Here is a 57,671-nt window from a genome sequence, read left to right on the forward strand (position 1 = left end):
GCCGCGATCGCCAGCTTGGTGCCCGCGGCCGCCGCGATCGCGATGAGCCCCATGTTCTCCATCGATGAGTATGCCAGCATCCGCTTGAGATCCGTTGTGACGGTGAGTAATAACGCTGCAATCAGGACTGTGGCGAGGCCAGCCGTCAGGAGTCCGGTGCGCAGGAAACCGGGCCCTACCGCGGCGTCGATGATCGGCCGCAGCCGGATCAGTACCGAAAAAGCCACCGAGAGCAGCACTCCGCTCATCAGCGCCGACACCGGTGCTGGCGCCTGGCTGTGCGCGTCGGCCAGCCATCCGTGAAACGGGACCAGCCCGGCTTTGGCGCCGTATCCGATCAGCAGCAGCCCGCCGGCCAGCCGGGTAACGGCCGGGTCGAGGTGGGCGGCGTGGGCCGCCACGACATCCAGATCCAGCGCCGTCGCGCCGGCGGCGCCGGCATGCTGGGCGGCGAAATACAGCAGGACGGTGCCGAGAAACGCCACGGCGATACCGACCGAGCAGATCATGACGTACTTCCAGGTGGCCTCCAATGCGGTGCGGGTACGACGGTGTCCGACCAGGAAGGCGGTGATCACGGTGGTGGCTTCCACTGCGACCCAGATCACACCAATGTTGTTGGCGCACACGGCGACCGCCATCGCCGATAGGAACGCCGGGGTCAGCGCACCGTACCGCCGCGCGTCACGGAGGTCGGTGTGACCGCGCTCGAGTTCTGAGTCGAGGTATCCGATGCTTGCCCAGGTCGCCAAGGTGCCGACCACGCCGATGATGATGAGCATGGTCACCGACAGCGCATCGACGCGCAGCAATCCGGCCAGCACCACCCGCGGTCGGGCTGCCGTCTGTACACCAAGCGCCACGCCCGAGGCGAGCACGGCCACCGCAGACAACACGGTCAGTGCTGCCGTCCACCGGCGCCAACCGCCGGTCATCGCGACGACGGCCGCGATCAGCGGCGCGAGTATCGGCACCAGCATCAGAACAGTCATCAGTCTCGCAATCTCTGCAGCCGGTCCAGATCGGTGCCGCCGAACATCCGGCGCAGTCGTCCGGTCAACACGCCGAGCACGATCAGCGCGAACAGCACATCCAACGACGCGCCCAATTCGACGATCAGCGGCACCCCGGCGGTCAGCAAAAATGTCGTAGCCACAATCCCGTTGTCCAGCATCAGAAATCCGGCGGCCTGGGAGATGGCGTGCCGGCGGGTCACCATCACGAACAAGGCGATCAGCACCACCGCCAGGCCTGCCGGGGCGGTGCTGACCGCCGCATCGGGGTCCAGGGCCACCACAGGTCGAGCGACTGCCAGCGCGACCGCCGTCAGGCCCGCCGCGATCAGTAGCGACGCAGTGGTGTTGATCAGCGGCGTCGCCTCGCGCGGCGCATCGTCGGCGCCGAGCGCACGCGCCAGCAGCGCCGGCAGCACCGCCCCGCGCAGCACGAGCAGCGCGACCCCGACCCCGACCAGGTCCCAGTCATGGGAATGGCCACCGACAATCATCGGAATCGAAGCCAGGGCAACGCCTTGAGCCGCCAGCAGCCGCACGATGGAGTGCAGGTCACGCCGCCATACGATCAGCACCGCCGTCAGTATCAGCCCACCCGGCGCGAGGTCCAGCACGCCCGAATAGTTGAGCTCGGTCATGCCATCACGCCTGGGCCGTAAAGAAGTTGGCCGATGTCACAGCCAACAGGGCCAACAGGAACGAGCCGGCGAGCAGTTCGGGCACCCGGAATAGTCGTAGCTTGGCGATGAAGACCTCCGCGCCGGCCAGGACGGCCGCGGCCACGGCGACCTTGATGCCGACCGCCGCGACGCCTATCGCCACGCCGATCAAACTCGGCCTGTCGCCCGCGATTCCCCACGGGAAAAAGAGGTTGGCCAGCAGGGCCAGCAGCACGGTGAGTCGCATGCCGCTGGCCCACTCCACCAGCGCAAGCTTTGGTCCCGCATATTCGAGCACCATCGCCTCGTGCACCATGGTCAGTTCCAGGTGGGTGGCGGGATTGTCCACCGGGAGGCGTCCGGTTTCGGCGATGACGACGATCACCAGGGCCACGAACGCCAGAATTCCGGCCAGCGACACCACTACCGCGGGATTCTCGAGGGTGAACGCGACGATGGCGCCGAGGTTGGCCGAGCCGGCGGGGATCGACAGCGCGAAGACGGCAACCAGAATGGTCGGTTCCACCAGGGCCGCGATGGTGATCTCCCGGCTGGCGCCCATACCGCCGAACGAGGTACCGGTGTCGATTCCCGCCAACGTCAATGCGACGGTGCCGATGAACAACAGGCCCACGACCACGAAGAGATCGGCGACCGGATCCAGCGGCGAGCCGGTCGCGGCCAGCGGTGCAATCGCGGCTATCAGCAATGTGGTGGCCGCGACCACCACCGGTGCCGCTGCGAACACCACGGTGGTGCCGTCCGGGGTGACCTGCTGTTTGCGCAACTGCTTGCGCAGATCCCGCCAGGGCTGCAAAACACCTGCGCCGCAGCGCCCCTCGGATCGGGCCCGGACTTGACGCATCAGCCCCACGACCAGTGGTGCGCCGGTCATGACTGCACCGATCTGCGCTGCGCCGGCAACCGCGGAAAGAGTATTCATCGTGCGACCATCAAGACGATCAGGACTCCAAGCGCTCCGTAGCCGAGGTAGAGGTGCACGCTTCCGTTGTGCGCGGACCGGATGGCTTGTGCGCACCATGCGACGGTCCGCAAGACCGGCGCGTAGACGTGATCCTCGATGGCATCGGACACCTCGGCACGGTAGGCGATCTTTTCCACGTGATAGCGGGTGTGTTCCAGGTGAGTCACCTCGATGCCGGTGTCGGGCCGCAACACGTCGTCGAAGACCCGCTGCAGTGGTTGGGCGAACGACGTCGCCGTGTATTCCATGCGCGAGCTGAGTTCGTCGGCGCCGCAGGCCCACAACGGCGACCTCACGGAGTCCGGGCGGTGACGTGAGCCCCAGCGGGACAGGGCCAGCACAATCAGCACGGCGAGGGCCAGGGCCACGGCCAGCAGGCCCGGCGCGATCGAGCCGTCCATACCGGGCAGCCGCAGCATCGGACCCAGCCCGGTGAGATCGGCGTACCGGGATGCGGGCAGGGTGTCGAGCACCGACTGCAGGGTGTCGGTGACGACGAACGGCGCCACGGCTACCACGACACAGCCGATCGCGGCGACTGCCATACCGGCGAGCATGCTGGGCGACGCCTCGCGCGCGCGACCCGCGGCCTCCGAACGCGGCCTGGCCAAAAATCCGGTGCCGAACGCCTTCACCATCGCGGCCACACCCAAGCCGGTGGTCAGCGCCACCGCGCCGACGCCCAGCGGGGTCACCAACCCCACGACGGTGTTGTGCTCGGGCCGCGCGTGGATCAGCGATTGCACCAGCAGCCATTCACTGACGAATCCGGCGCCCAACGGCAGCCCTGAGGCGCCCAACGCGGCGATGCCGAAAAAGGTTGTGGTGTAAGGCATTTTCCGAGCCAGACCGCCCAACTTGTCGAGGTCGCGCAGTCCAGTTGTCAGCAGCACCGATCCGGCCGCCAAGAACCCGAGACTCTTGAATGCGGCGTGGGCGGCCAGGTGCAACAACGCCGCGGTCATCGCGATCACGGCCGCCGCGGCGGCCCCGGTCGCCGACAACAGCGTGGCCGCCCCGAGCGCAAGGGTGACCAGTCCCATGTTTTCGATCGTCGAAAACCCAAGCAGCCGTTTGAGATCGGCGGCCACCGAGGCCTGCAGCACCCCGTACAACGCGGTGCCGGCACCGACCGCCAGCAGGGCCACGCCCCACCACCTCGGGCCGGGCCCGAGGATCTGCAAATCGACGCGGATCAGACCGTAGATGCCAAGGTTGACCATGGCGGCGCTCATCAATGCCGATGCGGGACTGGGCGCTTCCGGGTGCGCTCTCGGCAGCCAGGCATGCAGCGGCAGCAGGCCGGCTTTGGAGCCGAAACCCAACAGCGTCAGCACGAATACGGCGGTGCGTACTCCGTCCGGAATCCCGGCCATGTCGGCGAACCGATCAGTTCCGGCTGCTGCCGCCAGCACCACCAGGGCCAGCAGGATCGCGACGAAGCCCAGCTGGGTCATCACCGCGTAATACTGTGCGGCGGAGCGGACTTCGCTGCGACGATGATCGGTCACCAGCAGGATGAGCGAACTGAGCGCCATCAACTCCCACGCCAGGAGGAACGTGGTCACCGAACCCGCGGCCGGAACGAGCAGCATCGCACCGACGAATACCGGCACGGTCGTGAGCGCGACGGTGCCCAACTGTTCCCGCCGTGTGTATCCGATGCTGTAAATGCCGACGACGACGGCTACCGCACCCGTCAGCGCCATGAAGAATGCGCCCAACCGGCTCACGTCCAGGTCGACACCGATCATCGGCACCAGCCAGTCGACCCGAGCTCGTGGCAGCGCACCGAACACGCCAGTAAGCCCCAACGCAATCCCCGATACACCGAGTCCGATCGTTACGGCACCCGCCGTGAAGGCACCTACCGTGTTGCGGCGCACCGTAACCGAGTGTTCCGGTGGTGCATCCGCGAAAGTTGCAGTCACCTGCGGGTCACCGACCGCAGGGCCGCGACCACCTGGTCGGGCGAGGGTGGACATCCCGGGATCTCGACGTCGACCGGGATGACCTCACCGACGGCACCGACCACGCCATACGCCTCGCTGAACACACCGCGGTCGAGCGCGCAGTCACCGCAGGCGATGACCAGACGTGGTGCCGGCGTCGCCGCCAGGGTGTTCCGCAGCGGCTGGGCCATATTCCGCGTCACTACCCCGGTGACGAGCAGCGCATCGGCATGGCGCGGCGAAGCCACCAGCCGGGCGCCAAATCGCTCGGCGTCATAGACCGGCCCGAAGGCCCCGGAGATTTCCACCTCGCAGCCGTTGCACGAGCCCGCGTCGACATGGCGCACTTGCAAGGAACCGCGTACCCCGGCTGGTAGGCCGACGGTCGGCTCAGGCACCGGTCCCGCGTTTTCGGCCACGCGGCCGAGTCGCATGATTCTGCCGATCCAACCCATGCCCGGACCTACTGCCGGTCCACCGCCGGGCCACCCGCTCGCAGGTCTTCCAGCATCGCGACTTGGCCGCTGAGCATCCCGGTCAACACCCGGCGAGCCACGGCCATCAGTTCAGCGATCAGCGGTGAGGTGATGGAGTAGATGACCGTGTTGCCATCCTTGCGTGCTGTCACCACCCCCGCCCGGCGCAGCACGCCCAGCTGCTGAGACAGGTTGGACGACTCCAGACCCACTTCGAGCAACAGCTCTGCCACGGCGTGGTCTCGTTCGGAAAGCAGTTCCAAAATCCTGACCCGGGCCGGATGTCCCAGCGTCTTGAAGAACTCGGCCTTCAGCTTGTACAGCGGCTCCGACACCTGGCTTCCCATCAACTAAAAAAATCCGTAACTCAGATATCTGTCAATTTAGCAATTGAAAATTTTATCAGTTGTCGCGCAGCACCGCTCCCCGGCGCTCACTTATGGGGATCAGTCCTCTGGGATGTCGACGCGGCGCAGCACGCCGTCGAGCGCGTCGGCGGCTTCGATCTCACCGCGGGTCACACCCAGCAGAAACAGCACTGTGTCCAGGTAGGGGTGACTCAACGAGGCGTCGGCCACCTCCCGCAGCGCGGGTTTGGCGTTGAACGCAATGCCCAGCCCGGCGGCGGCCAGCATGTCGATGTCGTTGGCGCCGTCGCCGACGGCGACGGTCTGCTCCATCGGCACGCCGAACCGTTCGGCGAAGTCACGAAGCGCGGTGGCCTTGCCCGGTCGATCGACGATGGGGCCGACCACCCGGCCGGTGAGTATTCCGTCAATGATCTCCAGCTCGTTGGCCGCCATGAAGTCCAGGTTCAGCTCCCTGGCCAGTGGCTCAATGATCCGCCGGAAGCCGCCGGAGACCACGCCGCAGCGAAAACCCAGCCGCTGCAACGTGCGCAGCGTAGTCCGCGCACCGGGCATCAGCTGCAGCTGCGCGCCGATATCGTCGATCACCGAAGCCGGCAATCCGGCCAACGTGGCGACCCGCTGCTGCAGCGACTCCGCGAAATCCAGCTCACCGTGCATGGCGGCCTCGGTGATCGCGGCCACCGCTCCCTCGGCACCGGCGCGGGCCGCCAGCATCTCGATGACCTCGCCCTGGACCAGCGTCGAATCGACGTCGAAGACGATGAGCCGCTTGGTGCGCCAGGCCAGCCCGTAGTCCTCGACCGCCACGTCGACACTCTCTTCGGCGGCCACCCTCGTCAGGGCACTCTGCAGCGGGCCATAGGCTCCGGGCGGCACCGAGACCCGCAACTCCAGCCCGGTGACCGGATAGTCGGAGATGCCGCGGATGAAGTCGATGTTGACGCCCAGTGCGGCCACTTCCCGGGCCACCGCACCGAACGCGCCGGCGGTGACCGGGCGGCCGAGGACGAAGATCACGTGGGTCGACGGTTCCCGGATGATCGGCACGTCGTCGCTGCGCTCGACCGTCACATCCAGGCCTACCCGGTGGATGGCGGCTTCGACGTCGCCGCGCAACGCCGCATTGTCGGCGACTTCCGATGCGCAGGAAACGAGCACACCCAGGGTGAGCCGGCCGCGGATCACCACCTGTTCGACGTTGAGCAGCTCAACACCGTGCTTGGCCAGGACCTCGAAAAGCGCAGATGTCACACCGGGCTGATCGTGGCCGGTGACCGTGATCAGCACCGACACTTTGGGCGAGGTGGTCACCCGTCCCGGCCGCCGGTGCCGCCCATCAGCTACGGACGCTGACGTCGTCTGCTCTGGTGACGTCACCGCTCTCCGGGCCGTGGGAGCGACCGACATGGGCTTCGGCGCGAAGCCGTTCCACCATGTGCGGGTAGTGCAACTCGAACGCCGGACGCTCCGAGCGGATACGGGGCAGCTCGGTGAAGTTGTGCCGGGGCGGCGGGCAGCTGGTCGCCCACTCCAGCGAGTTGCCGTATCCCCATGGGTCGTCGACGGTGACGACCTCGCCGTATCGCCAGCTCTTGAAGACGTTCCAGACGAACGGGAACATCGACGCGCCCAGGATGAAAGCCCCGATCGTCGAAACGATGTTCAGGCTGGTGAACCCGTCGGTGGACAGGTAATCGGCGTAACGGCGCGGCATGCCCATGTCACCAAGCCAGTGTTGTACCAGGAATGTGGTGTGGAACCCGATGAACGTCAACCAGAAGTGCAGCTTGCCCAGCCGCTCGTCGAGCAGCCGCCCGGTCATCTTCGGGAACCAGAAGTAGATACCGGCAAAGGTGGAGAACACGATGGTGCCGAACAGCACGTAGTGGAAGTGCGCGACCACGAAATAGGTGTCGCTGACGTGGAAGTCCAGCGGCGGGCTGGCCAGCAGCACTCCGGTCAGACCGCCGGCCAGGAAGGTGACCGCGAAGCCGACGGAGAACAGCATCGGCGTCTCGAAGGTCAGCTGCCCCTTCCACATGGTGCCGATCCAGTTGAAGAATTTGATCCCGGTCGGCACCGCGATCAGATACGTCATGAAGGAGAAGAAGGGCAGCAGCACGGCTCCGGTGACGAACATGTGATGCGCCCACACCGCCACCGACAACCCGGCGATCGAGAGTGTCGCGTAGATCAGCGTGGTATAGCCGAAGATCGGCTTACGGGAAAACACCGGGAAGATTTCGCTCACGATTCCGAAGAACGGCAGCGCGATGATGTACACCTCGGGATGGCCGAAGAACCAGAACAGGTGCTGCCACAACATGACTCCGCCGTTGGCCGCGTCGTAGACGTGCGCCCCCAGGTGACGGTCGGCGGCCAGTCCGAACAGCGCCGCGGTGAGCAGCGGGAACACGATCAGCACCAATATGGACGTCACCAGGATGTTCCAGGTGAAGATCGGCATCCGGAACATCGTCATTCCCGGTGCGCGCATGCAGACCACCGTGGTGATCATGTTGACCGCACCCAGGATGGTGCCCAGACCGGCTACCCCCAAGCCCAGGATCCACAGGTTGCCGCCGGCACCGGGTGAGTGGACGGCGTCACTCAATGGGGTGTAGGCAGTCCAGCCGAAGTCGGCCGCCCCGCCGGGTGTGATGAAACCGGCCATCGCGATCGTGGCGCCGAACACGAACAACCAGAACGACAGGGCGTTCAGCCGCGGGAATGCCACGTCGGGCGCGCCGATCTGCAGCGGCAGGACCAAATTGGCGAAGCCGAACACGATCGGGGTGGCATAGAACAGCAGCATGATCGTGCCGTGCATGGTGAACAGCTGGTTGAATTGCTCGTTGGACAGGAACTGCAGACCGGGCACCGCCAACTCGGTACGCATCAGCAGCGCCAGCAGGCCGCCGATGAAGAAGAAGACGAAGCAGGCGACGCAGTACATGATGCCGATCAGCTTGTGATCGGTGGTGGTGACCAGCTTGTAGACCAGGTTCCCTTTGGGACCGGTGCGGGCCGGATACGGACGGATGGCCTCGAGCTCTCCCAAGGGCGGCGCTTCGGCAGTCAACTGCTCCTCCAAGAATCCCGGCGCGGATAGGGTCTTAATACCTCACTTTGACAGGAATCTTAGCCCGCCACGGGGCAGCGGTCAGGCCTGGTCCTACAAACTGTCGTAATCGGTGTCCGGGTGCGTCGCAGGCGCTTGGGCAGACCGGTCCCGCGTCGCCGGGTGTTAACGTCGGACGCGTGCAATTCGGCGCGGTGCGAGGGGGTCTGGCCGCTGCATCGTTGGCGGCGCTGGTTGCGACGTGCCCCGGTTGCGGCGCCGATCAGCCCCCCACCACGGCGACGCGATCGATGGTCACACCCACGACCCAGATCGCGGGCGCCGGGGTGCTGGGAAACGCCCGAAAACCCGACGAGTCGTGTGCGCGGGACGCAGCCGCGGCCGATCCCGGGCCACCGACCCGGCAAGCCCACAACGCCGCCGGCGTGAACCCGGACGTGGCCCAGGTTCCCGCCGAGCCGCAGCGCATCGTGGTGCTCTCCGGCGACCAGCTCGACGCGCTGTGTGCGCTGGGGCTGCAGTCCCGGGTGGTCGGTGCCGCGTTGCCGGACGGCTCCTCGAGTCAGCCGTCCTATTTGGGCAAGACGGTGCACGACCTGCCCGGGGTAGGGACCCGCAATTCCCCGGATCTGCGAGCCATCGCCGCGGCCCGGCCGGACCTGATTTTGGGCTCGGTATCGGTGACACCGGCCTTGTACCCGCAGCTGGCGGCTATCGCGCCGACGGTGTTCACGGCAGCGCCGGGCGCCGCCTGGGAGGACAACCTGCGCGGCGTCGGGGCTGCCACGGCCCGCGGCGCCGCGGTGGAGGCGCTGCTCAGCGCGTTCACCCAGCGGGCTCGGGACGTCGGAGCCAAGCATGACGCGACTCACTTCCAGGCGTCGATCGTCCAGCTGACCGCCAACACGATGCGGGTATACGGCGCGCGCAACTTTCCGGCCAGCGTGTTGAGCGCGGTCGGAGTGGACCGGCCGGCGGCACAGCGGTTCACCGACAAGCCTTACCTCGAGATCGGCGCCACCGACGCCGACCTGGCCAGGGGGACGGACTTCTCGGCTGCCGACGGCGACATCGTCTACGTCTCGTGTGCGTCGCCGAAGGCCACCGAACGTGCGTGGACCATCCTCGATAGCGACTCCTGGCGCAAACTGTCCGCCAATCGCGACAACCGGGTCTTCGTCGTCAACGACGAGATATGGCAGACGGGCGAGGGCCTGGTGGCCGCCCGTGGCATCGTCGACGACCTGCGCTGGATCAACGCCCCGATCAACTGAAGCTGCTCACCCGCTGGACGTGATCGCCGTCACCTGGCCCGAAAACCTTAACTTAGCTAAGCTTTTGACGGCCGAGCTAGACCCTTATAAGGATTTCGTATGAGCACTGTTTCCGCATATGCCGCCTTCTCGGCGACCGAACCGCTGACCAAGACCACGATTGACCGTCGGGAACCAGGCCCGCATGACGTGGTGATCGACATCAAGTTCGCCGGTATCTGCCACTCCGACATCCATACCGTCAAGGCCGAGTGGGGCCAGCCGAATTACCCGGTGGTTCCCGGGCATGAGATCGCCGGCGTGGTGACCGAGGTGGGCTCGAAGGTGTCCAAATACCAGGTGGGTGACCGCGTCGGTGTGGGCTGCATGGTCGATTCCTGCGGTCAGTGCAGCAGCTGTCTGGCCGGCCTCGAGCAGTACTGCAAACCCGGAGCGACCTTCACCTACAACTCGATCGGCAAGGACGGCCAGTCGACACAGGGCGGCTACAGCGAAGCGATCGTCGTCGACGAAAACTTCGTGGTGCGCATCCCCGACGCGCTACCGCTGGACGCCGCGGCACCACTGCTGTGCGCGGGTATCACGCTGTATTCGCCGCTACGGCACTGGAATGCGGGCCGTGACACCCGGCTGGCCATCATCGGGCTGGGCGGACTCGGCCACATGGGCGTCAAGCTGGGCGCGGCCATGGGCGCCGAGGTGACGGTGCTGTCGCAATCCCTGAAGAAGATGGAAGACGGGTTGCGGCTGGGCGCCGGACACTACTACGCCACCTCCGACCCCGACACCTTCCGCACATTGCGCGGCAGCTTCGATCTGATCCTGAACACCGTCTCGGCGAACCTGAACCTCGGCGACTACCTGAACCTGCTCGACGTCGACGGCACCATGGTCGAGCTGGGCATCCCCGAACACCCCATGCCGGTGCCGGCATTTGCGCTGGCGCTGATGCGGCGCAGCCTGTCCGGGTCGAACATCGGCGGGATCGCCGAGACCCAGGAGATGCTGAACTTCTGCGCCGAACACAGCGTCACGCCCGAGATCGAACTCATCGAACCGGATTGCGTCAACGAAGCCTACGAGCGCGTGCTGGCCAGCGACGTGCGCTACCGCTTCGTCATCGACATCTCACGCCTGTGACGCAACGTCTTCGGCCTGCTGCGCGTCCTCATCCTCCGGAATAACCTGGCTCACCTCGATGCCGGCTAGCGGCCAGCCAGCGGCGGCGAGCCTGCCGGCTACCCGTTGAATGTTCTCCGGTCCGGCGTCGTGGTGGGTCACGCCGGAGATGAATTCGGCGATCTCGTCGCGGTTGATCACACCGTCGGCTGTGGCCGGTGATCCGTCGGCGGTGAGGTCGCGCACCACTTCCTTGACCTGCTCCTCGGTCAGCGGAGTGCTGCGTAGCAACGCCAGCAACGGCACCCGGTCGGGTCCGGGGACGCCGTTGGGGTAGCCGACTTGCAGCCACCGGATGACCGACCGTAAGAAATGGGGGTGGGCACGGGAGGTTTTCGTCACCCAAACAGTGTCACGGCAGGTGTAACACCGCGCCACCGTCTGGTGGTGCCGTGCCGACAATTCATCCGTCGTTCACGGCCGGCACATGTCTCGATTAACCCGCGTGCCGCTCATGGTTGACCCGATGCCCGCAAGCTATCAGTGACCGCAGGCCGCCGGTCTACATCAGCCCCGATACCCCGGGCAAGCCCAACACGATTCCTCCGGTGCCGCCGGTGCCACCAGTACCGTTGCCACCAGCCCCAATTCCGGCGTCACCTCCGCCGCCGCCGTCACCGACCCACTGGGCGTTGCCACCGCTGCCGCCGTTACCCCCCTTGCCGGCGACGTTCGAGTTCTGCCCACCGACTCCGCCGGCGCCGCCGTCGCCGAACAGCGCGGCGGTGCCGCCGGCGCCGCCGTCGCCGGCGACCAAGCTGCCGACCCCGCCGTTACCGCCGGCGCCGCCGTCGCCAACAAGCAGAGCACCGCGACCGCCCGCCCCGCCGGTGCCGCCAGTTCCGTTGGCCCCCAGAGCGCCCTGCCCGCCGGCCCCACCGGCCCCGCCGTTTCCGAACCACCCGATGGCGGCGCCGCCGGCTCCGCCGTTTGCGGCGACCCCGCCGGAGAAACGTTGGCTATTCCCGCCGTTGCCACCGGCGCCGCCGTCGCCGGCGAGCATGCCGCCGGCACCGCCGGCCCCGCCGGCGCCGGGCTTGAAACTGTTCGCGCCGGCGCCGCCGGCCCCGCCGTTGCCGAACACGCCGGCGTGGCCGCCGGCTCCGCCGTCGCCGGCGTTTGCGCTGCCGCTGCCCTGCCCACCGACGCCACCGGCGCCGCCGTCGCCGAACAACCCGACGGCATTACCGCCGGCCCCACCGGCTCCGCCCCCAACTGAACTCCCCGAGCCGCCGCCGCCGCCGGCGCCCCCGCCGCCAACAAGCAAGGCGCCGGAGCCGCCGGCGCCGCCGACGCCCCCGCCGCCGTTACCGGGGGGTAGGCGGCACCGGTGCTGACTCCGCCGGCGCCGCCTACCCCGCCGTTGCCGACGAGTATGCCGCCGGTGCCGCCGGCGCCGCCGGTGCCGCCGGCACCGGCGTTGACGCTTCCGCCGGCACCGCCGGCGCCGCCGGTGCCGAACAGCCCGGCCGCCCCGCCGGTGCCGCCCGGCCCACCGGCGTTGGTGCCCGAGCCGCCGTTGCCACCGTTGCCGATCAGGATCCCACCGTCGCCGCCGTTAGCCCCCGTCCCGGGCGCCCCGTTGGCGCCATCACCGACAAGCGGGCGCCCCAATAGCGCCTGCGTGGGCGCGTTGATCGCGTTGAGCACGTTCTGCTGCACAATCTGCAGTGGCGAGGCGGCGGGCGCCCCGTCACCGGGCAACCCCAACAAGAATCCGCCCGTGCCGTCGGAACCGCGGGCACCGTTGCCAGTAACCCCAATCCCGGGGTTGCCGCCGGCACCGCCATTGCCGATTAGCTGGGCGTTGCCGCCCGCGCCGCCGTTACCCCCGGTACCGGCGGCGTTCAAGTTCTGCCCGCCGAAACCGCCGGCGCCGCCGCTGCCGATCAGTCCGGCCGTGCCGCCGACACCGCCGTCGCCGGCGACCAAGCTACCGACCCCGCCATTTCCGCCGGTGCCGCCGGCGCCGAAGAGCACAGCGCCGCGACCGCCCGCGCCTCCGGTGCCGCCGGTGCCACTGGCGCCGAACGCGCCCTGCCCGCCGGTGCCGCCGGCCCCACCGTTGCCGAACAGTCCGATGGCGGCACCACCGGCCCCACCTGCCCCGCCGACCCCGGTCAGATTGGCACCAATCGGATTGCTGCCGCCATTGCCGCCTGCCCCGCCATTGCCGGCGACCATGCCGCCGGTCCCACCGGCACCGCCGGCGCCGCTGGCGGAGGTGCCCTGGGTACCGGCGCCGCCGGCTCCGCCGTCGCCGAACCACCCGGCCTGGCCGCCGGCCCCGCCGGCCCCGCCGGTTCCGCCGCTCCCACCCGCGCCGCCTGCCCCACCGTTGCCGGCGAACATGCCGCCGGCGCCGCCGGCGCCGCCGGTTCCGCCGGTACCGGCACCGCCGCCGGTAGCGCCCGCCCCACCCGTACCGCCGTCGCCGAATACCCCGGCGTGGCCGCCGGCCCCGCCGGACCCGCCGAGGCCGTTGTTCGCGCTTTGACCGCCCAGCCCGCCGGCCCCGCCGTTGCCGAACAGCCCGATAGCGTTGCCGCCGGCCCCGCCGGCCCCGCTGACGCCATTGCTTGCTCCTGAGACCCCGCCGGTGCCGCCCGCGCCACCGTTGCCGACGAGTACGCCGCCGGTCCCGCCGGCGCCGCCGGCCCCGGCCGGGCCGACCCCACTGACGCTCCCGCCGGCGCCGCCGGCACCGCCGTTACCGACCAGCCCGGCCGCGCCGCCGTTACCGCCGGGCCCACCCGCACTCGTGCCCGACCCGCCGTTGCCGCCGTTGCCGAACAACCACCCGCCTTCCCCACCATTGGCCCCACTGCCCGGGGCGCCGTTGGTCCCGTTGCCGATCAGCGGACGCCCGGTAGCCGCCTGAATGGGCGCGTTGATCGCGTCGAGCAAGCTCTGCAGCGGCGAAGCGCTAGCAGCCTCGGCAGCCGCATACGAGTTCGCACCAGCGGCCAAGGCCTGCACAAACTGGTCATGAAACGCCGCGGCCTGCGCGCTCAGCGCCTGGTAGGCCTGGCCGTGCGCACCAAACAAGCCCGCGATCGCCGCCGATACCTCATCAGCACCCGCGGCCAGCAACCGCGTCGTGTTGGCGGCAGCAGCACCGTTGGCTGCGCCGATTGTCGAGCCGAGACTTGCCAAATCCGTTGTCGCCGCCATCAGCGCCTCCGGCGCCGCGATCAAGTACGACATGTGGTACCTCCCAACAGCCGACGAACCACCTCGTTTGGCGTCCGACGACAGTCGATGCGCTGGTCAGAGACTGACTCTAACGCGCATCGCGGCCCCACGTCCTCGACTTTGGGCAGGTTTCGTCCACCACTTCACCTGGCCATATGTACCCAAGCCAAGCCCACAGGGGATACAACCGAAGCCGCGTTGCCGTTGGCCTGGAAGTGGCCTAGAAGTCCCAGTCTGCGTCCTCGGTGACGACGGCCTTGCCGATCACATACGACGAACCCGAGCCGGAGAAGAAGTCGTGGTTCTCGTCGGCGTTGGGTGACAACGCCGACAGGATCGCCGGGTTCACGTCGGTCTCGTCACGCGGGAACAGCGCCTCGTAACCGAGGTTCATCAGCGCCTTGTTGGCGTTGTAGCGCAAGAACTTCTTGACGTCTTCGGTCAGTCCGACCTCGTCGTAGAGATCTTGGGTGTATTCGACCTCGTTGTCGTAGAGCTCGAACAGCAGCTCGTAGGTGTAGTCCTTGAGCTCGGCGCGCTTGGCCTCGTCGACCAAAGCCAGACCGCGCTGGAACTTATAGCCGATGTAGTAGCCGTGGACCGCCTCGTCGCGGATGATCAGCCGGATCATGTCGGCGGTGTTGGTCAGCTTGGCTCGGCTCGACCAGTACATCGGCAAGTAGAAGCCCGAGTAGAACAGGAAGCTCTCCAGCAGTGTGGAAGCCACCTTGCGCTTGAGCGGTTCGTCCCCGCGGTAGTACTGCAGCACGATCTCCGCTTTGCGCTGCAGGTTGGGGTTTTCCTCCGACCAGCGGAAGGCGTCGTCGATCTCGGCCGTCGAGCACAGCGTGGAGAAGATCTGGCTGTAGCTCTTGGCGTGTACCGATTCCATGAACGCGATGTTGGTAAGCACTGCCTCCTCGTGCGGAGTCAGCGCGTCGGGGATCAGGCTGACCGCGCCCACGGTGCCCTGGATGGTGTCAAGCATGGTCAGGCCCGTGAAGACCCGCATGGTCAGCTGCTTCTCGTTGGCGGTCAGCGTGCCCCAGGACGGGATGTCATTGGACACCGGCACCTTCTCGGGCAGCCAGAAGTTTCCGGTCAGCCGATCCCAGACCTCGGCGTCCTTTTCGTCTTGCAGCCGGTTCCAGTTGATCGCTGAGACCCGGTCGATAACCTTCACTGTTGCCTCCCAGAACGGCCGCCCTACTCAGGCCTCAAACACTACCCCTGGGGTCCGACAAGCCGGCGCAACACAAGACGTTGTGTTTGCGTGTCGCACGGCGTGTCGGTGTGATGGCCAGGTGCCGCGACCATCCGAGTAGCTATTTCGCCGCGGCGACAATCGTCCGGTTCTCCGTCGAGCCGCTACCGACCCCCAAGAATTGGTATTCGTCGGCTTTGACCGAGCGGGTGGCCCGCCAATACTGCCAGGTGTAGCCGCCCCAGAGCACGGTGTTCTTGCCATGCTCGTCGAGATACCAGCTGCTGCAGCCGCCGCTGTTCCACACCGAGCCGGCCAGCTTGCGTTGCAGCTCGTCGTTGAAACGATCCTGGGCGGCGCGCGTGGGAGCCAGCGCCTGCGCACCCGCCTTGTCGCACTTGGCGATCGCGTCGGCAACATAATGGATCTGCGACTCGATCATGAACACCACGGAGTTGTGCCCCAGCCCGGTGTTGGGTCCGAGCAGGAAGAACAGGTTGGGCATCTCGGCCACGGTGATTCCGCGATGCGCCCCGATGCCCTCGCGGTTCCACCGGTCGACCAGATCCTCACCGTGGCGGCCTTTGATCTGCACGTAGGTGTAGGAGTCGGTGACATGGAAGCCGGTGGCATATACGATCACGTCGGCTTGGCGCTCGGTGCCGTCGGCGGTAACGATCCCGTCGCGCGTGATTCGGGTGATGCGGTTGGTGATCAACGTGGTCTTGGGGTTCGCGACGGCTGGGTAATAGGTGGAGGAGTTGAGGATCCGCTTGCACCCGATGCGATAGTGCGGGGTCAGCTTGCGGCGCAGTTCGCGGTCCTTCACCGAGCGGCGAATGTTGTATTTGGCGTAGGCCTCGATGAACCTCAGCGCGTTCGGCCGCTTGGTCATGCCGAAGGCCAGCGCCTCCTGCGCCCAGTACAAACCCAGGCGCGCCAGCGCACGCAGCCCGGGAACGTTCTCCATGGCCTGGCGTAGCGCCGGCGGGATCTCGGGGTTGGAGCGCGGCACCACCCACGGCGGAGTGCGCTGGTAGAGCTGAAGTTCGGCGACCTGGTCGACGATCTCCGGCACGATCTGGATCGCGCTGGCGCCGGTCCCGATGATGGCCACCCGCTTGCCGGTGAGGTCGACGCTGTGGTCCCACTCCGCGGAATGGAAAGCGGGGCCGGCGAATTCATGACGCCCGTCGATGTCGGGGAAGGACGGGATGTGCAGCGCTCCGGCTCCCGAGATCAAGAACTGGGCAACATACTCGCGGCCGTCGGTGGTGAAGACGTGCCAGCGGTATTCCTCGTCGTCCCAGTAGGCGCGGTCGACCAAAGAATTGAACTCGATGTAGCGGCGCAGCCCGTACTTCTCGGTGACGCCCTTGAGGTAGTCCCAGATCTCGGGCTGGTAGGAGAACGGGTTCTTCCAGTCCGGCTTGGGCTCGAACGAAAACGAGTACAGGTGTGACGGGATGTCGCAGGCACAGCCGGGGTAGCTGTTGTCGCGCCAGGTGCCCCCAATGTCGTCGGCCTTCTCCAAGATGATGAAGTCCACACCCTGCTTCTGCAGCGCGATGGCCATCCCCAGACCGGAGAATCCGGTCCCGATGATGACGGCGCGGGTGCGCACCGGCGGCTGGTCGGTCTGCGGCGCCGGGCCGGCTTCTGTGACGGCATTGGTCATGGTGGATCGGTCTTTCCTAGTGAGGCGAGCTTTGGGCCGCCCGGCCCAAGTACCCAGTACCCAGGGTATCGGTTAGAACGAGTGTTGACGATCCTCGCGGCGATGTCAACGCGGCCGGCACTCAGCTGACAGCGCGATTGCTGGGTACCGCGTCGTGGATCGGCTTTTCGGGGTCCATGGTGATACCCAGCGCCTCGGCGGTGCCGACGATGACGCCCATCATGATCGTGGTCAGATGCGCGACGAACTGCTCTCGCGGCATCCGTCGCGGGCTGTCGGGCTCGGGACCCAGCCACCATTCAGTGGCCGAGGCGGCGGCTCCGAACGCGCTGTGCGCGGCGAGTTCGAGCGCCGCGCGATTCAGATCCATCTCACGCAGTTCGTTGTTGAACAACTCGGCGAAGGTCAAAGTGATCTCCCGGCCTTCATTGAGCGTGCGCACTGTCGCCTCGGACTGCTTTGCGGAGCGGCCCTGAATGAAGACCCGGAGCACATTGGGGTGCTTGTCGACGAGGATGACGTACTCCTCGACGCTGCGCCGGATGACCTCGCGGGCCGAGTCGGTGGCGAGGTTGATCGACGGGAAGATCGCCGCCCACAACATGTCGCGCAGCCGCTCCCCAATCGCGACGAACAGGTCGGACTTATCGGTGAAATGCCGGTAGATCTTGGGCTTGGCGGTGCCGGCCTCCTCGGCGATTTCCCGCACACTCAGCTCAGGCCCCAGGCGGTCGATGGCACGGAATGCCGCTTCGACGATTTCGTTGCGCACCTTCTTGCGGTGTTCGCGCCAACGTTCACTGCGCGCGTCGACTTTGACCCCGGGCTTCACGCTGGGGTGGGGCCGGCTGATTCTCACCACGTCAAGCACCTTACCCCGTTGCGGCCGCTGACCTGGGCAGACTGCTCGCCGTGGCGACTTCAGGGCCGGCTTGCGCGCCTAGAGCATGCAGGACACGCACCCTTCCACTTCGGTTCCTTCCAGGGCCATCTGCCGCAGCCGGATGTAGTAGAGCGTCTTGACCCCCTTGCGCCAGGCGTAGATCTGCGCCTTGTTCACGTCACGGGTGGTAGCGGTGTCCATGAAGAACAGCGTCAGCGAAAGTCCTTGATCCACATGCTGAGTCGCCGCGGCATAGGTGTCGATGATCTTTTCGTAGCCGATCTCGTAGGCGTCCTGGTAGTACTCCAGGTTGTCGTTGGTCATATACGGCGCCGGGTAGTAGACCCGGCCGATCTTGCCTTCCTTGCGGATCTCGACCTTGGACACGATCGGGTGGATCGACGACGTCGAGTGGTTGATGTAGGAAATCGACCCGGTGGGTGGCACCGCCTGCAGGTTCTGGTTGTAGATGCCGTGCGCCTGCACCGATTCCTTGAGCCGCCGCCAGTCGTCCTGAGTAGGGATGTGAATGTCGGCGTCGGCGAATAGCCGGCGCACCTTCTCGGTTTTCGGCTCCCAAATCTGCTCGGTGTACTTGTCGAAGAACTCCCCCGACGCGTACTTGGACCGCTCGAAACCCTTGAAGTGCGTGCCTCTTTCGATCGCGATCCGATTCGACGCGCGCAGCGCGTGATACAGCACCGTGTAGAAGTAGATGTTGGTGAAGTCGATGCCCTCCTCGGACCCGTAGAAAATGCGCTCCCGCGCCAGGTAGCCGTGCAGGTTCATCTGACCCAACCCGATTGCGTGGGAGTCGTTGTTGCCCTGCTCAATTGAGGGTACCGACGTGATATGCGTCTGGTCGCTGACCGCGGTCAGCGCACGGATGGCCACCTCGATGGTCTGGGCGAAGTTCGGCGAGTCCATCGTCTTGGCGACGTTCAGCGACCCCAGGTTGCACGAAATATCTTTGCCCACTTTGGCATAGGACAAGTCTTCGTTGAAGTACGACGGTGTGGACACCTGCAGGATCTCCGAGCACAGGTTCGAGTGGGTGATCTTGCCCTCGATGGGGTTGGCCCGGTTCACCGTGTCCTCGAACATGATGTAGGGGTAGCCGGACTCGAACTGCAACTCGGCCAACGTCTGGAAGAACTCCCGCGCCTTGATCTTGGTCTTACGGATCCGCGGGTTATCGACCATCTCGTAGTACTTCTCGGTGACCGAGATGTCGGCGAACGGCACCCCGTAGACCCGCTCGACGTCGTAGGGAGAGAACAGGTACATGTCGTCGTTGCGCTTGGCCAACTCGAAGGTGATGTCGGGAATCACCACGCCCAGGCTCAGCGTCTTGATGCGGATCTTCTCGTCGGCGTTTTCCCGCTTGGTGTCCAGGAAGCGGTAGATGTCGGGGTGATGCGCATGCAGGTACACCGCGCCGGCGCCCTGGCGCGCGCCCAGCTGGTTGGCATAAGAGAACGAATCCTCGAGCAGCTTCATGATCGGGATGACGCCCGAGCTCTGGTTCTCGATGTTCTTGATCGGCGCACCGTGCTCGCGAATGTTGGTCAGCAGCAACGCAACTCCACCGCCGCGCTTGGACAGCTGCAGTGCGGAGTTGATCGATCGCCCGATCGACTCCATGTTGTCCTCGATGCGAAGCAGGAAGCAATTGTGCACGACAGTGCCGCGAATCGTGTACGTGTGCGTTTTTTCGACGTGGAGATTGTAGACCTTCGTTGGGGCTTCCTGCGTGCGCCGCAACTCACGGATCCCGTACACGTGCCGCCCATGCACAACCTGATAGGTCGTGCGCGACGACCCTTTCTGGCCGATATAGTTGTGCAGGTTCTTGCCGACGTCGAAGATGAACTCTTCGTTGGCGCCGGGCAGCCCGGGCACGAACACCTGTCCCGTCACGTTGCCTGCCCGGTTAACGTACTGGCGGATCCTGGAGACAATCCCGATTCGGCGCAAAAGAAGCTGCACCTGATCAATCAGTTCCGGGCCCAGGTCAAACTCCGGGCCAAGGTCGAGCACCATGCCGCCGCTGGTACTGCAGCCGTCGCCGCGAAACAGTCCGGCAAGCAATCCACGCTGAAACTCGTCATCCGCCGTTAAGACGTCGTGGGACAACCGCTTCGACCGATATCCCGTGCCCACCAGGGAGAGGAACAACGACGCAACGACCTTGCTGTTGCAAATCATGCGAACCGACTGGTCCGAAACACTCTGGTGTATGGCGAGGTCCGCGGCAAACACTCGCTTGAATGCCGCCGCCAACTCCTGCTGGTAGTCGAGTTCGTGTGTGCCGACCGTGAAGTGGATGCCATTGGGCGTTCGGTCCGCGGGTCCCGATCGCTTGGAGATATGACCTTCGGCGAGGTACCAGCCAAGGACGAGGCCAAGATCGTACGACTCTTCGACGTAGCGATTCACCGATACGAAGCTCATATGGTGGCGCTGCTTGTTGCGGTGCTTCCGATCAGAGTTGACCTTACGTATGAGCCCATCGACCTCTTCGTATTCGCCCGCGCCGGCGTGTTCCATCAGGTCGTAGACCCGTCGCGTCCGCCCCTCCACCGGCGCTGCCGTCACGATGAAGTCCGAAGGACGAATGTCTTTGGCAGCCAACCACACGAAGCCGTTGAAGGGGTCCGCGCCGTCACCGTCGATAAGTGTCTGCACATCGCGCGTGGTCCACACCAGGATCGGATGCTCGGGGGTGCACAGGATCGGTTCCCGGTGTCCGAAGTGCGAGATCGAAATGAGTGCTTGGTCATTGGGGTTCTCGACGACGGCTTCGACGGCGGCGAAGGACCCGTCGTGCGAGAGCACCCGGTCGCCCACCTGTAGAGTTTCGATTGCCTTAGGGCCGTCGGGGGTATCCACCGGGGTTCCGGCCGGGAAGCAGCTCACCGGCTCGCCGCGCTGTTTCTTGCCCGAGTTCAAAAACGTCGGGGTGGCCGGCTGGAACCGGCCTTCGATGATCTCGTCGACCAGCTGCTCGGCCAGCGTGGTGTCACCGCCCGCCAACGTGAGCGAAACCATGACCACCCGGTCCTCGAAGCGCTCCAGATACCGCTTCCCGTCGAAAGTCTTCAGGGTGTAGGAGGTGTAGTACTTGAAGGCGCCCAAAAACGTCGGGAACCGGAACTTCTTGGCGTAGGCACGGTCCAGCAGCGACTTAACGAAGTTACGCGAGTACTGGTCGAGAACCTCACGCTCGTAATAGTTCTCGCGGATCAGGTAGTCGAGCTTCTCGTCCTGGTTGTGGAAGAAGACGGTGTTCTGGTTGACGTGCTGCAGGAAGTACTGGCGCGCCGCGAGCACGTCCTTGTCGAACTGGATCTTGCCGTCCGCGTCGTACAGGTTCAGCATCGCGTTCAGCGCGTGATAATCCAGTTCCGCCTGGCCCCCCGAAAGGTGGTGCGAGTGCGCGCCGGAGGTTACAGGCTCTGCAGTGACGGTTGGTGACACGTCTGCTCCTTCCAAAATTCAGCCAGCCCCGCACGGACGGCGGCCACGTCGTCCTCGGTGCCCATCAATTCGAAGCGGTAAAGGTAGGGAACGTCGCATTTGCGCGCGACGACGTCACCGGCATAGCCGAACTCCGGACCGAAGTTGGTGTTGCCGGCCGCGATGACCCCGCGCAGCAGTGCTCGATTGTGCTCGTTGTTCAAAAAGGCGATGACCTGTTTGGGGACATAGCCGCCGGCATTCAGTTTGGGTGTGACCCGGCCGCCGCCGTAGGTGGGCAGTATCAGTACGTAGGGCTCGTCGACCTCGATGCTGCCGTGCAGCGGTATCCGCGTGGCGGGCAGACCCAGCTTCTGTACGAAGCGGTGGGTGTTCTCCGACACGCTGGAGAAATAGACCAGGTTGCACGGCCTGATATCCATGGCACCGCTGTCTCCTTACCTAGCGCCTGCCCGCGTTATGCGCTCAGCGCAGCCAGGGCGAGCGCCTTGATGCGGTCCGGCCGGAAGCCGGACCAGTGGTCGTCCCCGGCCACCACGACCGGTGCCTGCAGATAGCCCAACGCCATCACGTAGTCCCGCGCCTCAGAATCCAGACTGATGTCGACCTTCTCGTAGGCGATGCCGCTCTTGTCCAGCGCCTTGTAGGTGGCGCTGCACTGCACGCATGCGGGCTTGGTGTAGACGGTGATGGTCATGGGCGTACCGCTCCTTTGCGGGAATCGGGGAACAGGAACTGGCAACGACTCAGGTGGTGCATCTTCGCTATGTTCAGCGGCCCGGCATGCTCCCAGATTCCCGTCGTGGGCCACCATGCTGATCGGACATGGCGATGCCGATTCCGGGAAGTTCAGCGGGCCCCGTGAACCTGGTGGGAGCCGGTGAACCTGGGATCTGCCGGTGCCCGAAACACTACACCTAGGGGGTCGGGACGAGAAGAGATACAAGATGTTCTGAATGACATTCTTGAAATTCGCAGGTCGTGGGCGTGTGTTCGAGCCGGTGTCGGCGTGTCGCAGATCACACAACCCGGCCGTGGTATCCATGTCGCCCGGTATATCACCGACCACCGACAGGCTCGTGGGTCGTCGTCCGGCAAGGCGGACCCAGCAAAGGCGCAGTTCTCGCCCGGCCAGCGCCGTCGGGGTTGGCGGGGCGGCGTGCCGGCCCGCCCGCAGTAGCCGGGTCAGCCCACTTCGGCGGCCAGCTTGCCGACGATGTCTCGTAGATTGGCCGACATCTCGGAGCTGTCCGCGGGGGCCTTGCCCGCCAGGGACTGGAACGGCACCGACAGCTTGATCGCGTCGATCACCCGCGCGCCGGCGATGGCGAACGACTTGCGGGTCTCGTCGTGGGCCCATACCCCGCCGTATCGGCCCACGGACCCGCCGATGACGGCCAGCGGCTTGGCTTTCAATGCGCCGTCGCCGAACGGGCGTGACAGCCAGTCGATCGCGTTCTTGATGACAGCGGGGATGGTGCCGTTGTATTCGGGGGTGACCACCAGAGCCGCATCCGCTTGCGCCGCGGCTTGTCGCAACGCGATCACCGCCGCGGGAACGCCATCGGGGGTATCGATGTCCTCGTTGTAGAACGGCAACTCCGCCAGCCCCTCGAACACCGTCACGCTGACGCCGTCGGGCGCAACGGCGGCCGCAAGCTCGGCGATCCGGCGGTTGACCGAACCCGTGCGCAGGCTTCCCACCAGCGCCAAGACTCGGATGCCGGAGATGCCGGAGATATCGGACATATTGCTTCCCTTCGCGTTGGTCTCATCTTTGCACGGCTCAACCGGACTGTGGTCCGTTTTATTCCGTTCGCGTTACTGTGCAGGGATGAGTGACGAGTTGCCGGCGTCGACTCGGCCAGAGCGCGGCGACGCGGCGCGCAATCGCGCCCTGCTGCTGGACGCGGCGCGCCGCCTGGTCGCCAACCGTGGCGCCGATGCGATCACCATGGACGACGTCGCCGCCGCGGCCGGCGTCGGCAAGGGCACGCTGTTCCGCCGGTTCGGCAGCCGGGCCGGTCTGATGACGGTATTGCTCGACGAAGACGAGCGGGCCAGTCAGCAGGCATTCCTGTTCGGCCCGCCGCCGCTGGGCCCGGATGCGCCGCCGCTGGAACGCCTGATCGCGTTCGGCCGGGAGCGGATCTGCTTCGTCCATGCCCACCGCGAGCTGCTGTCGCAGGCCAACCGGGACCCGAAGACCCGTTACAGTGCGGCGGCGTCGGTGCACCGCACGCATGTGCGGGTGCTGTTGCGGTCGGCTCACACGACCGGCGACCTCGATGTCCAGACCGATGCCCTGCTGGCCCTGCTCGACGTCGACTACGTCGAGCACCAGCTCAACGACCACGGTCACAGCCTGCAAACGTTGGGCGACGCGTGGGAAGGCCTGGCGCGCAAGCTCTGCGGGCGGTGACCGATCCCGATGCCGCGATGGATACTGCACGTCGACCTCGACCAGTTTCAGGCGTCGGTAGAGCGGCGCCGCCATCCCGAACTGGCCGGGCTGCCGGTCATCATCGGCGGCAACGGCGATCCCACCGAACCCCGCAAGGTAGTCACCTGCGCTTCCTATGAGGCTCGCGAGTTCGGCGTGCGGGCCGGAATGCCGTTACGTGCGGCCGCCCGCCGCTGCCCCGGCGCCGTATTTCTGGCGTTGGATCCGCCCGCCTATGATTCGGCCTCCGACCAGGTGATGGCGTTGTTGCGCGCCCTGGGTCATCCGGTTGAGGTGTGGGGCTGGGACGAGGCGTATGTGGGTGTGGCCGCCGGGGATCCCATCGACGTCGCCGAACAGATCCGCGCTGTGGTCTTCTCCGAGACCCAACTGTCCTGCTCGATCGGCATCAGTGACAACAAGCAACGCGCCAAAGTCGCCACCGGCTTCGCGAAACCGGCCGGCATCTTTGCGCTCACCGACACCAACTGGATGGCACTGATGGCCGAACGTTCGGTCGACGCGCTCTGGGGCGTGGGTCCGAAGACGGCGAAAAAGCTTGCGGCCCTTGATATCACCACGGTCAGAGAACTCGCCGACGCCGACGCCGAGGAGCTGACGTCGGCGTTCGGCCCGAGAACGGGGCTGTGGCTGCTGCTGCTCGCCAAGGGAGGCGGCGACACCGAAGTCACCGCTACCCCCTGGGTTCCGCGCTCCCGCAGCCACGTCGTCACCTTTCCGGAAGACCTCACCGAGCGAACCGAAATGGAGTCAGCGGTAAGGGAATTGGCCCGCAAGGCACTCGACGAGGTGGTGGCCTCGGGGCGGCTCGTCACCCGGGTGGCCGTTGTCGTACGCACCGCGACGTTCTACACCCGCACCAAAGTCCGCAAGCTCGATGCGCCCAGCACCGACGCCGACGTCGTCATCGCCGCCGCCCTGCGGATCCTGAACTTGTTCGAGCTGGACCGCCCGGTACGGCTACTCGGCGTGCGCCTCGAACTCCAGATGCCCGCCTAACCTCGCCCGGCCGCGGCGCCGACATAAGCGACCGCGAACTGGGCATTTCACGATTCGCGAAGGCTTGCCGAAGCATGGCCGGGCACAGTCGGTCCTGACAACAATCTGCTCACGAGTGGACAACCTCGCCCGACGGGTCCTCATGGTCCACGGTTCACCGTGCGGTGAGCGTCACGGCCGGTCGGGATGCGGTTGGGACTTGGGCTGGGCAACCCGACGGCGCCCGTTCTGACGGGCGCACGAGGAAACACCGCTTGACGGAGGACGGCCGCATGAATTTCTTGGTACTGCCACCGGAGATCAATTCCGCGCAGATCTTCGCCGGTGCCGGTGCGGGCCCGATGCTGCTGGCGGCGACAGCCTGGGACGGGCTGGCCGCGGAGTTGCGCATAGCGGCGGCCTCGTTCGGGTCGGTGGCGTCTGGTCTGGCGCATGGGTCGTGGCAGAGTGCGGCCGCGGCGGCGATGGCGGCCGCGGCGGCGCCCTATGTGGCGTGGCTGCAGTCGGCGGCGGCCCAAGCCGAGCAAGCGGCCGGACACGTGAAAATTGCGGTCGACGTCTACGAGGCGGTGCGCACCGAGATGGTGCATCAGGCGTTGGTCGCAGCCAACCGCTCTTCACTGCTGCGGCTGGTGTGGTCGAACCTCTTCGGCCAGAATGCCCCGGCAATCGCCACAGCCGAGGCCCAGTACGAGCAGAGGTGGGCACAAGACGTCGCCGCGATGCTTGGCTACCATTCCACGGCTTCCACGGTCGCCACCGCGTTGCGGCCTTTCGCCCGCCCGCTGCAGAGCCTGGCGGGCCAGGCTCTGGGCCTGGTAAACGTTGGCAACTCGATAGCTGCCGGCGCGAGCGCGGCCCCGGCGGCAGCCGTTGCCGCGCCTGCCGGGCTGCTGCCACCCTGGCGTGTCGAGCATCTTCAATATCGGCTTCGCCAACTTTGGCGGCCTGAATTTCGGAAACGCCAACCTCGGTGATCTCAACCAGGGCAACGGCAACGTCGGCAACCTCAACGTCGGCTCGGGCAACCTGGGCAGCTTCAACCTGGGCTCGGGCAATCTGGGCAGCTTCAACGTCGGCCTCGGCAATCTGGGCGGCAACAATTTCGGATTCGGCAACAACGGCAGCTTCAACATCGGCTTCGGCAACACCGGAATCGGAAACGGCGGGATCGGGAACTGGGGTCTCGGCAATTCCGGCTCGTTCAACAACGGCTTCGGTAATTCCGGTAGGGCGAACACCGATTTCTACAACGCCGGCATCGTCAACACCGGCATCGGCAACGTCGGTAATTACAACACCGGCAACTACAACGTCGGCAACTTCAACACGGGCGAGTTCAACCCGGGCGACACCAACACGGGGTCCTACAACACGGGCAACATCAACACCGGCTGGGCCAACACCGGCGATCTCAACACCGGCGCCTTCAACATTGGCGACATGAACAACGGCTTCTTCGCCAGGGGCGACGGCGCAGCAAATGCTGGGTTCTCCTACACCATGACGATTCCAGAAATTCCGATAAATCTACCGTTGAGTGTTCCGTTGCATATTCCTGTCGAGGGTCGCATCACCGAAATCGTATTAACACCGTTCAAGATTCCCGCAATTCCGATAGACTTTCCCGCTCTGAGCGGCACTGTCGGTCCGATACAAATGCCTCCCACCAGAGTAACGGGCCCGTTCATCTCGATTACCGTGGGAAGCCCAGAAACGAGACTAGGCGTTTTTGTGGCCGGGGGTGTCGGCCGTATCAACATACCGATCATCAATATTCCGGCGGCACCGGGTTTCGGAAACTCGACCGACGCGCCCTCGTCAGGCTTTTTGAATAGCGGCCGAGGGGGTATCTCAGGGTTCGGCAACTTCGGACCCGACACCTCGGGCTTCTTCAATTTCACCCGCAACCTGGGCAGTTCAGGGTTGCTGAACGCCGGCCTGCTGCAATCGGGTATCCACAACTTCGGCAACTCCATCTCCGGCTTCGAGAACCAGCAATCTCGACCTCGAATTCCGGGCCTTGAATTCGGGATTGAGCCAATGTCGGCAGCCCGCCTTTCGGGCATCTTCCACAACAGCAGGGGCGCATCGACGTTCAACTTCGGCTACGCCAACGGAGGTGGTCTTAATTTCGGCAGTGCGAATCTTGGTAGCTTCAACCTGGGCAATAGAAACATCGGCGACTTCAACATCGGCGATGCAAATCATGGCATCGCAAACTTTGGCTTCGCCAACTTTGGGGACAACAACTTTGGATTCGGTAACCTGGGCGATTCCAACCTGGGTTTCGGCAATACCGGCGTCGGTAACATCGGCTTCGGCAACACCGGGGACTACAACATCGGGTTTGGCTGAAATCATCAACAGCGTGGGCCCCATCTCAGTCCCGATCCTCCACATTCCCGCGGCACCTGGGGTCGGCAACTCCACCGTTAATCCCTCATCGGGCTTCTTCAACAGCGGCCCGGGCGGCGGCTCGGGATTCTTCAACGCGGGTCAATTTGTTTCCGGGTTCTCCAACGAAGGTGGGCGCTTTCTCTCCGGACTGGAAAACTTCGGCCAACTGGCCTCGGGCGTGGGAAACATCGGCAGTATCGTCAGCGGCTGGTACAACAGCAGCACCGCAGGGTTGACCGGCGCGTTCCTCTCCGGCGTCGGCAATGTCGGCAGCAGACTCGCCGGCTTCTTGCTCAGCGGCACCGGCCAGTAACCAGGTCAGCGCGGCGCCGGGCGGGGCCGCAGCGCGCGGGTGAAGATGGCGTTGACCTGGCGCATCACCACGCTGTAGGGCCACCACGCCAGCCGCTTGAACGCGTACAGCGCGCGGATATCCGGTGACGTGTAGATCAGGTACCGGTTCTTCGCCACCCCGGCCAGGATCTTTTCGGCAGCCCTTTCCGGCGAGATGGCGTGGCCGCTGAAGCGGTCGATCCAACGCTTGACCTGTGGGTTGTCGCGGTCCACGCCGGCGATCTCGACCGTGTTGACCAGCGGTGTCCGCACCGCGCCCGGCACCACGACCGACACCCCGATGCGATGCCGTGCGAGATCGAAGCGCAGCACCTCCGAAAGCCCGCGTAGGCCGTACTTGCTCGCGCTGTAAGCCGCATGCCAGGGCAACGCGACCAGCCCGGCCGCCGAGGACACGTTGACCAGATGCCCGCCCCGGCCGGCCGCGACCATCGCCGGAACAAATGTCTCGATCACGTGGATGGGGCCCATCAGGTTGATCGCGACCATCCTGCTCCACTGGTCGTGGGTCAGCCGGTCGACAGTCCCCCACGCCGAGACGCCGGCGATGTTGAGCACAACGTCCATGCTGGGGTGGCCGGCATGGACGTCCGCCGCGAACGCGGCCACCTGGGCGTAGTCGGAGATATCGAGAACCCGATGCTCGGGCACCTGCGCGCCGAGCGCACCCGCATCGGACACGGTCTGCGTCAAGCCGTCGGTGTCGCGGTCAGTCAGATAGAGTTCGGCACCTTGCGCCGCGAGCCGCAATGCGGTGGCACGGCCGATGCCGCTGGCCGCACCGGTGACCAGGCACCGTTTCCCTGCGTAATACCGCGGTTGCGCCATGGCGGTGACGATACCGGCGGCTCAGGCCTTGGGGGCACCGCCCCAAAGCGCGTTGAGCCACATCTGTTCGAGCACCCGCACCCGGCGGTCGGGGTCGCTGTCGCGCCTGACCAGCAGCGGGTCGCCGGTCAGCACGAGCGCGGTGGTGCCCGCCAGGGTACGAATCAATGTCGGTAGGTCGTCACTGATCGGGTTGGCGGTGCCGGCTCGCATTTCGGCCTCGACGACGCCGACGATCTCGCGCAGCACCACCTCGAACTGTTGCTCGAGGATCTCGCGGATCTCGATGTCGGTGTGGCGGGCAGCATTACAGGCCATCATCACCGGGTCGTTGTGCGCATACACAATGGCGGCGCTGCCGACCATGCGTTCGGCGAATTGCTGCGGCGACTCGCCCGGTTGACGGGGGGCGAAATACTGCGTGAGTTCTTCGAGTTCTTCGGCTGCCTCCGCCAGTATCTGGGCCAGCACCGCGTATTTGGAGTCGAAGTAGAAGTAGAAGCCGGAGCGGGCTACCCCGGCCCGGTTGCTGATAGTGCTGACCGACAATTCCGCGAACGGCCGCTCCTGCAGTAGTTCTCGCACCGCCTGCAGGATCGCTTGCCGATGTTTGTCGCCACGCCGCCGCAATGCCGGCACAGCTTGCTGGTCGGGGGCGTGCTCACTCACATCCTGACCTTGCACCAACCCGCGCGAAAAGAAAACTTGACAGTCGTCAAGTTCGTTCGAAGGATGGATTTATGTAGTGATGGCCGCCACAACCGGTAAGGAGCGTCATGGCCACCAGCAGGGCGACGATCAGCACCCCGGCATATCTCCTTGACCAGGCCCAGCGCCGGCTGACCCCGTCGTTCAACAACTTTCCCGGCATGGGGCTGGTGGAGCGTTGGCTGCTGAACACGCAATTTCCGGAGAAGAAGCTGGCCGACCCGCCGCCGGGCAGCGGGCTCAAGCCGGTCGTGGGTGACGCTGGGCTGCCGATCATCGGACACATGATCGAGATGCTGCGCGGCGGACCGGACTATCTGATGTTCCTCTACAACACCAAGGGGCCCGTCATCTACGGTGACTCGCCGGTCTTGCCGTTCGTCGCGGCTTTGGGCCCGGACGCCGCTCAGGTCATCTATTCCAACCGCAACAAGGACTACTCGCAGCGGGGCTGGGTCCCGGTGATCGGGCCGTTCTTCCGGCGCGGGCTGATGCTGCTCGACTTCGAGGAGCACATGTTTCACCGGCGGATCATGCAGGAGGCGTTCGTCCGGTCCCGGTTGGTCGGTTACGTCGAGCAGATGGACCAGGTGGTATCGAAGGTGATCGCCGAGGACTGGGTGATCAACGATGCGCGCTTCCTTCTCTATCCGGCGATGAAAGAACTCACCCTCAATATCGCCTCGATGGTGTTCATGGGCCACGAACCCGGCACCGACCATGAGCTGGTCACCAAGGTGAACAAGGCGTTCACGACGACGACCCGCGCCGGCAACGCCGTCATCCGCGCCAGCGTGCCGCCGTTCACCTGGTGGCGGGGGCTCAAGGCCCGGGAACTGCTCGAGCACTATTTCGCGGAGCGGGTCAAGGAACGCCGTGGAAATGAAGGCAATGACCTGCTGACGGTGTTGTGTCAGACCGAGGACGAGGACGGCAACCGGTTCTCCGACGAGGACATCGTCAACCACATGATCTTCTTGATGATGGCCGCCCACGACACCTCGACGTCGACGGCCACCACGATGGCCTACCACTTGGCGGCTCACCCGGAGTGGCAGCAGCGCTGCCGCGATGAATCGGACCGCCTCGGCGACGGGCCGCTGGACATCGAATCGCTGGAGAAGCTGGAATCTCTCGACCTGGTGATGAACGAGTCGATCCGGTTGGTGACGCCGGTCCAGTGGGCGATGCGGCAGACCGTTCGCGATGCCGAATTGCTGGGCTACTACCTGCCCAAGGGCACCAACGTCATCGCGTTTCCCGGCTTGAATCACCGCCTGCCTGAATTTTGGACCGAGCCAATGACATTCGACCCGGAGAGATTCACCGAGCCCCGCAACGAGCACAAACGACACCGCTACGCGTTCACGCCCTTCGGCGGCGGCGCACACAAGTGCCTTGGGATGGTGTTCGGCCAATTGGAGATCAAGACGATCTTGCACCGATTGCTGCGCCGCTACCGGCTGGAGCTGCCGCGGCCGGATTACCACGCGAGTTGGGACTACGGCGGCATGCCGGTCCCCAAGGACGGCATGCCCATAGTCCTGCGCCCGCTGTGATCGCCTGAGGCCGGCGAGCAGACACACAATCGCACGCGGCGAGCCGCTGGTGTGCGATTGTGTGTCTGGTCGCGGTCATGGGGCGAGCAGCCTGTCGACGCGGCCACGCCGACGCAGCCGGGTGGCCGTGAGCGACCGGTGATCGGGCGCTGCGCGGTCGCGTCGAAGCCCTTCTACGCCAACAATGCCGGGCTGAGTCGCGGCCTTGCCGGACGCTTTCCGCATCAAGCGCACCCGACTGCGGCCAAGGGTGCGCCTCCGCCAGCGGATTCCATTGCTCAACCTCCTAAAAACACCACGCTGTTGGGTGCTTTGGCGATAGCATCTGATGCGGCGGAATCGCCAACTACGGGTGCGGTCCAGCAAACGAAAGGCACGGTCGATGAGGGCAAAAGAGACCAGCAGGACGGTGCAGGCGGTCAAGACGGTGGTCGTAGTACTGGCCGCGGCATTCGCGGTGCTGGCGGCCGGGTGCGCCGCTGAGCGCGAGCCTGTCAACCCCATTTCGAGCGTGGTGCCACAGTAGGGTTGGCCCGCGCCGGGGTTTCGATCACGCCGCCACGCGTACCGGCAATTACAGATTCGACCAGCCGAGAATCCGGATCTCGGCGACAGTTTGCGACATACGCCGGTGGGGCACTTCGCGTTCGATAACTGACGAGCAGCTGAAGCGCACGCGGACCAGTCGCATCATGCTCGGCGCGGATAGTCGAAGGCAAGGCGCCGGATACTTTCCCCGGCCCATATCCCTCAAGATCGCTCCGGGCGAGTTTGATTTTTGCGGCAAGCCAAAACCATTTAGGGCAAAACAGCCCGCCGCGCGCAGCGACGGCATAACATCTGCAGACAGTCATCGTCGGAATTCACATATCTGCACAGCAGCAATTGAAAGGCACGGCCGATGAGTGCAAAAAGCAAAGGGTCCCGGGTAGTTCGGATAGTCGTTGCGGCGCTGATCGCGGCGTTTGCAGCCACCGCGGCGGTGAGCTGCAACAGCACCGATAACTGCAAGACCACCACATGTACGATTCCGGCGGTGCCGAATCCGAGCGGGTCGTTGGGATAGGTTCGACGCCCAATGGCTGCGATCGTAGCGCCGCGGGCGGACCTCGTTAGCCCACGGAAGCCGCCGACGGCTTGAGCCGAAGGTATGCCTGAATGGTGGTGCCGTTTGCCGTGGTGTGGGTACGCACCAAATCCGCCATGGCGTTGACCAAAAACAGCCCGCGGCTGGCGGTTGCGCTGGTGCCCGGGAATTCACGTCCAACGAGCGGCTGATCGAACCGTCCGCCGTCGCGCGCCTCGCAGACCAGATGCTCATCATGCCGCCAGAAGGCAAGCTGGCATGCCCCGTCGGCATATTGCAGGCTGTTGGTGGCCAGCTCGGTGGTGATCAATCGCAAATCCTCCAGGCCGTCTTGCGACAGTCCGACCCATCCGGCGTAGTCCACGGCGAACGAACGCGCACGCCGCAGGTCGGTGCTTTCGCGCACCAAGTAGGTCACAGCGCCCGGGTTACGCGGTAGCGGCTGATTGCAGCGCGCCAACGTCTCATCCGGGGCGTAATCGGCACTGTGATAAGCCGACCCGCATTTCCACAACAACGGATGGGTGGCACGGGCGTCCGCCAGCAATTCGTCGTCGAGCCGCTCGGCGTCGTAGAGACACAACCCCATCACGCTGTGCGGTGCGAACGCCCGGTTGACCAATGCCTCGTGCTGCATACACGCCACACACTCGTCCGCGGTGCGGCCGGGCCAGACGAGTTGGCTGACGATCCGCACCCGCCGATCGGCGTATTTGGCCGCGAAGGAACTCGCTGTGGCCAGGAATCGGCCCGGATTGCGTGCGGCGCGGGAGATATCGATCATGCGCAGCTCCGCTGTAGCGGTACCGCGGGCACCCAGTTCGCTGCGCAGCACTGCCAGCCGGTCCGCTGGTACCGCGACCAGAACCGGCTCCCCGAGCGCCAACCCGTCGGCGACGAAGCGTCCGACGAAATCCAGATACTCCCGCTGGGAGTGGTACAGCAGCGCGGAATGCACGAAGCCTCGTCGCTCGGTTTCCGTGCCAGTCGTCATGTCAGCGCTCCCGCCCCTGCGCCGGCACCCGTGCTGGACCGGCTTTTCGTTCAGGTAAGCATGTACCCGCCAGGGGTGTTGATTATGCGCGAATTTGGCTCGACCGAGTTCTACAGCCACCACGTCGTCGCCGCGTCCAGATGGCGACGGATGCGGTAGCGGGCCAGGCTGTCGTCGCCGGCGCGGATCGCCTGCAGAATCCGCAGGTGGGCGTGTTCGACGGCGGCGACGTCGGCTGCGGTCGGTGGCTGCCCTCCGGTGCTGGACCAGTGCCGGCGAAAAAGTTCGGCGATTATCCGCAGAAACAGCTCCAGCAGCGCGTTGCCGGCCAGCTGAGCCAGGCCGATATGGAACCGGAATTCCTCGGCCACGGCCTTACGCATTTCGCCTGCTGCCTCGTCGGCGGCGAAATCCGTGGACGGGTCCAGCGTGTCGAGCATGGCCGCCACCTCGGGCTCGTTACGAAGCTGCGCGACTTTCGCCACGTTGGCGATCTCGATCGCATCCCCCACGCAGCGTAGGTCTTCACGACTCGGCTTGCGGTACTGCAGGTACAGCGCGATGGTGTCGATGCTGGCCTGCGCCTGGGGCCGAGTGACGACCAGCCCACCGCCGGGTCCTCGGCGCATGTGGGCGATCGTGTGGTATTCCAGCAGCCGCACCGCTTCCCGCAGCACCGCGCGGCTCACGCGATAACGTTCCAGCAGCGCAGCCTCGGTTCCGAAAACCGCGTCGACCTGCCAACCGCTGGCGGCGATGTCGTCGGCGATCGCGGCGGCCAGCACTTCGGCGAGCTTGCCGCGGGGCGCCTCGGGGTCCAGCCGCCGTACCTGCCGGGGCCGTGCCCCTGACCTATCACCGCGCTGATGCCGCTGCAGCCAGGCGGTCACCGCCTGCACGTGCCGCTCGCTGAGCGCCTTGGCGCGCGCGGAATCTCCGGCGGTGACTGCCGCGGCGATTCCCGAATGGTCGTGGTACAGCCGGTCCAGCGCCTCCAGCGCCTCGGTCGCCGAGTCGGTCCGCGAGGACAGCGCGTAGCGCCTGGTCAGTCGCATCGAGACTTCGATAAACAGCTGTAGGACAGGGTTTTTCGATTGCCGTGCGACCGCCACATGGAACTCGTCGCGCGCGGCGGGCAACCCCGGCTGCTGCTGCTCCGCACCCAACACCGCCCGCAGCCGCTCGATTCCGGCTTCGTCGATCTGTTCGGCGGCAAGAGCGGCGGCCAGCGGCTCGAGCACCAGACGCGCCTCGAGCAGGTCATCCAGGGTAGTGCCCCGGTATTCGAGATAGATGACGACCGCGCGGGTCGCCGGTCCGGCATCGGGTGCACAGACGAGCAGGCCGCCGTTGGGTCCGCGGCGCATCCGCGCCACCTGATGGTGCTCGACGAGCCGAACGGCTTCGCGCAGCACCGATCGGCTGGCGCCGTATCGCTTTTGCAGAGCGCCTTCCGAGCCCAGCGACGCCCCGACTGGCCAGCCGCGGCGGACGACCTCGGTCTCGATGCAGCGGGCAATCTGCGCGGCTCGCTTGTCGGTCCGGGCTGCCGGTGGCTCTACACTCAATGGAGCTGCCCCACAATGAGATTCAGCATGTCAGCAGCATGCATCCCGCCACCGGACCGCCGCCCACCGACACCACGCCGACCTCCGGGCGCTGAGCCACCTGCCGCTCCCCCGCCTCGCCGCGCAACTGCAGACATCCCTCGTGCAACGCCCAGTAGCCGTGCATGCGCCCCGCCGAAAGTTGGCCCCCGTAGGTGTTCAACGGCAGCTCGCCGTCACGGGCGATCCGCGCCCCGCCCTCGACGAACGGGCCGGCGTCGCCGTCGGCGCAGCTACCCAGCGCCTCCAGCCAGGCAAGGGTCAGGAACGTAAAGCCGTCGTACAGCTGGGCGACGTCCAGGTCGGCCGGTGTCAGTTCGGTCCGCGACCACATCTGCGCCGCCGCGTCCGACATCGCCATCTTGGGATAGTCGTCGCGATGAAACCACCCGCCGGCGCCGTAGGATCCACCGATCGCCTCGACTGCCACGGCCCGGTGCGGGCAATCGCGGGCATACCCGGCGCTCGAGACCACCACCGCGATGGAGCCGTCAATGGGCACATCGCAATCCAGCAGCCCGAATGGCGTCGACACCGGCCGCGCGCCCAGATAGTCGGCCATCGTCATCGGTTCGCGGTAGACCGCCAGCGGATTCAGCGCTGCGTTGCGCCGGCCATTGAGGGCAACCCAGCCCAACTGCTCCTTGGTGGTTCCGTAGAGCTCCATGTGCCGGCGGCAATTCAGCGCCAGCCAGTTCGCCGCTGAATAGGCGTGTGCGGCAATCAGATCGGTGATGTCGTCCATCGGCCCGACGGCGGGCCGCGGGGTGCCTTCCGGGAGGTCCAGCATCAGCGCCAACGGCGGGGCCGGTGCATCGTCTTGCGGTTTCACCGGGACGGTGCCGCCCAGCATCTGGATGGTCCGGTAGACCACCACATGCCGGGCGCGCCGCTCGGCCACCGCCCGGCACGCTGACATCACCGGACTCAGCAAACCGCCCGTGCCGAAGCCGGATCCGCAATCCCCGGCGTCGATCCGCAGCTCGGCGTTGACCTCGGCAGCGGGGGTGTCGCCCAGGGTCGCGATGCCATCGATGTCGGCGGCGACCAGACCGGCGTCGTCGATAGCGGCCCGCACCGCTTCCATGGTCAACTCGAGCCCCGGGATGCCGGTGCGCCGGCCGATACGCGAAATGCCGATGCCGGATAAGATCGCGTCTTTCTCGAAATACTTCACCTGCACCGTCCGGTAGCCCGCGTGTACACGAATCAATAGAGTGTACTGTATTGGTCGTGTCTGGCCAGCCGCTGCTCATCGAGCACTGTGACCACTGCGCACGATGGGTGCATCCGGCGACCGGTGAATGCCGAGGCTGCGGCGGGCCGCTGGTGCCACGACCGGTGTCCGGGCGCGGCACGGTGTTCACCTACACGGTCAACTATCACCCGTACAACCCGGAGATACCGACCCCCTATGTGATTGCGTTGGTGGAACTCAGCGAACAGAGTGGGCTACGTGTTGCCGCCAATATCGTTGGGTGTGAACCGGATTCGGTGACCTGCGGAATGCCGGTTCAGGTCATGCCGGAGCAGGGTTCCGGCGGTGCCCCGCTGTTCGAGCCCCGCGCCTAGGCCGCGAGCTGGGGGCACCTCCCGCTTGCGAGCAGACGCAAAATCGCCCAAATCCGCGAATTTGGTGCGATTTTGCGTCTGCTCGCCCACGCGAGCTGCTGCTCGCCGAACCCTAGTTGATCAACGGATCGCGCGGCATGCCCAGAATCCGCTCGGCGATCTGGTTGCGGGTCACCTCGGAGGTACCCCCCGCGATCGCCATGCCGCGCGCGCCCATGACCATCCGGCCGACCACCGCACCGGGACCGTCGAGCAGCGCGATCTCGGGTCCCAGCAGCGCCGCCGAGAGGGCGGCGCCTTCGATCATGTGCTCGGCCAGCTTCAGCTTGGTGACATTGCCTTCCGGTCCCGGGCCGGCACCTTCGACGCTGCGCGCCGCACGACGCAGGTTCAGCAGCCGTAGCGCGTGATCTTCGGACAGGAAGTATCCGACCCGAACCTCGGCTCCCGCCAACCGATCTGCTCTCCGTTGGGCCAGCTGCACCAGTTTGGCTGCCAGCCCTTCGTAGAAGGACCCACTGCCGCCGATGCTGACTCGCTCGTTGCCCAGCGTCGCCCGCGCGACCGTCCACCCGGAGTTGGGCGCTCCGACGACGTCCTCGTCGGGAACGAACACGTCGTTGAAGAACACCTCGTTGAATTCCGAGCCGCCGGTGATCTGTCGCAGCGGGCGCACCTCGACGCCGGGCGATTTCATGTCGATGATCACCGTGGTGATGCCGGCGTGCTTGGGGACGTCGGGGTCGGTGCGCACGGTGGCCAGGCCACGGGCGCAATACTGGGCCCCGCTGGTCCACACCTTCTGCCCGTTGATCTTCCAGCCGCCGTCCACCCGGGTGGCGCGGGTCTTGACCGACGCCGCGTCCGAGCCGGCGTCGGGCTCGGAGAACAACTGGCACCAGATTTCTTCCTGCCGCAGCGCCTTCTCCACGAATCTTTCGATTTGCCAAGGTGTTCCATGCTGGATCAGGGTCAGGATCACCCAGCCAGTGATCGAGTAGTCCGGGCGTTTGATGCCGGCCTTGCCGAACTCCTCCTCGATCACCAACTGCTCTACCGCATCCGCGGCGCGGCCCCACGGTTTGGGCCAGTGCGGCATCACGTACCCGGTCTCGATCAGCTTGTCCAGTTGCGCCTTCTTGTCCAGAGCCGCGATCTCGGCGGCGTCGGCGCGGATCCGGGTGCGCAACTCTTCGGCCTCGGGCGGCAGGTCCAGGCTGTTGGCGCGGGTGTCCCCGGCCGCGGTGCGATCGAAAACATCGCGGGCCGGCGCGTCTCCACCCAACAATCCAGCGGTCACCAGTGCCCGGCGCAGGTGCAGATGGGCGTCGTGCTCCCAGGTGAACCCGATGCCGCCGTGCACCTGGATATTGAGCTCGGCGTTGCGCGCATAGGCCGGAAACGCCAGCGCCGCGGCCACCGCCGCGATCAGACGGAACTGTTCTTCATCTTCGGATGCCGCGCGGGCGGCATCCCACACCGCGGCAATGCCGGACTCCACCGCCACCAACATGTTGGCGCAATGATGTTTGACCGCTTGGAAAGTCGCGATGGTGCGGCCGAATTGCTGACGCACCTTGGCGTAGCCGACGGCGGCGTCGACGCAGTCGGCCGCGCCGCCGACCGCCTCGGCGGCCAGCAACGTCCGGGCCCGCGCCAGCGCCGATTCGCGTGCTCCCGCCACGATGTCGTCGGCGTTGACGCTCACTTGGGTCAGCCGAACGCGCCCGGAACGCCGGGTGGGATCGAGGTTTTCCGGCACGTCTATCGACACACCCGCCCGGCCGCGGTCGAGGACCAGCACGTCGTCGCCGGCCGTCACCAGCAGCAGATCAGCCAGCCCGGCACCCAGGACCACGCCCGCCTCGCCGTCGGCGACGCCATCGGTGACCTGCACCCGGCTGTCGAGACCGACGCCGGCGGTGACGGTTCCGTCGATCAGGCCCGGCAGCAGCCGGGCTTTCTGCTCGGCGGTGCCCTCGTTGGCGATCACCGCCGACGCGATGACGGTGGGCACGAACGGTCCCGGCGCCACCGCGCGGCCGAGTTCTTCGATCACTACCACGAGTTCGGGCAACCCGTAGCCGGAGCCGCCGTGCTCTTCGTCGATGTGCAGACCCAGCCAGCCGAGTTCGACCAGCTGCGGCCAAAAGGGCGGTCGCTGTTCCTCGGCCGCGTCGAGCAGTGACCGCGCTGCCCAGCGGGCCTTCTGGGCCGTCAGAAACCCGCGGGCTACCTCGGCGAGTTCGCGGTGGTCGTCGGTGAGTGCGATACCCATCAGGGCCTCCTCGCGGCACTGCGCGGCCCGCGCCGTCGCGGGTCCAGCTGATTTTCTAAAGAGTGTACTCAATGCCCGGCGCGGGCCCGGCCGGCTCGGTTGGTTACTTGGGCGCGAACCGCTGGCCGGCGTCCAGGCGGATGCACTGGCCATTGAGCATCGGGTTGTCCACGATGGCCGCCGCCAGCTTTGCGTACTCGATGGGCCGGCCCATCCGCTTCGGGAAGGCCGCGTCTTTGACCAGCTGGGCCGCCATCTCGTGGGGAACCATGGCGGTCAGCCCGGTCAGGAACAGGCTCGGCGCGATGGCCAGCACCCGGATTCCCATCGACCCCAGGTCACGGGCCATGGTCAGGCACATGCCGGCGATCGCGGCCTTGGCGGCGGTGTAGGCGACCTGCCCGATCTGGCCCTCGAAGGCCGCGATGGATGCGGTGTTGATGATGACGCCGCGCTCTCCTGTTTCGGGGTCTTCCGGGTCGTTCTTGGCCATGTGCGCGGCCGCCAGCCGGCTGATATTGAAGGTGGCGATGAGGTTGAGATCGATGACCGACTGGAAGGATTCGAGGTCGTGGGGGCCGGATTTGGTCAGGGTCCGCTTGGCGATGCCGCCGCCCGCGGTCGTCACCGCGACATGCAGGCCGCCGAGGTTGTCGACCGCCGTGTGCAAGGTCTCTTCGGTTCCGGTGAAGTCGGTGACGTCGACCGGGTAGAACGCGCCGCCGAGCCCCTCGGCAACGGCCTTGCCGTCGGAGTTCTCGCGGTCGAGCACCGCGACATGCGCGCCACGTTGAGCCAGCAACTCGGCGGTGGCCCGACCCATCCCCGACGCACCGCCGATGACGACGACCTTCTTGCCGCTGATCTCCATCCCGGACCTCCCTGTAGTGGCTTGTCAGAATTCTGGCAATCTGTAACGCTATCTAGGCACGCTAGCGTGTCGGCGCGAAACGGTTGCCGGCGAGTCATGCCAAGCTGAACCGTGCTCCTTTTCGACGTGGCCACTACCTCACTCGACGTGGGCGCCACCTCGTCGCGGCTGAGCAAGGTCGAACGCATCGCCGACCTGCTTCGCCGCGCCGCACCCGACCCCGAGCTGGTGGCGGTCCTTGTGGCGTGGCTCTCCGGCGAATTGCCACAGCGACACATCGGCGTCGGCTGGGCGTCGTTGAGGTCGCTGCCGCCGCCGGCCGGGCATGCGACGCTGACCGTCGCGGGCGTCGACGCGGCTTTCTCCGAGATCGGCGCCACCTCGGGTAGCGGCTCGCAGGCACGGCGTGCGCAGTTGGTCTTCGAGTTATTCTCGGCCGCAACCGAATCCGAGCAGACCTTTTTGCTGCGGCTGCTCGGCGGCGAGCTACGCCAGGGTGCGCTGACCGGGATCATGACCGACGCCGTCGCCAAGGCGGCGGCGATCCCCACTGGCGTGGTGCAGCGCGCCGCCATGCTGGGCGGGGATCTGCCGGCCGTCGCCGCCGCAGGCCTGACCGGCGGGGCGGCGGCGCTCGACGCGTTCACCCTACGGGTGGGCCGGCCGGTGGGCCCGATGCTGGCGCAGACCGCGACCGGTGTGACCGACGCACTCGAACGTCACGACGGCACAACGATATTCGAAGCCAAGCTGGACGGCGCCCGAGTGCAGATTCACCGTGCCGGTAACGACGTCACCGTCTACACCCGAAGCCTCGACGACGTCACCGCCCGGCTGCCCGAGGTAGTGGAGGCAACGCTGGCGCTGCCGGTGCGCGAACTGGTCGCCGACGGTGAGGCGATCGCGTTGCGACCCGACCACCGTCCGCATCGCTTCCAGGTCACCGCGTCCCGGTTCGGTCGATCGGTCGAGGTAGCGGCCGCCCGTGCAACCCAGCCGCTTTCGGTGTTTTTCTTCGACATCTTGCATCGTGACGGCGACGACCTGCTCGACGCGCCGACCACCGAACGGCTAGCCGTCCTGGATGCCGTCGTGCCCGTCAGGCACCGGGTGGACCGGCTGATCACGTCCGATGCGGCTGCCGCGGCCGCCTTTCTGGACGCGACACTGGCCGCCGGTCATGAAGGCGTGATGGCCAAGGCGCCAGGAGCGCCGTACCAGGCCGGGCGTCGCGGCGCCGGATGGCTCAAGGTCAAGCCGGTGCACACGCTGGATCTGGTGGTGCTGGCCGTGGAGTGGGGTTCGGGCCGCCGACGCGGAAAACTGTCCAACATTCACCTGGGCGCACGGGATCCGGCCAGTGGCAGATACGTCATGGTGGGCAAGACCTTCAAGGGGATGACCGACGCCATGCTGGACTGGCAGACCGCCCGGTTCACCGAGCTGGCCATCGGCGGTACGGACGGGTATGTCGTCGCGCTGCGCCCCGAGCAGGTGGTCGAGGTGGCGGTGGACGGGGTACAGGGGTCGTCGCGTTATCCAGGCGGAGTGGCGTTGCGGTTTGCCCGGGTGCTGCGTTATCGAGACGACAAGGGCCCCGCCGACGCCGACACCATCGACACGGTGCGCGCGCTGTACTGAGCAAGCCGCAACAGCCCGCCACGCCGGTGACGCGTCGCCAGATTCACACTCGCCCGGCTATAGCCTGGCGAATCGCGCTCTGTCTTCGGTGAATTCGGCCAGCATCCCCGTCGTCAACGTCGGCCGGACCTCGCCGATCGCGGTGAGATAGTCCTCGGTGGTCGCCGGCTCCCCGCGGCCATGCGCCATCTCACGATCGAAGGCCACCTGCGCTCCCTTACGGGCGGCGAACTCGATGTCGGCCGGGGTGAACAGCTCGGTGGCCTCGACCAGCCGGTCGATGTCGATGCCCGAGTTATCTTGGCCCAGATAGCGTTTCCACACCGCCAGGCGCGCCGGCCGGTCCGGCGGGCCGACCGGTATGACGTAGTCGAAGCGTCCCGGCCGCAGGAACGCCGAGTCCAACGAGTGCACGGAATTGGTGGCGCAGACCAGCAGCCGCCCGTCGTGCTCGCGGAACGACGGGATGAGTTTCAGCAGTTCGTTGGTGACACCGGTTTCGACGGTGCTGGCACCGGCGCGCGCCACCGCGATCTCCTCGACCTCGTCGATGAACAGCACCAGTTCGTCGAGTTCGTCGAGTTCTGCGAACACTTCCCGAAGGGATGCCGCCAGACCGCCCGGCGCCGCGGCCGCCAGCCGCGACGGGAACAGCTCGACGAAGGGCCAGCCGAGCCTCGACGAAATCCCTTTGGCAAAACTGGTTTTCCCCGTCCCCGGTGGCCCGAAGAGGATCACCGCCTTGGGTGGGCGCACGCCGTAACGGTCGGCGATCTCGGGGTGGGCCAGCGGGGCGATGATCCGCTGCTCGATGATCTGTTTCTCCTGTTCCATCCCGGCCAGGTCCTGCCACAACCCCGGCGGCAGCAGCCGCCCGCCCAGCTCGGCGAGCACATTGGCCTGGTCCGGCCGCAGCAGTTCGACGGTCTCGTAGTACACCAAACCGTCGCGACGGGTATAGCCCGAGTTGTCCAGCGCCGCCGATCCCGTCGCACCGGCGGGCAGCACCGTGCAGATCTTGCGCACCCCGGCCGACCGCAGCCGGCGCTCCAGATCGGCCAGCAGCGCACTGCCGATACCTCGCTGCCGCCAGCGTGCTGCCAGCGCGATCAGCAGGATCCAGGCCCGCTCACCGTCGGTCCGGGCGACGGCCATACCGACCAACTCGTCACCGACCTCGGCGACGACCGCGGGCTGGCCCGCCCGAGCGGCCGCCATCACCTCGGCGACAGTGAAAACCGGCTCCGGTGATCCCGGCGTACGGCTTTGATCCCACACCTGGATCGCCTGGTCCAGATCGTCGTCGTCGTAGTCACGCAATCGCCATAACGGCATCACCCAACGGTATGCCTGTTGCCGGGCTGCGCACAGCACCGTGGTAATGCAAGGATCACCGGGAACACCTGAGCGTGCACCATTGAGGGAGGGCCGGTGGCCGGCGACGTCAGCTACATCCGCACCGACGCCGACCTGCCGCCCGTCGCCGTCGTCGACCGCTCCCCGATCACGGTGAAGCACAAGATCTTCATCGCCGTCGTTGCCGTGATCGGTGCGCTCGCCTGGGCGATCCTCGCGGTGGTCCGCGGCGAAACCGTCAATGCCGTGTGGCTGGTGGTCGCCGCGGGCTGCACCTACGTCATCGCGTTCCGGTTCTATGCCCGGTTGATCGAGACGAAGATCGTCCGCCCCCGCGATGATCATGCCACCCCCGCCGAGCTCCTGCACGACGGTATGGACTATGTACCGACCGATCGGCGGGTACTGTTCGGCCACCATTTCGCCGCCATCGCCGGGGCCGGGCCGCTGGTGGGTCCGGTGCTGGCGGCCCAGATGGGCTATCTGCCCAGCACGCTGTGGATCGTGCTCGGAGCGGTGTTCGCCGGCTGTGTGCACGACTACCTAGTGTTGTGGATCTCCACCCGGCGCCGCGGCCGTTCCCTGGGGCAGATGGTTCGCGACGAACTCGGCGCCACCGCCGGCGTGGCCGCCCTCATCGGGGTACCGGTCATCATCGTGATCGTCATCGCCGTGCTGGCACTGGTGGTGGTGCGCGCTCTTGCGCAAAGCCCGTGGGGTGTGTTCTCGATTGCCATGACCATCCCCATCGCCCTGTTCATGGGCTGTTATCTGCGGTTCCTGCGGCCGGGGCGGGTGGCGGAAGTGTCGATGATCGGGGTGGGGCTACTGTTGCTCGCCGTCGTGTCCGGCGATTGGGTCGCCCAAACATCCTGGGGCGCAGACTGGTTCAGCCTCTCGCCGGTCACCCTGTCGTGGCTGCTCATTCTCTACGGCTTTGCGGCGTCGGTGCTGCCGGTGTGGTTGCTGCTCGCGCCGCGCGATTACCTGTCGACGTTCATGAAGGTGGGCACCATCGCACTGCTGGCCGCGGCCGTGTGCGTGGTCCGGCCGGTCATGATGGCTCCGGCCGTGTCGCGGTTCGCCGGCGCCGGCAACGGACCGGTGTTCGCTGGTTCGCTGTTCCCTTTCTTGTTCGTCACCATCGCGTGCGGGGCACTGTCCGGATTCCACTCGCTGATCTGCTCGGGAACGACGCCGAAAATGCTAGAGAAGGAAGGCCAGATGCGCCTGATCGGCTACGGCGGCATGATCACCGAGTCGTTCGTGGCGGTCATCGCGCTGCTCACCGCGTCGATTCTGGATCAGCATCTGTACTTCGTGCTCAACGCCCCGGCCGCCCAGACCGGCGGCACCCCGGCCAGCGCCGCCCAGTACGTCAACGGGCTCGGCTTGCGGGGGAACCCGGCTACCGCGGAGCAGATCAGTCAGGCCGCCGCCAGCGTGGGCGAGCGCTCGATCGTGTCCCGCACCGGCGGGGCGCCGACGCTGGCCTTCGGCATGTCCGAAATGCTGCACCACGTGTTCGCCGGCCCGAATCTCAAGGCATTCTGGTACCACTTCGCGATCATGTTCGAGGCGCTCTTCATCCTGACCACCGTCGACGCCGGCACCCGCGCCGCACGTTTCCTGGTCTCCGACGCGCTGAGCAACATCGGTGGGCCGCTGCGCAAACTGCAGAATCCCAGCTGGCGCCCGGGGGTTTGGGTGTGCAGCCTGGCGATGGTCGCCGCGTGGGGCAGTATTCTGCTGCTCGGCGTCACCGATCCGCTCGGTGGCATCAACACGCTGTTCCCGCTGTACGGCATTGCCAACCAGTTGCTGGCGGCGATCTCGCTGACGGTGATCACCGTCGTGGTCATCAAGAAGGGCCACCTGAAGTGGGCCTGGATACCCGGGGTGCCGTTGCTGTGGGATCTGGCCGTCACGCTGACGGCGTCGTGGCAGAAGGTGTTTTCCGCCGACCCGGCGGTCGGCTACTGGACTCAGCACTATCAGTATCTGGCGGCCAGAAACGCGGGCAAGACAGCGTTCGGTTCGGCGGCCAATGCCGACCAGCTCGACGACGTCATCAGAAACACCTTTGTGCAGGGCACCCTGTCGATCGTCTTCGCGACGGTCGTCGTCGTGGTGTTCGTCACCGGGGTTATCGTGACGCTCAAGACAATTCGTGGGACGGGCCGGCCGTTGGCCGAGGATGAGCCGGTGCCGTCGAAGCTGTTCGCGCCCGCTGGCCTCATTCCGACGGCCGCGGAACGCGAGCTGCAACGAAGATGGAACGAGCTGCCCGGGTCTACCACGAAACCCCTTGGTACTCGGAAGCATTGACCTCAGACCGGGTCGAACCCGGAGATCAGCCAGCGCCCGCCGATCTTGTCCAACGTCACCCGGACGCTGGATGCGGTGTAGGTGGGCGCTTCGGTGCCCACAATCGTGGTCTGGTTGACGAACAGCAGTACCACCCCGTGGTTGGGCTGGGCCGACACCGCCGCCGCGGCCGGTACGGTGGCAACCGCCGAAATCTGTTTCCGCGTGGCGCCGGGGATGACCACGTCGCGGGTCAGCGACGTGTATTCCTCTTTGAAGTGGCCGGTCAGCCGGTCACGTGCGGCGCCCAGGTCGCGCTCGGCCGTGTCGGGCCGGTAGGACAGCAGCTCGACCGTCGCGGTCCGCGCCGCCTGGATCACCTCGATGCGGCCGGTGCCTTCCGGGGCCGACGAGCATTGCCACTTCAGGAAACCGGCCGCCAGCGCTAGCGACAACGCCAGGCCCGGCAGCACACCGACGGCCAGCAGCCGCGGCCACCGGAGTCGGCGGGCGCCATCCGCGGTGGCTTCGGCGGTGGTCGCGGTGTCGGATTCGGCGGTTACCGGCGGTGGCGTAGTCACGGCACGAACTCCACGTTGGACACCTTGGCCTGCGCGCCCACCCGCTGCACCCACAGCCGCATCCGCCAGGATCGCGATTCCTCTTGGGGCGCATAGATGTTCGAGGTTTTCACGGTCACGGCAACCAGCACCTGCGCGTGGTCGCCGGACGGCGATTCCAGCGCCGCTTCCGTGACCGTGCCGACGGATTTCGACTGGGTCCGCACCACGACGTCGATGTACGGCTGTGATCGCTTGGCGAAGTTGTCGTAGAGCTGGCCCGTTGCCCCATCCAGGATGCGTTGCACGTCGGCGTTGGCCTGGTGGAAGTCGATCGTGGTGAGGTTCAGCGCCCCCTGGCGACCGGCCTGCAGAAACAGCCTGCTCCGCTGCTCGGTCTGCTGCGACTGATGGACCCGGAATCCCAAGAAAGCAACCAGGGTGGCCAACGCAAGCACCACCACCAGCACGGCCAGCACCGCCGGCCGATCGGTACCCCGACCGCTGGGCGGCGCCTCGGCCGACTCGCTCAATTCGGGGGCAGCAACATCGACTGCCATGTGCGCTCCTTCCCGCCGGCCGCAGCCAGATCGGATTGGGTGTAGACCTGCCCGTCCGGGCCGAGGTAGGTACCGGTAGCCGGGTCGTATTCGGCGGCAGCTATCGGAAACGGCGGTGGGGCCGGTGCCGGTGCGGGCGGTGTGCCCGGTGGTGGGGCCGGTGCCGGGGCGCCCGGTGCGGGCGGTGTGCCGGGTGGCAGCTGCGGAACGGGCTGGCCCGACAGGGTGGCGTTCGGATCGCCCTTCCAGTTGTAGCCGTCGTTGAGCGGAACATAGCTTTCGTCGCTCTCACACATCGCGACCGTCGGCGCGCGTTTGCCGGGCTGGCCGACGCACGGCGTATTGCGAACGCCGCGAACGTTGTTCGGCGAGTCCTGCGGCACCCGGCAGTACAGGTCCCCGGCGGGGCGGTCGGGGTAGTCCTCCCAGGACGGCACTCGGCGCTGCTGGGCCGGCAGGTAGCCGGTGGTGCACGGCGGCGGCAGGTTGAGTCGCATGTTGAAGCTGAGGAAGACGCCTTTGTAACCCTGCTTGGTGTTGCGGTTGGGCACACCGATCGCCTGGATGGTGGCCACCGCTTGGGGCAGCAGCACCAGCAACTGCTCGATGGCGGGGTGATAGGTGACCGCCACCTGACCGACTCCGATCAGGTTGGACAGCAGCACCGGCAGTGTCGGGTTGACCCGGTCGAACAACTGCCGGACTTCCGCGGCGGCCGGGCCCGCTTGTTGCAGCACGCTGCGGACGGCGGCGTCGTTGCGCTGCAGCCCCCGGCTGAGGTCGGCCAGATGCGCGGCCCACAGTTGTACCGCGTCCGGCGAGTCGGCCTGCGCATCCAGCACGGGCTTGGACTGGTCGATCAGGGTGAGCAACGGACCCAGGTTCCTGCGCGCTTCAATGGACAGCGAACCGGCTCCGGTGACCAGCCGGGCGATATCCGGCCCGAGGCCCCCGACCGCGGTATAGGCCTCGTCGACCGTCGTCTTCAGGCTGTCGCGCGGGATCGACATCATGCCCCGGTTCACCGTATCCAGCAACGTGTCCAGATCCGGTGGCACCGAAACGCGTTCGGCCGGAATAACATCCCCGTCCTTGAGCGGTGGGGAATCCCGGCGCGGCAGCAGCGTGACATACTGCTCACCCACCGCTGACTGACTGTGCACCTGGGCATCGACATCGGAGGGGATGTCGACACCCGACTTGAGCGAAAGCACCACCGCGACACCGGTATCGGTGAGCCGCACGCTTTCTATCCTGCCGACTTCGGTTCCGCGATAGGTGACGTTGCCGCTGGGGTACAGGCCGGCGGCCTGCGGCAGCTGCACGGTGACCCGGTAGCGCCCGACCCCGAACATCGCCGGCAGCTGGATGTAGTTGAAGATCATCACGGCGCCGCCGACCAGCGCGACGATCACGAAGATGACCAGTTGGACGAGGATTCGTCTCGACAACGGCGGCATGTCACCGCCCCTGATCCCAATGGTACGGAGCGACAAGCGGATTGCCGGCGGTGTAGGGACTCGGCATCTGGCCGATGGTGCGGCCCCACTGCAGCTCCAGCTCGGTCAGGTTGCCCTCCCACCGGGTGCCGGTGAGGAACGAGGCGTCGAGCCGGCTCAGCGTCAGGTCGATGATGGCCGTCAGGTTGGCGTAGTCCCCGCGGGCCCAGTTGCTGATCGTGTCCTTGGGGAACGGGTATGTGGTGAGCAAGCTCAGCGAGCGGGTCAGGGCCGGACCGGCATTGGCCAGCGATTCCACCACCGGCCCAAGGTCTTTCAGCTGCTTGACCAAGGCGTCCTTGGTCTGGTTGGCGGAGTCGGCGGCCAGCGCACTGAATTTGGCGAATTGATCGAGCGCATCGACCAGTTGCTGCCGTTGGTCCGCCAGGGTCCGAAGCGCGTCCGGGATGGTCCGCAGCGCCCGGTCCACCACCGGCTTGTCGTTCGCCAACTGGCCGACCACGTTGTTCAGGCTTTCGGCCGCCGCGATGATGTCGCCGGTCTGGTCACCGACCAGGCCGACATACCGGTCGACCTGTTGGATCAGGCTACGCAGGTCGGCGGCCCGTCCGGCCAGCGCGACGCTCAATGCTTCGGTGATGTCCTGAATCTGGCCGATACCACCACCATTGAGCAGCAGCGAGACCGCGGCCAGGGTCTGCTCGGTCGAAGGGTAGCTGCCAGCCGACGACAGCGGGATCAGTGATCCTTGCGTCAACTTGCCCTGTGGCGCGACGTCGGTGGGCGGGGCCAGTTCGATGTGCAGCGAACCGAGCAGGCTGGTTTGGCCGATGGTGGCGGTCGCGTTGGCCGGCAATTCGACGTCGCCGTTGAGCCTGAGGGTGAGCAGCGCATGCCAGCCCTGCCGCTCGATCTTGGTGACGTTGCCCACGGTGACGTCGCCGACCTGCACGCGGGAGTTCTGTTCGAGGGTGCCCACGTCCGGCAATTGCGCCTGAATGGTGAACGAGCCAGGGCCGCGACCGGAGGTCCCCGGCAACGGCATCGAGTTGAGGCCTCGCCAACCGCAGCCGGCCAGGCCGGTCACCGCCAGCACCGCCAGCGCGCACATCGCGCCGAGACGCCACACCGCACCCATCAGGAGCCTCCTTCGAAGGGCAGCAGCAAGCCGCGCAGCCCGGCGCCGGGATCGGTGGGATGAACCTCGGCCGGCAGCGGCGGAATTCCTTCGACCGCGGGAGAATTGGAAGGCGGCGGAACATAGTCCGGCCGCATCCAGTCCTCGCTGTAGGTGACCTCGTTGGGCCGCGCCACCGCACCGACGATCAAGTTCTCCCCCAGTGGCGGGAAGTTGTATTGCCGATTCTTGATGATCGGCGCCAGATACTGGACGCACAGCTTTGCCGACTGTTCGTAACCCAGTCGCGATGCCGCTTGTATTGCCCCGCACAAGAAGGCAATCGGGTTGGCGAAGTTGTTGAACGCCGGCGCACCGCTGAGGGTGCCCTGCGCGGGCTGGTAGATGTTCATGAAGTTCTGCAACTCGGTCGGGGCGATGTGCAGTGCTTGTTTGATGTCGCCGAGGCTGTCGTTCAGCGCGGTGGACACCGATGCCAGCTTGTCGGACGTTTCGCCCAGCGCTTCCCGGTTTTCGGCCACGAAGCTCCAGACGTCGCCGACGACGTCGGCCAGCGCCGCTACCGCGTTGGCAACCTCATCGGGGTCGTTCGTCAGCAGCCCGGTCACCGAGGCCAGGTTCTGGTTCAGCTGGCGCATCAGGTCGGTGCTGCTTTGCAGCGCCGACACCAGTATCGACAGGTTCTTCACCGTGCTGAAGATGTCGTTGCTGTGGTCGCCGAGTGCCGAAACCGCCTGGGACAGTTTGACAATGGTGTCCCGGATGGTTGCTCCCTGACCCCGCAGGTTGTCGGCGGCGGTGTTCAGCAACGCTCCCATCGCGCTCACCCCGCCGGGTTGGCTCGGTTGCAGCATCTGGGTGAGCTTTGCCAGGTCCTGACGTAGGTCGTCCCACTCCACCGGGACAGCGGTGCGCTCCAGCGGGATCACCGCGTGGTCGGGCAGTTGCGGCCCGCCGGTGTAGGCCGGTGTCAACTGAATAACGCGCGCCGTGACCAGCGACGGAGACAGGATCACCGCTTTGGCATTCGCGGGCACTTGGTATTTGGCGTCGTAGGAGAAGGTGATCTTGACCCGCTCGGGTTGCGGCTCGATCTTGTCGATCGTGCCGACTGGCACCCCGAGGATGCGCACGTCGTCGCCGACGAAAATGCCGTTGCTGTTCTTGAAGTAGGCGACCGCGGTCGTTCGGCTTGTCGCGGCGGCTGACTGCCACGCCAGCACGACGCCGCCGATGAGGGTGAGCACGAGCAGGGCGGCCACACCGACGCGGACATTGTGGCGGTTCATCATTGGCCCGCTTGCTGTCCGGGTTTCGCAGGCCGGGGCGGTTCGCCGGGCGCGGGAACGTACACCGGCGGCCGTGTCGGCGGCGGCGGCGGGGTCGTCTCTCCGGGGGCCAGCGCCGGCGGCCCCGGCGGCGGCCCGCCCGGCGGCGGCCCCGGCGGCGGCTCGCGGTACGGATAGCGGGGATCGCCGGGATTTCCGGTGATCGCGTCCGGAAGGTTCAGCCGCGGCTCGCCGCCCTGACCGGTGCGCGGGAACGGCACCGGCAGCGCAGGTGTGCCCGGCTGACCGAGCTGCGGATCGGTGAGCTGCGACGGCAGCAGCACATTGGGATCCAAACCGAGATCGGAGAACGCGGCGTCGACGAATGGCTGGATGAACTGACCAGGAATCAGGTTGGTGATGTAGAAGTTGAACCACGGGCCGGTGGACATCGACTCACCCAGTGACAGCGCGTAGTCGTTGAACTTCTTGATCGCCAGCTGGATTCGCTGTTTGCGGTTGTCGACGATCGTCAGGACCCGGTCGAGCTTGTCCAGGATCGGGTTGAGGGTCTGCCGGTGATCGGCGATAAAGCCCTTGATTTGCCGGCTGATCGCCGAGATGTTGCCGGAGATCGCATCCAGCGAGCGGCTTTGGCTTTCCAGCTGCGCAAGCATGGCGTTGCTGTCGGCGACCAGCCGGGCGATCTGCTCGCTGCGCTCCGACAACACCGTCGTGGCTTTGTTGGCGTTGGACAACAGATTTCGCAGTTGAGCGTCGCGCTCGTTGAGCGTCTGGGAGAACCGCGCCACACCGGCCAGCGCGATTCTCAGGTCGGGCGCGGTACCGGAGAAGGTGTCCGCCAGCACGGCCAATGATTCCGACAGCTTGTCGGTGTCCAGCCCGCTGATGGTGGCGCCGAGATCGCCGAGCGCGTCGGGCAGCTGGTAAGGCGACGTCGTGCGTTCGAGCGGAATCGGCCTGTTCAGCCTACCCTCGCCGCGGGGTGTGATTTCCAGGATCCGGGCGCCCAGCACGCTTTTCGTCTTGATTGCGGCCTCGGTGCGGTCGCCGAGCCGGATGTGTTTGTCGACCTCGAAGTTGACCAGCACCTTGGGCCCGTCCAACGCGATGCTGTTGACCTTGCCCGCCTTGAGGCCCGAAACCTGCACCGTAGTGCCGGTCTGCAGGCCGCCCGCCTCGGCGAAGTAGGCCGAGTAATCTCTACCGGACTTGACGAACGGCAGCTTGCTGTAGGTCAGAGCGGCCACCACCGTCCCGGCGACGATCAGCATGCCGACCGCGCCGACGACCAGGGGGTTGCGTTCGCCGAACGATTTCATCGTGGTGTGCACCTCCCCGATGGCTGACCGATCACCTTGACGTAAATCGGTTGGCCGCCTTTGCCGTTCAGCTTCAACAGCAGGTCGCACATGTAGAAGCTGAAGAAGTCGCCGTAGAGGCCTTGCCGATTCAGCATCTGGTAGGCGTCCGGCAGCGTGTTGAGCAGATCGTCGAAATAGTCGCGGTCGGCCAGTATGACGTCCGCTATCCGCTCCGACTGGTGAATGATGTCGGCCAGTGGTGCGCGGCCTTGCGCCAGCAGATCGGCGATCGATCCTGCGGCCGCGTTGGCGTAGCCGATACCGGTGCTGATCTCCTGCTTGTTGTCGGCCAGGGTGGCCAGCAATTGGGACATCGAATCGACCGCCTTGGCGAATTGGGTACTTTGGTCACCCAGCGAGCCCAGCACGGTGTTCAGGTTGACGATGACCTGCCCGATCAGCTGACCGCGGTCCGCCAGCGTGTTGGTCAGCGCCGCCGTTCGCGCCAGGAACGAACTGATCGTCGCGCCCTCACCCTGGAATGCCTTGATCAGCTCGGTCGACAAGGCGTTGACCTGATCGGGATCCAGCGCGTGGAACAACGGCCGGAAGCCGCCGATCAGTGCGTCCAAGTCCAACGCCGGCGACGTCTGCGCCAGCGGAATCGTGTCACCGGGCCGCAGTTGTCTGCCGCCGCCGCTCCCTTCCTCGAGCGCCAGATAGCGGCCGCCGATCAGGTTCTGGTAGCGGATCACCGCTTTGGTGCCCTCGGTCAGGACCACGGAGTCATCTGTGCCGAACTCGACGATCGCGGTTCCGTCGTCCTGGATCGAGATGCGTTTGACCTGGCCGACTTCCACGCCGGCGATGCGGACGAAGTTGTCGCTTTCCAGTCCCGACACGTTGCTGAAGTGCGCCCGGTACGGCTTTTCGTCCCCGAATCGCAGGTCGGCGAAGATCGCCAACATCGCGATCAGCCCAAGCGCGCACACGACCATGAAGATCGCCAGCCGCCAGATGGCGCCGCCCAGGTTCTCTCTCATCGCGTTGGCTTCTCCTCCGGCGTCACGGCGACGGTGTCGCTTCTCGAGGGAGCGCCGGGGCCGGTGTCGGCTGCAGCTGTGCCGGCGCCGGGACGACGAACGGCTCGGATCCCGTTGGCGGGGGCCCTGGTTCGCGCGGGGCGCCGGGCGGCGGCGCCGGCGGCAGGCCCGGGTACAGCGGGGTTCCGTCCGGTGCGTACTGCGGAGCGCCGTAGGGCGGCGCACCCGGATACGGGATGGGGCCGGGGGCCGGCCCGCCCGGATAGCGGATGCTGGGCGGTTCGGGCTGTCCCCGGGTGACCGGGAGGTAGTCGGCGTATGCCGGGAAAGCGATTCCGGGGTTGGGCCGGATATCGAGCCCCGTTCCCCAGCCGGTGTTGGTAATCAGTTGGCGCAGCGGCCAGTTGGCGGCGACGTCGGGCAGCGATCCGCAGCCCGGCTTACCGCCGGGTCCACCTTTGGCGCCGACGATCGGCAGGTTCTGCGGAAAACGGTATTGGTCGGCGCCGAACAACGGAGTGCTGTCGATGATCAGTGAATAGCCATTGGCGCCGCCGGTGGCATCCAGATAGCCGGTGTCGAGGGCGATCTTGGCGCCGACCAGCATGCACGTCAGAACCCCGTGGTACTTCGTCAGCAGGCTGGTCGTCGGGTCGAGCAGGTTCACGGCGGTGATCAGCCTGTCCTTGTTCGCGCCCAGCAGCGCAATACCGCTGCGCGACAGGCCGATCATCTCCGCGAGCAGCGAATCCAGCGCCGGCGCCTCCCCGGCAATGGTGGCGCTGGTGACGCTGGCCGCGTCGAGGACCTTTAGGATGTCTTGTGCCGCAGCACCATAGGTGTCGCTGAGATGGGTTACCGCCTGCGTGTCCGCCCGGACCGTTTCGGCGCGCGGATTGATCGCGAGCAGCACCTGGTTGGCGTCGGTGATGCTCTGACCGACCGTCGCACCGTGCCCGCGCAGACCTTCGGCCAGCGCGGACAGCACCCCCTGCAGCTTCGCCGGGTCGATCTGGTTGAGCACCTTGACCAGGTTGGCGAACATCGTGTTGACCTCGGTGCCGACATTCTCGGCCCGCAACACCGTCCCCGCGGCCAGACGCTGCGGGCTGGGGTCGCGCGGGTACACCAGGTCGACGTATTTGGCGCTGAACAACGTGGTGGCCCGGATCCGGGCCCCCACGTTGGCCGGGATGTATCTGATCTGCTCCGGCTGGATGGCCAATTTCAAGCTCACGTCATCTTTCCCGGCGGTGATCTCGCTGACCCGGCCCACCGGCACTCCGCGCATCTTGACCTTGCCGCCGCGATCCATCACCAGGCCCGCCCGGTCGGACAGCACCGTCACCGTGACCGATGACTTGAACGAGCCGGAGAACAGCGCGCCAGTCAGCGCGCCGGTGCCGACGACGGCGATCACCAGCACCAGCGTCCACCACCCGGGATGCGTTCGCTGCGAACGTGATTCCGACATGACCGCGGCTCCCCTGACTACCCGGCTATCCCGACAGATTGAAATGGCCGGACTGGCCGTGCACCGATAGCGAGATCGCCAGCACGATCAGCGTCAACACGATGAGCGAGGTGCGCACCGAGTGGCCGACCGCCGCGCCCACTCCGGCGGGCCCCCCCTTGACGGTGTAGCCGTAATAGGTGTGCACCAGCATGATGGCGATGGCCGCGGCGATCACCGTGAGGAACGACCACAGCAGGTCCGTCGAATTCAGAAAGGTACGGAAGTAATGGTCGTAGACGCCGGTGGACTGACCGTAGACCCCGGTGGTGCCGAATCGGGCGGCCTGGAAAGCACACACCACCGCTATGCAATACAGCGGGATGACCACGACCACACCGGCGACCACCCGGGTGGAGACCAGGTAGGCCACCGACCGGACGGCCATCACCTCGAGCGCGTCGATCTCGTCGGCGATGCGCATTGCACCCAGCTGCGCGGTGGCGCCCGCGCCGATGGTGGCCGCTAAACCGACACCGGCGACCGCCGGTGAAATGATGCGCACGTTGACGTAGGCGGAGATAAAGCCGGTCATGGCTTCCACCCCGATGCCGGACAGCTGGTTGTAGCCCTGCACGGCGATGACGGCACCGGTCGACAAGGTCAGAAAGCCGACGATGACCACCGTGCCGCCGATCACCGCCAGCGCGCCGGTGCCCAGGCTCATCTGGGCGATCAATCGGATGATCTCGCGGCCATAATGGCCGAACGCCGTTCGCATTTCGGCGATCGTCCGGCCGTAGAAGGCCACCTGGGAGCCGATGCGATTCCAGCCCGCTACCAAGCCACTCGCCCGGTGACTGATCCAGGCGAGCCGCTCGACCGGCGGGTCGGCGCTCATTGCGGGCCTACGTAGAAGACGGCCGTCGCGACGATGTTGATCACGAACAACGCGATGAACGAGTAGACAACTGTCTCGTTGACGGCATTGCCGACACCCTGCGGCCCGCCGCCGACGGAAATGCCCTTGTAGCAGGCGATCAGGGCGGCGGCCATGCCGAACAGCGCGCCTTTGACCAGACCCAGGATCAGTTCGGGAAGGTGGGTGATCAGCGTCAGGCCCGCGGCGAAAGCCCCCGGCGTGACGTGCTGGACGAACACCGAGAACACGAACGAGCCGGCGAGGCCGACCAGGGTCACCAGCGACACCAACGACACCGCGACGACGGTGGCCGCCAGCACGCGGGGCGCCGCCAGCCGGCGAATCGGGTCGACGCCCATCACCCGCAGCGCGTCGAGTTCCTCGTGGATGGTGCGGGCGCCCAGATCGGCGCACATCGCGGTGGCTCCGGTGCCGGCGACGACGAGCACGGTCACGATCGGCCCGATCTGGGTGACCGAGGCGGTGGCTGCGCCGGTGCCGGAGAAATCGGCGGCGCCGAACTCCACCAACAGGATGTTGAGGGTAAATACGACGAGCACGGTGAACGGAATCGCCAGTAACAGCGTCGGAATGATGGAAACCCGTGCCACGAACCAGCTTTGCAGCAGAAACTCCCGCCACGGGAAGGGCAATTTGAACATCGCCACGAAGGTGTCCAGCGACATGGCGAAGAATTCGCCGACGGAACGCAGCGGCTTGGTGACGGTGTCGGATGAAACCATCAGCGCGGCTTCCCTTTCTGATTCGCTCTGGTGCGCTTGTGGGTGTTGCTGCGTTCTTGAACGGACTATGGTCGCCGCCTGGCACTCGGGGAAGAGTCGTTTGTCAGGACTAAGTGGACGAAGGTCCTCTACCGGGTGGCACCAACATGTTCACGAACCTGCCGGTGGCACGTAGCCGCCGGCCGATTGCCGCAACTGCCAAATCTGGGCTGGGCACAATTCGCCGACCGCCTGGCTGATCAGATAGGAGGCCTGATACTCGTCGGCGGTGCCGAAGTCGCTTTTGACCTCGCTCATGATCTGTGGGTAGCGCTCCCCGGCCCGCACTTTCTCACAGATGCCGTTCCCATACGCCAGCGCGGTCGCGGCGTCGGGGAAGTTGTAGCCCGGGCGCACCGTCACATTGACCAGGTAGGCCACCGCGTCGGCGTGGGCCGCGGGTGAACCGGTAGCCACCACGACGACCGACCCGACGGCGGCCATGGTCAGGCCGAGCCCCTTGGCGCCGGGTGGTCGGCCGGTGCGCCGTACACGGCGACGACCACGCTGCGGTCCAGGCTGTTCTCCGACCACACGCCCATCTGCGTATAGGCGCAGTTCTGCATGATCGCCAGGTATGCGGGGTTGTAGTACCACTGGTTGATCACCTCGATGCCGCTGATCGCGAGGGCCGGGTTGATAGCCACCGTCTCGGCGACGCTGCCGCGATAGCCCGCGGCGGTCGCGCGGTCCTGCACGGTCGAGCCATCAGAGCCGAAGTCACCGTCGAGGGCCCGATTGTTGAGCACGTCGACGGTGTGCCATTGCGCTGCGAGTTGCAGCTGCAGGTTGATCCGCACATCGTTGGTGCAGCCGGCGTTGTGCTGCACGGTGTAGACGTTCGCGACGACACTGTCGTTGAGCCGCTTGTTGTCCGCGTTCGCGGGCGGCATTGCTGCGAGCGCTCCGGCCGCGAACGCAGCGGACAAGATCGGGCCAACCGCATTCACTCGTGCGGTTCGGCGATCCATTTGCGCGCTTCGTCGACTTGCGCGTCGGAGAATGCGCGGTACTCCCCGGGCCACAGAAAGCCGAAGAACTGGCTGAATTTCGCCACATGGGCCATCCATTCCACGTCGGTGACCAAGGCGGCGCGTTCCCAGTCGAAGAAGTGGCCGAAGCCGAACTTCGAATCCTCCCAGACCGCACCGGGATCGAATTTCTCGAAGTCAGGCGGTATCTCAATGTAGATCCGGACCTTCTTGTGACGGGCCAGTCTGTCTTCGAAGTCGGGTATCAGTATCGCGTCATAATCGGCTTTCGTCACATGCCCATGCAAGGCGAACGCTGCGACGTTGTCGGGAAAGCCGTCCAGTCGCTCGATCACTTTGGCTCCTCATGTCTGCTCACCCGGTGAAGTCTCTTGTGGTCATCTTCTCCTCGCCCGGCGCGGTGGCGTAGAGACCAAAGTCACCGAAGCACCACCCACGCCGCCGTCGCCACCGACGGCGCGCCGGTAAACGGGTAGCGCCGAAGCGCCGTGCGTCGGGCCTAAAATTGGGCGCGATGAGAGTCGGTATCGACTTCGGCACCACGCACACCGTCGCCGCAGTCGTCGACAGAGGCAACTACCCCGTCGTTTCCTTCGACGGGGTGGAGACCTGGCCGTCGCTCATCGCCGCGAATACGGCCGGAGAGATCCGGTTCGGGCCGGATGCGGCCGCCGTACGCCGCGAGCCGGGGTGGTCGGTGCTGCGCTCGTTCAAACGCCTGCTCAACGACGCCGGACCGCACACCGCGGTGAACCTGGCCGGCCGCGATTACCCACTGGCCGAGCTGCTCACCGGCTACCTCGCCCAGTTGAAAAATGGTCTCTGCCATCGCTCCAACGCCGGACTCGAGCCCGGCGAACCGATCGAGGCGGCGATCAGTGTGCCGGCCAATGCGTCCAGCGCGCAACGCTTTCTGACGCTGGACGCCTTTGTCGCGGCGGGCTTTCACGTCGTCGCAATGCTGAACGAACCGTCTGCGGCCAGCCTTGAGTATGCCCACCGGTACCGCTCCACCATCACCGCCAAACGCGAATACGTCCTGATCTACGACCTCGGCGGCGGCACCTTCGACGCCTCGCTGCTGAAAATGACGGGCCAGGTCAACGAGGTCGTCGTCAGCGAGGGCATCCAGCGTCTCGGTGGCGACGATTTCGACCAGGCGATACTGCAGCTCGTCGTGTCCGGCGCGACGCTGCCGGGAGCTGCCGAAGCATCCGACCTGCTGCGCGAGGAGTGCGCCGCACGCAAGGAGGCCATCGGGCCGCAGACCCGCCGCTTCCTGGTGGACCTGACGGTGGTCGACGGGATCGACCGGCCGCCGTTCGCCTGCGGCATCGACGACGTGTACGCGGCCTGTGCGCCGCTCGTCGACAAAACCATGGACGTGCTCTCGCGCGTGCTGCGCGACCCAGTGGCAACCGGAAGCGGCGTCGCCTGGTCCGAGGTGGCAGGCATCTACCTGGTGGGCGGGGCCGGCAGCTTCCCGCTGATTTCTCGGATGCTGCGCGCCACCTTCGGGGACAAACGCGTGAAACGCTCGCCGCACCCGTTTGCCGCGACGGCCATCGGGCTGGCGGTCTTTCTCGACACGAAAGCGAATTTCCAGTTATCCGAACACTTTTCGCGGCATTTCGGAGTCTTCCGCGAGGCGCGGGCCGGCGCCGACGTAGTGTTCGACCCGATCGTGCCCAAAGACGCCTCGCTTCCCGCCG

At 66.1% G+C, this 57,671-nt stretch carries 47 protein-coding genes and 7 pseudogenes (2 of these 54 running past the window's edge); 13 read left to right on the forward strand and 41 right to left on the reverse strand.

Features of this window, described 5'->3' with window-relative positions; translation table 11 throughout:
* From CDN38_RS05660 to ctaD, 8 genes are all read right to left on the reverse strand, one after another.
* Positions 1-992 carry the 5' portion of a proton-conducting transporter transmembrane domain-containing protein gene (locus tag CDN38_RS05660; RefSeq protein WP_099318844.1) on the reverse strand. 475 nt of this gene lie to the left of the window's left edge, so 992 of the gene's 1,467 nt are visible here — the first part of the coding sequence; the start codon lies at positions 990-992; its stop codon lies beyond the left edge, outside the window.
* Positions 992-1,651: a hypothetical protein gene (locus CDN38_RS05665; RefSeq protein ID WP_075509438.1), complete on the reverse strand. Its 660-nt coding sequence runs from the start codon at positions 1,649-1,651 to the stop codon at positions 992-994. Before CDN38_RS05665 ends, CDN38_RS05660 begins: the two co-directional genes overlap by 1 nt.
* 4 nt (positions 1,652-1,655) lie before the next feature.
* Positions 1,656-2,615 carry a respiratory chain complex I subunit 1 family protein gene (locus tag CDN38_RS05670; RefSeq protein ID WP_075509437.1) on the reverse strand — a complete coding sequence of 320 codons (960 nt, stop codon included), beginning with the start codon at positions 2,613-2,615 and terminating at the stop codon, positions 1,656-1,658.
* Positions 2,612-4,588 carry a proton-conducting transporter transmembrane domain-containing protein gene (locus CDN38_RS05675; protein ID WP_099318845.1) on the reverse strand — a complete coding sequence of 659 codons (1,977 nt, stop codon included), beginning with the start codon at positions 4,586-4,588 and terminating at the stop codon, positions 2,612-2,614. Before CDN38_RS05675 ends, CDN38_RS05670 begins: the two co-directional genes overlap by 4 nt.
* The gene (locus tag CDN38_RS05680) at positions 4,585-5,064 is read right to left on the reverse strand and encodes an NADH-quinone oxidoreductase subunit B family protein (protein ID WP_075509435.1); all 480 of its coding nucleotides are present in this window, start codon (positions 5,062-5,064) and stop codon (positions 4,585-4,587) included. The genes CDN38_RS05675 and CDN38_RS05680 overlap by 4 nt, the downstream gene beginning before the upstream one ends.
* A gap of 8 nt (positions 5,065-5,072) precedes the next feature.
* Positions 5,073-5,420 carry an ArsR/SmtB family transcription factor gene (locus CDN38_RS05685; protein WP_075509464.1) on the reverse strand — a complete coding sequence of 116 codons (348 nt, stop codon included), beginning with the start codon at positions 5,418-5,420 and terminating at the stop codon, positions 5,073-5,075.
* A 111-nt stretch (positions 5,421-5,531) separates the two neighbouring features.
* Positions 5,532-6,767 carry a phosphoserine phosphatase SerB gene (gene serB / locus CDN38_RS05690; protein ID WP_075509434.1) on the reverse strand — a complete coding sequence of 412 codons (1,236 nt, stop codon included), beginning with the start codon at positions 6,765-6,767 and terminating at the stop codon, positions 5,532-5,534.
* Between the two features lie 25 nt (positions 6,768-6,792).
* Complete coding sequence (gene ctaD, locus CDN38_RS05695; protein ID WP_075509463.1) at positions 6,793-8,538, reverse strand: aa3-type cytochrome oxidase subunit I; 1,746 nt, start codon at positions 8,536-8,538, stop codon at positions 6,793-6,795.
* Positions 8,539-8,732: 194 nt separating this feature from the next.
* Between ctaD and CDN38_RS05700 the strand changes: the two genes are divergently transcribed.
* Complete coding sequence (locus CDN38_RS05700) at positions 8,733-9,812, forward strand: iron-siderophore ABC transporter substrate-binding protein (RefSeq protein ID WP_099319334.1); 1,080 nt, start codon at positions 8,733-8,735, stop codon at positions 9,810-9,812.
* Between the two features lie 99 nt (positions 9,813-9,911).
* Entirely contained in the window at positions 9,912-10,952 is a 1,041-nt protein-coding gene (locus CDN38_RS05705; RefSeq protein WP_075509432.1) for an NAD(P)-dependent alcohol dehydrogenase, read from the forward strand.
* Here CDN38_RS05705 and CDN38_RS05710 read toward each other — a convergent pair.
* The 12 genes and pseudogenes from CDN38_RS05710 to CDN38_RS05750 form a co-directional block, all read right to left on the reverse strand.
* Positions 10,941-11,333, reverse strand: coding sequence for a DUF3349 domain-containing protein (locus CDN38_RS05710; RefSeq protein ID WP_075509462.1), 393 nt, complete (start codon positions 11,331-11,333; stop codon positions 10,941-10,943). The two genes, CDN38_RS05705 and CDN38_RS05710, sit on opposite strands and share 12 nt — an antisense overlap.
* A 165-nt stretch (positions 11,334-11,498) precedes the next feature.
* The gene (locus tag CDN38_RS32350; RefSeq protein WP_368773219.1) at positions 11,499-13,343 is read right to left on the reverse strand and encodes a PGRS repeat-containing protein; all 1,845 of its coding nucleotides are present in this window, start codon (positions 13,341-13,343) and stop codon (positions 11,499-11,501) included.
* A 315-nt stretch (positions 13,344-13,658) separates the two neighbouring features.
* Positions 13,659-14,198 (reverse strand): annotated as a pseudogene (locus tag CDN38_RS30410) (PE family protein); the annotation flags it as partial.
* A 208-nt stretch (positions 14,199-14,406) separates the two neighbouring features.
* On the reverse strand, positions 14,407-15,369 hold the full coding sequence (gene nrdF, locus CDN38_RS05720; protein ID WP_036416716.1) for a class 1b ribonucleoside-diphosphate reductase subunit beta: 963 nt from the start codon (positions 15,367-15,369) through the stop codon (positions 14,407-14,409).
* A 142-nt stretch (positions 15,370-15,511) separates the two neighbouring features.
* The gene (locus tag CDN38_RS05725) at positions 15,512-17,068 is read right to left on the reverse strand and encodes a flavin-containing monooxygenase (protein ID WP_075509431.1); all 1,557 of its coding nucleotides are present in this window, start codon (positions 17,066-17,068) and stop codon (positions 15,512-15,514) included.
* 121 nt (positions 17,069-17,189) lie between these two features.
* A complete protein-coding gene (locus CDN38_RS05730; protein WP_063469156.1) occupies positions 17,190-17,930 on the reverse strand; it encodes a TetR/AcrR family transcriptional regulator in 741 nt (246 codons plus the stop codon).
* A 78-nt stretch (positions 17,931-18,008) separates the two neighbouring features.
* Positions 18,009-19,625, reverse strand: a pseudogene (nrdE, locus tag CDN38_RS32130) (class 1b ribonucleoside-diphosphate reductase subunit alpha); the annotation flags it as partial.
* A gap of 24 nt (positions 19,626-19,649) precedes the next feature.
* Positions 19,650-20,870 (reverse strand): annotated as a pseudogene (locus tag CDN38_RS32135) (LAGLIDADG family homing endonuclease); the annotation flags it as partial.
* Positions 20,859-21,431 (reverse strand): annotated as a pseudogene (locus CDN38_RS32140) (ribonucleotide reductase N-terminal alpha domain-containing protein); the annotation flags it as partial. The pseudogenes CDN38_RS32135 and CDN38_RS32140, both read right to left, overlap by 12 nt.
* Positions 21,401-21,853, reverse strand: a complete 453-nt coding sequence (gene nrdI / locus CDN38_RS05740) for a class Ib ribonucleoside-diphosphate reductase assembly flavoprotein NrdI (protein WP_063469153.1) — start codon at positions 21,851-21,853, stop codon at positions 21,401-21,403. The pseudogene CDN38_RS32140 and the gene nrdI, both read right to left, overlap by 31 nt.
* A gap of 35 nt (positions 21,854-21,888) precedes the next feature.
* A complete protein-coding gene (locus CDN38_RS05745) occupies positions 21,889-22,128 on the reverse strand; it encodes a redoxin NrdH (RefSeq protein WP_075509428.1) in 240 nt (79 codons plus the stop codon).
* A 488-nt stretch (positions 22,129-22,616) separates the two neighbouring features.
* The gene (locus CDN38_RS05750) at positions 22,617-23,180 is read right to left on the reverse strand and encodes an NAD(P)H-dependent oxidoreductase (protein ID WP_075509427.1); all 564 of its coding nucleotides are present in this window, start codon (positions 23,178-23,180) and stop codon (positions 22,617-22,619) included.
* 85 nt (positions 23,181-23,265) lie between these two features.
* On the opposite strand from CDN38_RS05750, the gene CDN38_RS05755 reads away from it, so the two are divergent.
* The 5 genes and pseudogenes from CDN38_RS05755 (at position 23,266) to CDN38_RS05775 (ending at position 27,607) form a co-directional block, all read left to right on the forward strand.
* Positions 23,266-23,853 (forward strand): TetR/AcrR family transcriptional regulator, encoded by a 588-nt coding sequence (locus tag CDN38_RS05755; RefSeq protein WP_075509426.1) that lies wholly within the window; start codon positions 23,266-23,268, stop codon positions 23,851-23,853.
* Positions 23,854-23,862: 9 nt separating this feature from the next.
* The gene (locus tag CDN38_RS05760; protein WP_075509425.1) at positions 23,863-24,894 is read left to right on the forward strand and encodes a DNA polymerase IV; all 1,032 of its coding nucleotides are present in this window, start codon (positions 23,863-23,865) and stop codon (positions 24,892-24,894) included.
* A gap of 272 nt (positions 24,895-25,166) precedes the next feature.
* A pseudogene (locus tag CDN38_RS32855) lies at positions 25,167-26,367 on the forward strand (PPE family protein); the annotation flags it as partial.
* A gap of 633 nt (positions 26,368-27,000) precedes the next feature.
* A pseudogene (locus CDN38_RS32860) lies at positions 27,001-27,252 on the forward strand (pentapeptide repeat-containing protein); the annotation flags it as partial.
* Positions 27,245-27,607 (forward strand): hypothetical protein, encoded by a 363-nt coding sequence (locus CDN38_RS05775; protein ID WP_075509422.1) that lies wholly within the window; start codon positions 27,245-27,247, stop codon positions 27,605-27,607. The pseudogene CDN38_RS32860 and the gene CDN38_RS05775, both read left to right, overlap by 8 nt.
* A 5-nt stretch (positions 27,608-27,612) precedes the next feature.
* On the opposite strand, the gene CDN38_RS05780 is transcribed toward CDN38_RS05775, so the two are convergent.
* Positions 27,613-28,476, reverse strand: coding sequence for an SDR family oxidoreductase (locus CDN38_RS05780; RefSeq protein ID WP_075509421.1), 864 nt, complete (start codon positions 28,474-28,476; stop codon positions 27,613-27,615).
* A 21-nt stretch (positions 28,477-28,497) separates the two neighbouring features.
* Positions 28,498-29,145 carry a TetR/AcrR family transcriptional regulator gene (locus CDN38_RS05785; protein ID WP_075509420.1) on the reverse strand — a complete coding sequence of 216 codons (648 nt, stop codon included), beginning with the start codon at positions 29,143-29,145 and terminating at the stop codon, positions 28,498-28,500.
* A gap of 107 nt (positions 29,146-29,252) precedes the next feature.
* Between CDN38_RS05785 and CDN38_RS05790 the strand changes: the two genes are divergently transcribed.
* Together CDN38_RS05790 and CDN38_RS29285 are read left to right on the forward strand one after the other, a co-directional pair.
* Positions 29,253-30,743, forward strand: coding sequence for a cytochrome P450 (locus CDN38_RS05790; RefSeq protein WP_075509419.1), 1,491 nt, complete (start codon positions 29,253-29,255; stop codon positions 30,741-30,743).
* 382 nt (positions 30,744-31,125) lie between these two features.
* Complete coding sequence (locus tag CDN38_RS29285) at positions 31,126-31,269, forward strand: hypothetical protein (RefSeq protein WP_180276291.1); 144 nt, start codon at positions 31,126-31,128, stop codon at positions 31,267-31,269.
* Positions 31,270-31,855: 586 nt separating this feature from the next.
* Here CDN38_RS29285 and CDN38_RS05800 read toward each other — a convergent pair.
* From CDN38_RS05800 to CDN38_RS05810, 3 genes are all read right to left on the reverse strand, one after another.
* On the reverse strand, positions 31,856-32,824 hold the full coding sequence (locus CDN38_RS05800; RefSeq protein ID WP_075509417.1) for a sensor histidine kinase: 969 nt from the start codon (positions 32,822-32,824) through the stop codon (positions 31,856-31,858).
* Between the two features lie 110 nt (positions 32,825-32,934).
* Positions 32,935-34,392, reverse strand: a complete 1,458-nt coding sequence (locus tag CDN38_RS05805; RefSeq protein WP_075509416.1) for a FadR/GntR family transcriptional regulator — start codon at positions 34,390-34,392, stop codon at positions 32,935-32,937.
* A 22-nt stretch (positions 34,393-34,414) separates the two neighbouring features.
* Positions 34,415-35,608, reverse strand: a complete 1,194-nt coding sequence (locus CDN38_RS05810; RefSeq protein ID WP_075509461.1) for a thiolase family protein — start codon at positions 35,606-35,608, stop codon at positions 34,415-34,417.
* A gap of 56 nt (positions 35,609-35,664) precedes the next feature.
* Between CDN38_RS05810 and CDN38_RS05815 the strand changes: the two genes are divergently transcribed.
* The gene (locus CDN38_RS05815) at positions 35,665-36,003 is read left to right on the forward strand and encodes a Zn-ribbon domain-containing OB-fold protein (protein WP_075509460.1); all 339 of its coding nucleotides are present in this window, start codon (positions 35,665-35,667) and stop codon (positions 36,001-36,003) included.
* A 112-nt stretch (positions 36,004-36,115) separates the two neighbouring features.
* Here the strand turns inward: CDN38_RS05815 and CDN38_RS05820 are convergent, their stop codons facing one another.
* Together CDN38_RS05820 and CDN38_RS05825 are read right to left on the reverse strand one after the other, a co-directional pair.
* On the reverse strand, positions 36,116-38,281 hold the full coding sequence (locus tag CDN38_RS05820) for an acyl-CoA dehydrogenase family protein (protein WP_075509415.1): 2,166 nt from the start codon (positions 38,279-38,281) through the stop codon (positions 36,116-36,118).
* A 103-nt stretch (positions 38,282-38,384) separates the two neighbouring features.
* A complete protein-coding gene (locus tag CDN38_RS05825; protein WP_075509414.1) occupies positions 38,385-39,152 on the reverse strand; it encodes an SDR family NAD(P)-dependent oxidoreductase in 768 nt (255 codons plus the stop codon).
* A gap of 111 nt (positions 39,153-39,263) precedes the next feature.
* Between CDN38_RS05825 and CDN38_RS05830 the strand changes: the two genes are divergently transcribed.
* Entirely contained in the window at positions 39,264-40,793 is a 1,530-nt protein-coding gene (locus CDN38_RS05830; protein WP_075509413.1) for an ATP-dependent DNA ligase, read from the forward strand.
* 57 nt (positions 40,794-40,850) lie between these two features.
* Here CDN38_RS05830 and CDN38_RS05835 read toward each other — a convergent pair whose 3' ends face one another.
* Complete coding sequence (locus CDN38_RS05835) at positions 40,851-42,128, reverse strand: ATP-binding protein (RefSeq protein WP_075509412.1); 1,278 nt, start codon at positions 42,126-42,128, stop codon at positions 40,851-40,853.
* A gap of 81 nt (positions 42,129-42,209) precedes the next feature.
* On the opposite strand from CDN38_RS05835, the gene CDN38_RS05840 reads away from it, so the two are divergent.
* Positions 42,210-44,477 (forward strand): carbon starvation CstA family protein, encoded by a 2,268-nt coding sequence (locus CDN38_RS05840; RefSeq protein ID WP_099318847.1) that lies wholly within the window; start codon positions 42,210-42,212, stop codon positions 44,475-44,477.
* Positions 44,478-44,479: 2 nt separating this feature from the next.
* Here CDN38_RS05840 and CDN38_RS05845 read toward each other — a convergent pair whose 3' ends face one another.
* The 13 genes and pseudogenes from CDN38_RS05845 to CDN38_RS05905 form a co-directional block, all read right to left on the reverse strand.
* A complete protein-coding gene (locus tag CDN38_RS05845) occupies positions 44,480-45,037 on the reverse strand; it encodes an Rv1363c family protein (protein ID WP_075509410.1) in 558 nt (185 codons plus the stop codon).
* On the reverse strand, positions 45,034-45,576 hold the full coding sequence (locus tag CDN38_RS05850; protein WP_075509409.1) for an Rv1363c family protein: 543 nt from the start codon (positions 45,574-45,576) through the stop codon (positions 45,034-45,036). The genes CDN38_RS05845 and CDN38_RS05850 overlap by 4 nt, the downstream gene beginning before the upstream one ends.
* Positions 45,546-47,036, reverse strand: a complete 1,491-nt coding sequence (locus CDN38_RS05855) for an MCE family protein (RefSeq protein WP_075509408.1) — start codon at positions 47,034-47,036, stop codon at positions 45,546-45,548. The genes CDN38_RS05850 and CDN38_RS05855 overlap by 31 nt, the downstream gene beginning before the upstream one ends.
* A 1-nt stretch (position 47,037) precedes the next feature.
* Positions 47,038-48,174 carry a virulence factor Mce family protein gene (locus CDN38_RS05860; RefSeq protein ID WP_099318848.1) on the reverse strand — a complete coding sequence of 379 codons (1,137 nt, stop codon included), beginning with the start codon at positions 48,172-48,174 and terminating at the stop codon, positions 47,038-47,040.
* A complete protein-coding gene (locus CDN38_RS05865; protein WP_408632999.1) occupies positions 48,174-49,463 on the reverse strand; it encodes a virulence factor Mce family protein in 1,290 nt (429 codons plus the stop codon). The genes CDN38_RS05860 and CDN38_RS05865 overlap by 1 nt, the downstream gene beginning before the upstream one ends.
* Complete coding sequence (locus CDN38_RS05870) at positions 49,463-50,785, reverse strand: MCE family protein (RefSeq protein WP_099318849.1); 1,323 nt, start codon at positions 50,783-50,785, stop codon at positions 49,463-49,465. The genes CDN38_RS05865 and CDN38_RS05870 overlap by 1 nt, the downstream gene beginning before the upstream one ends.
* Positions 50,782-51,810: an MCE family protein gene (locus CDN38_RS05875; RefSeq protein WP_075509405.1), complete on the reverse strand. Its 1,029-nt coding sequence runs from the start codon at positions 51,808-51,810 to the stop codon at positions 50,782-50,784. The genes CDN38_RS05870 and CDN38_RS05875 overlap by 4 nt, the downstream gene beginning before the upstream one ends.
* A 22-nt stretch (positions 51,811-51,832) precedes the next feature.
* A complete protein-coding gene (locus CDN38_RS05880) occupies positions 51,833-53,284 on the reverse strand; it encodes an MCE family protein (RefSeq protein ID WP_099318850.1) in 1,452 nt (483 codons plus the stop codon).
* 25 nt (positions 53,285-53,309) lie between these two features.
* Entirely contained in the window at positions 53,310-54,164 is an 855-nt protein-coding gene (locus tag CDN38_RS05885) for an ABC transporter permease (protein WP_075509403.1), read from the reverse strand.
* Entirely contained in the window at positions 54,161-54,928 is a 768-nt protein-coding gene (locus CDN38_RS05890) for an MlaE family ABC transporter permease (protein WP_075509402.1), read from the reverse strand. The genes CDN38_RS05885 and CDN38_RS05890 overlap by 4 nt, the downstream gene beginning before the upstream one ends.
* Positions 54,929-55,078: 150 nt before the next feature.
* Positions 55,079-55,411, reverse strand: coding sequence for a DUF732 domain-containing protein (locus CDN38_RS05895; RefSeq protein ID WP_099318851.1), 333 nt, complete (start codon positions 55,409-55,411; stop codon positions 55,079-55,081).
* Positions 55,412-55,416: 5 nt separating this feature from the next.
* Positions 55,417-55,938: pseudogene (locus CDN38_RS05900) on the reverse strand (CAP domain-containing protein); the annotation flags it as partial.
* Complete coding sequence (locus CDN38_RS05905) at positions 55,914-56,294, reverse strand: SpoIIAA family protein (protein WP_075509399.1); 381 nt, start codon at positions 56,292-56,294, stop codon at positions 55,914-55,916. The gene CDN38_RS05905 and the pseudogene CDN38_RS05900, both read right to left, overlap by 25 nt.
* Before the next feature lie 179 nt (positions 56,295-56,473).
* On the opposite strand from CDN38_RS05905, the gene CDN38_RS05910 reads away from it, so the two are divergent.
* Positions 56,474-57,671 carry the 5' portion of an Hsp70 family protein gene (locus CDN38_RS05910; protein ID WP_099318853.1) on the forward strand. 329 nt of this gene lie beyond the right edge of the window, so 1,198 of the gene's 1,527 nt are visible here — the first part of the coding sequence; it begins with the start codon at positions 56,474-56,476; its stop codon lies off the right edge, out of view.

The organism is Mycobacterium ostraviense (assembly GCF_002705925.1).
Classification (GTDB): domain Bacteria; phylum Actinomycetota; class Actinomycetes; order Mycobacteriales; family Mycobacteriaceae; genus Mycobacterium; species Mycobacterium ostraviense.

Excerpts from the sequence above, each read along its gene's own strand:
- CDN38_RS05665 (WP_075509438.1), bottom strand. The coding sequence starts at position 1,651 with ATGACCGAGCTCAACTATTCGGGCGTGCTGGACCTCGCGCCGGGTGGG.
- CDN38_RS05670 (WP_075509437.1), bottom strand. The coding sequence starts at position 2,615 with ATGAATACTCTTTCCGCGGTTGCCGGCGCAGCGCAGATCGGTGCAGTC.
- CDN38_RS05680 (WP_075509435.1), bottom strand. The coding sequence starts at position 5,064 with ATGGGTTGGATCGGCAGAATCATGCGACTCGGCCGCGTGGCCGAAAAC.
- CDN38_RS05705 (WP_075509432.1), top strand. The coding sequence starts at position 9,912 with ATGAGCACTGTTTCCGCATATGCCGCCTTCTCGGCGACCGAACCGCTG.
- CDN38_RS32350 (WP_368773219.1), bottom strand. The coding sequence starts at position 13,343 with ATGTTCGCCGGCAACGGTGGGGCAGGCGGCGCGGGTGGGAGCGGCGGA.
- CDN38_RS05725 (WP_075509431.1), bottom strand. The coding sequence starts at position 17,068 with ATGACCAATGCCGTCACAGAAGCCGGCCCGGCGCCGCAGACCGACCAG.
- nrdI (WP_063469153.1), bottom strand. The coding sequence starts at position 21,853 with ATGGATATCAGGCCGTGCAACCTGGTCTATTTCTCCAGCGTGTCGGAG.
- CDN38_RS05745 (WP_075509428.1), bottom strand. The coding sequence starts at position 22,128 with ATGACCATCACCGTCTACACCAAGCCCGCATGCGTGCAGTGCAGCGCC.
- CDN38_RS05750 (WP_075509427.1), bottom strand. The coding sequence starts at position 23,180 with ATGTCCGATATCTCCGGCATCTCCGGCATCCGAGTCTTGGCGCTGGTG.
- CDN38_RS05755 (WP_075509426.1), top strand. The coding sequence starts at position 23,266 with ATGAGTGACGAGTTGCCGGCGTCGACTCGGCCAGAGCGCGGCGACGCG.
- CDN38_RS05760 (WP_075509425.1), top strand. The coding sequence starts at position 23,863 with ATGCCGCGATGGATACTGCACGTCGACCTCGACCAGTTTCAGGCGTCG.
- CDN38_RS05780 (WP_075509421.1), bottom strand. The coding sequence starts at position 28,476 with ATGGCGCAACCGCGGTATTACGCAGGGAAACGGTGCCTGGTCACCGGT.
- CDN38_RS05790 (WP_075509419.1), top strand. The coding sequence starts at position 29,253 with ATGGCCACCAGCAGGGCGACGATCAGCACCCCGGCATATCTCCTTGAC.
- CDN38_RS29285 (WP_180276291.1), top strand. The coding sequence starts at position 31,126 with ATGAGGGCAAAAGAGACCAGCAGGACGGTGCAGGCGGTCAAGACGGTG.
- CDN38_RS05800 (WP_075509417.1), bottom strand. The coding sequence starts at position 32,824 with ATGACGACTGGCACGGAAACCGAGCGACGAGGCTTCGTGCATTCCGCG.
- CDN38_RS05820 (WP_075509415.1), bottom strand. The coding sequence starts at position 38,281 with ATGGGTATCGCACTCACCGACGACCACCGCGAACTCGCCGAGGTAGCC.
- CDN38_RS05825 (WP_075509414.1), bottom strand. The coding sequence starts at position 39,152 with ATGGAGATCAGCGGCAAGAAGGTCGTCGTCATCGGCGGTGCGTCGGGG.
- CDN38_RS05835 (WP_075509412.1), bottom strand. The coding sequence starts at position 42,128 with ATGCCGTTATGGCGATTGCGTGACTACGACGACGACGATCTGGACCAG.
- CDN38_RS05850 (WP_075509409.1), bottom strand. The coding sequence starts at position 45,576 with ATGGCAGTCGATGTTGCTGCCCCCGAATTGAGCGAGTCGGCCGAGGCG.
- CDN38_RS05855 (WP_075509408.1), bottom strand. The coding sequence starts at position 47,036 with ATGCCGCCGTTGTCGAGACGAATCCTCGTCCAACTGGTCATCTTCGTG.
- CDN38_RS05860 (WP_099318848.1), bottom strand. The coding sequence starts at position 48,174 with ATGGGTGCGGTGTGGCGTCTCGGCGCGATGTGCGCGCTGGCGGTGCTG.
- CDN38_RS05865 (WP_408632999.1), bottom strand. The coding sequence starts at position 49,463 with ATGAACCGCCACAATGTCCGCGTCGGTGTGGCCGCCCTGCTCGTGCTC.
- CDN38_RS05870 (WP_099318849.1), bottom strand. The coding sequence starts at position 50,785 with ATGAAATCGTTCGGCGAACGCAACCCCCTGGTCGTCGGCGCGGTCGGC.
- CDN38_RS05875 (WP_075509405.1), bottom strand. The coding sequence starts at position 51,810 with ATGAGAGAGAACCTGGGCGGCGCCATCTGGCGGCTGGCGATCTTCATG.
- CDN38_RS05880 (WP_099318850.1), bottom strand. The coding sequence starts at position 53,284 with ATGTCGGAATCACGTTCGCAGCGAACGCATCCCGGGTGGTGGACGCTG.
- CDN38_RS05885 (WP_075509403.1), bottom strand. The coding sequence starts at position 54,164 with ATGAGCGCCGACCCGCCGGTCGAGCGGCTCGCCTGGATCAGTCACCGG.
- CDN38_RS05890 (WP_075509402.1), bottom strand. The coding sequence starts at position 54,928 with ATGGTTTCATCCGACACCGTCACCAAGCCGCTGCGTTCCGTCGGCGAA.
- CDN38_RS05895 (WP_099318851.1), bottom strand. The coding sequence starts at position 55,411 with ATGGCCGCCGTCGGGTCGGTCGTCGTGGTGGCTACCGGTTCACCCGCG.